The sequence below is a fragment of the Duganella kummerowiae genome (genome assembly GCF_053572355.1).
The window spans coordinates 167,689-224,609 of sequence record NZ_JBKFEH010000014.1 but is presented as its reverse complement, the minus strand read 5'-3'; the positions used below and the strand labels follow the sequence as shown (position 1 = coordinate 224,609).

General features: G+C 66.7%; 49 protein-coding genes (1 of these 49 running past the window's edge). 28 read left to right on the top strand and 21 right to left on the bottom strand.

Annotated features, from left to right (window positions below; translation table 11 throughout):
- From ACLB1G_RS19230 to ACLB1G_RS19205, 6 genes are all read right to left on the bottom strand, one after another.
- Positions 1–362 carry the 5' portion of a TraR/DksA family transcriptional regulator gene (locus ACLB1G_RS19230; RefSeq protein WP_491628845.1) on the bottom strand. 37 nt of this gene lie to the left of the window's left edge, so 362 of the gene's 399 nt are visible here — the first part of the coding sequence; it begins with the start codon at positions 360–362; the stop codon falls past the left edge of the window.
- Positions 363–409: 47 nt separating this feature from the next.
- Positions 410–859, bottom strand: a complete 450-nt coding sequence (locus ACLB1G_RS19225; RefSeq protein ID WP_491628844.1) for a hypothetical protein — start codon at positions 857–859, stop codon at positions 410–412.
- A gap of 10 nt (positions 860–869) precedes the next feature.
- Entirely contained in the window at positions 870–1,700 is an 831-nt protein-coding gene (locus ACLB1G_RS19220) for a hypothetical protein (protein WP_491628843.1), read from the bottom strand.
- A gap of 62 nt (positions 1,701–1,762) precedes the next feature.
- The gene (gene hyi, locus ACLB1G_RS19215) at positions 1,763–2,542 is read right to left on the bottom strand and encodes a hydroxypyruvate isomerase (protein ID WP_491628842.1); all 780 of its coding nucleotides are present in this window, start codon (positions 2,540–2,542) and stop codon (positions 1,763–1,765) included.
- A gap of 144 nt (positions 2,543–2,686) precedes the next feature.
- On the bottom strand, positions 2,687–4,117 hold the full coding sequence (locus tag ACLB1G_RS19210; RefSeq protein WP_491628841.1) for a DEAD/DEAH box helicase: 1,431 nt from the start codon (positions 4,115–4,117) through the stop codon (positions 2,687–2,689).
- A gap of 222 nt (positions 4,118–4,339) precedes the next feature.
- Positions 4,340–5,122, bottom strand: coding sequence for an inositol monophosphatase family protein (locus ACLB1G_RS19205; RefSeq protein ID WP_491628922.1), 783 nt, complete (start codon positions 5,120–5,122; stop codon positions 4,340–4,342).
- 198 nt (positions 5,123–5,320) lie between these two features.
- Here ACLB1G_RS19205 and ACLB1G_RS19200 point away from each other — a divergent pair, with 198 nt between their 5' ends.
- From ACLB1G_RS19200 to ACLB1G_RS19175, 6 genes are all read left to right on the top strand, one after another.
- Positions 5,321–6,103, top strand: coding sequence for an RNA methyltransferase (locus ACLB1G_RS19200; protein ID WP_491628840.1), 783 nt, complete (start codon positions 5,321–5,323; stop codon positions 6,101–6,103).
- Between the two features lie 52 nt (positions 6,104–6,155).
- Positions 6,156–7,064 (top strand): esterase/lipase family protein, encoded by a 909-nt coding sequence (locus tag ACLB1G_RS19195; RefSeq protein ID WP_491628839.1) that lies wholly within the window; start codon positions 6,156–6,158, stop codon positions 7,062–7,064.
- Positions 7,065–7,131: 67 nt separating this feature from the next.
- Positions 7,132–8,610, top strand: coding sequence for a PAS domain-containing sensor histidine kinase (locus tag ACLB1G_RS19190; protein WP_491628838.1), 1,479 nt, complete (start codon positions 7,132–7,134; stop codon positions 8,608–8,610).
- Positions 8,611–8,646: 36 nt separating this feature from the next.
- On the top strand, positions 8,647–12,261 hold the full coding sequence (locus tag ACLB1G_RS19185) for an EAL domain-containing protein (protein WP_491628837.1): 3,615 nt from the start codon (positions 8,647–8,649) through the stop codon (positions 12,259–12,261).
- A 228-nt stretch (positions 12,262–12,489) separates the two neighbouring features.
- Positions 12,490–13,155, top strand: coding sequence for a TetR/AcrR family transcriptional regulator (locus ACLB1G_RS19180; protein WP_491628836.1), 666 nt, complete (start codon positions 12,490–12,492; stop codon positions 13,153–13,155).
- Positions 13,156–13,170: 15 nt separating this feature from the next.
- Positions 13,171–13,716, top strand: a complete 546-nt coding sequence (locus tag ACLB1G_RS19175) for an LOG family protein (protein ID WP_491628921.1) — start codon at positions 13,171–13,173, stop codon at positions 13,714–13,716.
- A gap of 251 nt (positions 13,717–13,967) precedes the next feature.
- On the opposite strand, the gene ACLB1G_RS19170 is transcribed toward ACLB1G_RS19175, so the two are convergent.
- Complete coding sequence (locus ACLB1G_RS19170; protein WP_491628835.1) at positions 13,968–14,108, bottom strand: hypothetical protein; 141 nt, start codon at positions 14,106–14,108, stop codon at positions 13,968–13,970.
- A 105-nt stretch (positions 14,109–14,213) separates the two neighbouring features.
- Complete coding sequence (locus tag ACLB1G_RS19165) at positions 14,214–14,723, bottom strand: YgjP-like metallopeptidase domain-containing protein (RefSeq protein ID WP_491628834.1); 510 nt, start codon at positions 14,721–14,723, stop codon at positions 14,214–14,216.
- A 100-nt stretch (positions 14,724–14,823) separates the two neighbouring features.
- On the opposite strand from ACLB1G_RS19165, the gene modA reads away from it, so the two are divergent.
- Genes modA through ACLB1G_RS19145 form a run of 4 tightly spaced genes read left to right on the top strand, consistent with a single transcriptional unit; the run spans position 14,824 to position 17,780 of the window.
- Positions 14,824–15,573 (top strand): molybdate ABC transporter substrate-binding protein, encoded by a 750-nt coding sequence (gene modA, locus ACLB1G_RS19160; RefSeq protein WP_491628833.1) that lies wholly within the window; start codon positions 14,824–14,826, stop codon positions 15,571–15,573.
- Positions 15,574–15,583: 10 nt separating this feature from the next.
- On the top strand, positions 15,584–16,258 hold the full coding sequence (gene modB / locus ACLB1G_RS19155; RefSeq protein ID WP_491628832.1) for a molybdate ABC transporter permease subunit: 675 nt from the start codon (positions 15,584–15,586) through the stop codon (positions 16,256–16,258).
- Between the two features lie 3 nt (positions 16,259–16,261).
- The gene (locus ACLB1G_RS19150) at positions 16,262–16,969 is read left to right on the top strand and encodes an ATP-binding cassette domain-containing protein (protein ID WP_491628831.1); all 708 of its coding nucleotides are present in this window, start codon (positions 16,262–16,264) and stop codon (positions 16,967–16,969) included.
- Between the two features lie 4 nt (positions 16,970–16,973).
- Entirely contained in the window at positions 16,974–17,780 is an 807-nt protein-coding gene (locus ACLB1G_RS19145) for a TOBE domain-containing protein (protein ID WP_491628830.1), read from the top strand.
- Between the two features lie 27 nt (positions 17,781–17,807).
- Here ACLB1G_RS19145 and ACLB1G_RS19140 read toward each other — a convergent pair whose 3' ends face one another.
- Complete coding sequence (locus ACLB1G_RS19140) at positions 17,808–18,161, bottom strand: KGG domain-containing protein (RefSeq protein WP_491628829.1); 354 nt, start codon at positions 18,159–18,161, stop codon at positions 17,808–17,810.
- 220 nt (positions 18,162–18,381) lie between these two features.
- On the opposite strand from ACLB1G_RS19140, the gene purU reads away from it, so the two are divergent.
- From purU to ACLB1G_RS19120, 4 genes are all read left to right on the top strand, one after another.
- Positions 18,382–19,251 carry a formyltetrahydrofolate deformylase gene (gene purU / locus ACLB1G_RS19135; protein ID WP_491628828.1) on the top strand — a complete coding sequence of 290 codons (870 nt, stop codon included), beginning with the start codon at positions 18,382–18,384 and terminating at the stop codon, positions 19,249–19,251.
- A 15-nt stretch (positions 19,252–19,266) separates the two neighbouring features.
- Positions 19,267–19,809, top strand: coding sequence for a YaeQ family protein (locus tag ACLB1G_RS19130; protein ID WP_491628827.1), 543 nt, complete (start codon positions 19,267–19,269; stop codon positions 19,807–19,809).
- Positions 19,810–19,831: 22 nt separating this feature from the next.
- Positions 19,832–20,275, top strand: a complete 444-nt coding sequence (locus ACLB1G_RS19125; protein ID WP_491628826.1) for a copper chaperone PCu(A)C — start codon at positions 19,832–19,834, stop codon at positions 20,273–20,275.
- Positions 20,276–20,407: 132 nt separating this feature from the next.
- Positions 20,408–21,442, top strand: coding sequence for an Rpn family recombination-promoting nuclease/putative transposase (locus ACLB1G_RS19120; protein WP_491628825.1), 1,035 nt, complete (start codon positions 20,408–20,410; stop codon positions 21,440–21,442).
- Here ACLB1G_RS19120 and ACLB1G_RS19115 read toward each other — a convergent pair.
- Positions 21,439–22,230, bottom strand: a complete 792-nt coding sequence (locus tag ACLB1G_RS19115) for a head GIN domain-containing protein (protein ID WP_491628824.1) — start codon at positions 22,228–22,230, stop codon at positions 21,439–21,441. The two genes, ACLB1G_RS19120 and ACLB1G_RS19115, sit on opposite strands and share 4 nt — an antisense overlap.
- Before the next feature lie 171 nt (positions 22,231–22,401).
- Between ACLB1G_RS19115 and ACLB1G_RS19110 the strand changes: the two genes are divergently transcribed.
- Entirely contained in the window at positions 22,402–23,046 is a 645-nt protein-coding gene (locus ACLB1G_RS19110) for a class I SAM-dependent rRNA methyltransferase (protein ID WP_491628823.1), read from the top strand.
- A gap of 94 nt (positions 23,047–23,140) precedes the next feature.
- On the top strand, positions 23,141–24,262 hold the full coding sequence (locus ACLB1G_RS19105; protein WP_491628822.1) for a type IV pilus twitching motility protein PilT: 1,122 nt from the start codon (positions 23,141–23,143) through the stop codon (positions 24,260–24,262).
- Positions 24,263–24,271: 9 nt separating this feature from the next.
- Here ACLB1G_RS19105 and ACLB1G_RS19100 read toward each other — a convergent pair whose 3' ends face one another.
- From ACLB1G_RS19100 to ACLB1G_RS19080, 5 genes are all read right to left on the bottom strand, one after another.
- On the bottom strand, positions 24,272–25,567 hold the full coding sequence (locus ACLB1G_RS19100; RefSeq protein WP_491628821.1) for a cytochrome c: 1,296 nt from the start codon (positions 25,565–25,567) through the stop codon (positions 24,272–24,274).
- 112 nt (positions 25,568–25,679) lie between these two features.
- Positions 25,680–26,405: a c-type cytochrome gene (locus ACLB1G_RS19095; protein WP_491628820.1), complete on the bottom strand. Its 726-nt coding sequence runs from the start codon at positions 26,403–26,405 to the stop codon at positions 25,680–25,682.
- 44 nt (positions 26,406–26,449) lie between these two features.
- On the bottom strand, positions 26,450–27,166 hold the full coding sequence (locus ACLB1G_RS19090; RefSeq protein WP_491628819.1) for a 3'-5' exonuclease: 717 nt from the start codon (positions 27,164–27,166) through the stop codon (positions 26,450–26,452).
- A 2-nt stretch (positions 27,167–27,168) separates the two neighbouring features.
- Positions 27,169–27,654: a ProQ/FINO family protein gene (locus ACLB1G_RS19085; protein WP_491628818.1), complete on the bottom strand. Its 486-nt coding sequence runs from the start codon at positions 27,652–27,654 to the stop codon at positions 27,169–27,171.
- Between the two features lie 261 nt (positions 27,655–27,915).
- Positions 27,916–28,125, bottom strand: coding sequence for a hypothetical protein (locus ACLB1G_RS19080; RefSeq protein WP_491628925.1), 210 nt, complete (start codon positions 28,123–28,125; stop codon positions 27,916–27,918).
- On the opposite strand from ACLB1G_RS19080, the gene rpoD reads away from it, so the two are divergent.
- Positions 28,088–30,607 (top strand): RNA polymerase sigma factor RpoD, encoded by a 2,520-nt coding sequence (gene rpoD, locus ACLB1G_RS19075; RefSeq protein WP_491628817.1) that lies wholly within the window; start codon positions 28,088–28,090, stop codon positions 30,605–30,607. The genes ACLB1G_RS19080 and rpoD overlap by 38 nt on opposite strands.
- A 34-nt stretch (positions 30,608–30,641) precedes the next feature.
- Here rpoD and ACLB1G_RS19070 read toward each other — a convergent pair whose 3' ends face one another.
- The 5 genes from ACLB1G_RS19070 to ppc form a co-directional block, all read right to left on the bottom strand.
- On the bottom strand, positions 30,642–30,911 hold the full coding sequence (locus ACLB1G_RS19070; protein ID WP_491628816.1) for a hypothetical protein: 270 nt from the start codon (positions 30,909–30,911) through the stop codon (positions 30,642–30,644).
- Positions 30,912–30,998: 87 nt separating this feature from the next.
- Positions 30,999–31,781: a 3-hydroxybutyrate dehydrogenase gene (locus tag ACLB1G_RS19065; RefSeq protein ID WP_491628815.1), complete on the bottom strand. Its 783-nt coding sequence runs from the start codon at positions 31,779–31,781 to the stop codon at positions 30,999–31,001.
- A gap of 157 nt (positions 31,782–31,938) precedes the next feature.
- Positions 31,939–35,007, bottom strand: a complete 3,069-nt coding sequence (locus ACLB1G_RS19060) for a sensor histidine kinase (RefSeq protein ID WP_491628814.1) — start codon at positions 35,005–35,007, stop codon at positions 31,939–31,941.
- A 62-nt stretch (positions 35,008–35,069) separates the two neighbouring features.
- Complete coding sequence (locus tag ACLB1G_RS19055) at positions 35,070–36,191, bottom strand: PAS domain-containing sensor histidine kinase (RefSeq protein ID WP_491628813.1); 1,122 nt, start codon at positions 36,189–36,191, stop codon at positions 35,070–35,072.
- Between the two features lie 157 nt (positions 36,192–36,348).
- Positions 36,349–39,207: a phosphoenolpyruvate carboxylase gene (gene ppc, locus ACLB1G_RS19050; protein WP_491628812.1), complete on the bottom strand. Its 2,859-nt coding sequence runs from the start codon at positions 39,205–39,207 to the stop codon at positions 36,349–36,351.
- A 165-nt stretch (positions 39,208–39,372) separates the two neighbouring features.
- Here ppc and hemC point away from each other — a divergent pair, with 165 nt between their 5' ends.
- The 6 genes from hemC (at position 39,373) to ppa (ending at position 47,163) form a co-directional block, all read left to right on the top strand.
- Positions 39,373–40,386 (top strand): hydroxymethylbilane synthase, encoded by a 1,014-nt coding sequence (gene hemC / locus ACLB1G_RS19045; protein ID WP_491628811.1) that lies wholly within the window; start codon positions 39,373–39,375, stop codon positions 40,384–40,386.
- Positions 40,379–41,164 carry a uroporphyrinogen-III synthase gene (locus ACLB1G_RS19040; RefSeq protein ID WP_491628810.1) on the top strand — a complete coding sequence of 262 codons (786 nt, stop codon included), beginning with the start codon at positions 40,379–40,381 and terminating at the stop codon, positions 41,162–41,164. Before hemC ends, ACLB1G_RS19040 begins: the two co-directional genes overlap by 8 nt.
- Positions 41,161–42,303 carry a uroporphyrinogen-III C-methyltransferase gene (locus tag ACLB1G_RS19035; RefSeq protein WP_491628809.1) on the top strand — a complete coding sequence of 381 codons (1,143 nt, stop codon included), beginning with the start codon at positions 41,161–41,163 and terminating at the stop codon, positions 42,301–42,303. Before ACLB1G_RS19040 ends, ACLB1G_RS19035 begins: the two co-directional genes overlap by 4 nt.
- 1 nt (position 42,304) lies before the next feature.
- On the top strand, positions 42,305–43,501 hold the full coding sequence (locus ACLB1G_RS19030; RefSeq protein WP_491628808.1) for a heme biosynthesis protein HemY: 1,197 nt from the start codon (positions 42,305–42,307) through the stop codon (positions 43,499–43,501).
- A 219-nt stretch (positions 43,502–43,720) separates the two neighbouring features.
- Positions 43,721–46,477, top strand: a complete 2,757-nt coding sequence (locus tag ACLB1G_RS19025; protein ID WP_491628807.1) for a TonB-dependent receptor — start codon at positions 43,721–43,723, stop codon at positions 46,475–46,477.
- Positions 46,478–46,620: 143 nt separating this feature from the next.
- Positions 46,621–47,163 (top strand): inorganic diphosphatase, encoded by a 543-nt coding sequence (ppa, locus tag ACLB1G_RS19020; protein ID WP_491628806.1) that lies wholly within the window; start codon positions 46,621–46,623, stop codon positions 47,161–47,163.
- A gap of 80 nt (positions 47,164–47,243) precedes the next feature.
- Here ppa and ACLB1G_RS19015 read toward each other — a convergent pair whose 3' ends face one another.
- Positions 47,244–48,374: a GNAT family N-acetyltransferase gene (locus ACLB1G_RS19015; RefSeq protein ID WP_491628920.1), complete on the bottom strand. Its 1,131-nt coding sequence runs from the start codon at positions 48,372–48,374 to the stop codon at positions 47,244–47,246.
- Between the two features lie 75 nt (positions 48,375–48,449).
- Here ACLB1G_RS19015 and ACLB1G_RS19010 point away from each other — a divergent pair, with 75 nt between their 5' ends.
- The 5 genes from ACLB1G_RS19010 (at position 48,450) to ACLB1G_RS18990 (ending at position 56,811) form a co-directional block, all read left to right on the top strand.
- Positions 48,450–50,504 carry an NAD(+) synthase gene (locus tag ACLB1G_RS19010; RefSeq protein WP_491628805.1) on the top strand — a complete coding sequence of 685 codons (2,055 nt, stop codon included), beginning with the start codon at positions 48,450–48,452 and terminating at the stop codon, positions 50,502–50,504.
- Positions 50,505–50,659: 155 nt separating this feature from the next.
- Positions 50,660–50,998, top strand: a complete 339-nt coding sequence (locus tag ACLB1G_RS19005; protein ID WP_491628804.1) for a P-II family nitrogen regulator — start codon at positions 50,660–50,662, stop codon at positions 50,996–50,998.
- 134 nt (positions 50,999–51,132) lie between these two features.
- Positions 51,133–52,590, top strand: a complete 1,458-nt coding sequence (locus tag ACLB1G_RS19000; RefSeq protein WP_491628803.1) for an aryl-sulfate sulfotransferase — start codon at positions 51,133–51,135, stop codon at positions 52,588–52,590.
- Between the two features lie 132 nt (positions 52,591–52,722).
- Positions 52,723–55,365 carry a TonB-dependent receptor gene (locus tag ACLB1G_RS18995; protein ID WP_491628802.1) on the top strand — a complete coding sequence of 881 codons (2,643 nt, stop codon included), beginning with the start codon at positions 52,723–52,725 and terminating at the stop codon, positions 55,363–55,365.
- 15 nt (positions 55,366–55,380) lie between these two features.
- Positions 55,381–56,811, top strand: a complete 1,431-nt coding sequence (locus ACLB1G_RS18990; protein ID WP_491628801.1) for a sulfatase family protein — start codon at positions 55,381–55,383, stop codon at positions 56,809–56,811.
- Positions 56,812–56,921 lie beyond the last annotated feature (110 nt).

The window sequence follows — 56,921 nt, the reverse complement described above, 5'->3', positions numbered from 1 at the left end:
TGTTCCTGCCTGGTCTGGCAGGCAATGCACAAATGCGCTTCGGGCCGCGCCGCCAGCCGCGAATAGCCGATCTCATCCCCGCAATGTACGCATAGCCCGTAGCTGCCATCTCCACACTTGGCCAGCGCCAGGCGCACCCGGGCCAGCTGGCGCGCCGTGTGGGCGGCGGCTTCCTGCGCCAGGGCGTTCATGGTGCGCTGGCTGGCGCGGTCGGCCGGCGAGGCCTCCTGTTCGCGCGGCACATCGGCGGGCAGGCCGGCGCCTGGGCCCGGGTCGTGCGCCAGCTGGCGCCTCAGGGCCGTTTGCGCCGCTTCCAGCGCTGCCTGCAGTTCATCTCTTTGTTGCGTGCTTAATCCATTCATGGTCCGCTCCGTGCTTGCGGAGTTGGACCGGCGCCGCCGCGTTTTGTTCAGGCGGACGGCAGGGCGTCCAGTTGCTGCTTGAGAGTTTCCAGTGGAACCCGCAACCGCTCAGGCTGGCCGGTGGCGACTGCGGCGCCCACCGCCAGCAGGGCGCCGCCCAGATCGGCCAGGGCCTTGACGCGGTCGATGCGGCGGATTTGCTCCCGGGCGCGTGCGGCCAGATGCAGCAGCGCATCCTGTGCCCCGTCCAGCCCGGTGGCGGCCAGCACAGCGGCTTGCAGGTACAGGCTGTTGGCCTGCTGGCGCAGCGCCACCTCGCCATCGAACAGTGAGCGCGCCGCCTGTTCCGTCAGGCCGGGCAGGGCGTCTGCCGGCGTGGCCGGGTGCGGCTTGCGCATGGCGCGCAGCAGGCGCGCGTGGATGTCGTTGGCGCTGGCGGACAGGGCGTCGGCCAGCGCTTCGATCTCGGCCTGGGTGGCGGGAGAGGTGGGATTCATGGCTTTTCTTTCATGGTGTGGTGGCGGCCAGTGCCTGGGGAGGAACCGCGGCCGGGACTGGCTGCGTGGCCAGGCCGGCCAGCAGCGCCTGGTGGGCCTGCGCAATGGCGGCCAGATGCTTGCGCGCCAAGGTCAGGCGCAGTCCGGCCAGCCGGTATTCGGCGGTTTTTTCCTGCAGCCTGGCCTTGCCCAGCGCGGCCAGCAGGCGCTGCTGCGGCTCGGTGTAGGCCAGCGATACTTCCAGCATGCCCAGCACCATGCGGCTTTCGTTGTCGCTGTTCTTGTCGTAGTAACGCAGCAGCACTTGCATCGCGTCCAGCAGCTGCTGCAGCGGCTCGGCGCCCTCGGCCAGCAGGGCTTGCACGCTGCGTGCCTGCCAGGAGCGGGTCAGCCAGCGCGCCAGCAGCCGCGCCAGGCCTGCGTAGGCGTTGACGTGGCGGTCGGACAGGCCGCTGTCCGGCCAGGCCTTGATGGCGCCGGACAGCGACTTGACCTGGTCCTCCAGGTCGAACTGGCTGTCGCCGGCCAGCGCGCCCAGGGCCCGCATGTAGGTGTGCACGGCCTGCTCCACGGCCAGGAAGTCGGGCGCGGCGGCGCGCCGCTGGAGGTCCTGGCGGCGTTCCTCGGCGTCGGCCTCGGGCGACAGGTAGGGCGCGGCGCGCTGGTAGGTGTCGCGGTAGCGCTCGGTCAGGTCGGTGTAGGCGCCCAGCTTGGACGATTGCGCCGCGAACTCGCGCACCTGCCGCATGTGCGGCGTGCTGCTGGCGCAGCCGGCCAGGCAGGCCAGCAGGCCCAGGACGGCGATCAGGCGCATGGCGCTGCTGCTGAGGTGGACTGGCATGGCGGCTCCCGGTGATGGTCCAGGTGGCCATGGTGGCGCGGCCTGCGCGGGCCGCCTTTGCGCTAGCGCAAAAGCACGTCGCGCCAGCCCAGCCCGGCGGCGGTGCCGTCCAGGGGCTGGTATTCGCAGCCTATCCAGCCCTCGTAGCCGAGCTCGTCGATATGGCGCAACAGCCAGCGGTAGTTGATCTCTCCCGTGCCCGGTTCGTGGCGGCCGGGCGTGTCGGCCAGCTGCATGTGGCGTATCAGCGGCAAATGGGCGCGGATGGTGTTGGCCAGCTCGCCTTCCATGCGCTGCATGTGGTAGATGTCGTACTGCAGGAATACATTGGCGCAGCCGCTGGCGGTGATCAGCTCCACGGCCTGGGCGCTGCGGGTCAGGAAATAGCCGGGCATGTCATGGTGGTTGATGGGCTCCAGCAGCAGTTCGATGCCATGCGGCGCGCACAGCGCGCTGGCATAGCGCAAGTTGTCCAGCATGGTCTCCCGTGCGCGCTCCGGCGCCAGGCCGCCCGGCAGCTTGCCGGCCATGCAGTGCAGGCGCGGCACGCCCAGCTCGGTCGCGTATTCGAGCGCCGTGTGCACCCCGGCGCGGAACTCATCGATGCGGCGCGGATCGCAGGCCAGGCCGCGGTCGCCCGCGTTCCAGTCGCCGCAAGGCAGGTTGAACAGCACCAGGCGCAGCTGGTGGCGGCGCAGGCGCTCGGCCAGCTGGTAGGCGCCGTAGGCATAGGGAAACAGGAATTCGACGGCGTCGAAGCCGGCTTCGCGGGCCAGGGCGAAGCGTTCCAGGAAGGGCGCTTCGTTGAACAGCATGGTGAGGTTGGCGGCGAACTTGGGCATGGCGGTTCCGGGGGATACAGGCGGGCTAGGCGCTATGGTAGACCGGACCCGGACGAAAAAAAAGCCCGCGGTGAGCGGGCTGGTGGTGGCGCCGGCAAGCCGGGCCAGGCCCGCATTGCCGTTGCGTGTGGCGGCCGGCCTAGCTTAGCGGCCGCGCCCGCCGGAACGGTGCTGGGCGCCGTTGCCACGGTTCATGCCGGCTGCCGCATTGCCGGCGCCGGGTACGCGCGGCTTGGAACCGCCGCCGTTGCCGCCGCGTCCAGCGCCGTTGCCGCCGGCCGAGGCCGCATTGCCGCCACGGCCACCGCCACCGCCACTGCCGCCAGCGTTGCCGCCACGGCCACGGCCCTGGCCGCCACCGCCGCCGTTGCGGTGGCCGGGGCCGCCGCTGCGCAGCTGGATCGGTTGCGCGCGTGCATTCGGATCCGGTTCGAAACCGGGGATCACGTCGCGCGGCAAGGTCTGCTTGATCAGCTTTTCGATATCCTTGAGCATCTGGTGCTCGTCCACGCACACCAGCGACACGGCTTCGCCGCTGGCGCCGGCGCGGCCGGTGCGGCCGATGCGGTGCACATAGTCTTCCGGCACATTGGGCAGGTCATAGTTGACCACGTGCGGCAGCTGGTCGATGTCGATGCCGCGCGCCGCGATGTCGGTGGCCACCAGCACCTTCAGGGTGCCATCCTTGAACTCGGCCAGGGCACGGGTGCGCGCCGACTGGCTCTTGTTGCCGTGGATGGCCATGGCGCCGATGCCGTCGCCTTCCAGCTGCTCCACCAGCTTGTTGGCGCCGTGCTTGGTGCGGGTGAACACCAGCACCTGGGTCCAGTTGTTGGACTTGATCAGGTGCGCCAGCATGGGGTGCTTCTTGTCGCGGTCCACCGGGTGGATCTTCTGGGCAATGATGTCGGAGGTGGCGTTGCGGCGCGCCACTTCGATCATGGCCGGGTTGTTCAGCAGGCCGTCGGCCAGGGCCTTGATCTCGTCCGAGAAGGTGGCCGAGAACAGCAGGTTCTGGCGCTTGGGCGGCAGGGCCGCCAGCACTTTCTTGATGTCGCGGATGAAGCCCATGTCCAGCATGCGGTCGGCCTCGTCCAGCACCAGGATTTCAATTTTCGACAGGTCGACCGTGCCCTGGGCCATGTGGTCCAGCAGGCGGCCCGGGGTGGCCACCAGGATGTCGACGCCGTGCTTGAGCTGCTTGATCTGCGGGTTGATGCCCACCCCGCCGAAGATCACGGTGGAATTGAGCTTGGTGTACTTGCCATAGATGCGCACGCTTTCCTCGACCTGGGCCGCCAGTTCGCGCGTAGGTGTCAGGATCAGGGCGCGGATGTGGCGCGGCGCCGTGGTGTTGGTCAGCTTGCTGCCGTAGGCGTCGGTCGACAAACGCTGCAGCAGCGGCAGGGTGAAGCCGGCGGTCTTGCCGGTGCCGGTCTGGGCGCCGGCCAGCAGGTCGCCGCCGTTCAGGACGGCAGGGATCGCCTGAGCCTGGATCGGGGTCGGGGCGGTGTAGCCGGTCTCGCTGATGGCGCGGAGCAGGGCGTCGGACAAACCGAGGGTAGTAAAGGACATGGTAACTCTATAGAAGGATCAGCCCGTGCCGGGGTAACGGCGCCAGTCGCAAGGCCATTCGGATTGTTGTTAGCGTGCGGCGGATTGAGGACTGGTCAGACAAGCCGCAGGCGCGAGTATAACACCCAAACTCATCATTTGTTTCGTTGTGGAAATAAAAAAGGGAGCCGCAGCTCCCTAATTTGTAACAAAGTGTCTATTTTCAGCGTGCTACACGATGCCTCAGGCGAACTGCGTCAGCAGGCCCACCATTTGGCCGAAGATCTTTGGGCTGGCGGCAATAATGTCGCCCTTGTACAGGTAGTCGGATTCACCGTTGAATTCGCCGACGATGCCGCCCGCCTCCGTCACCAGCAGCGAGCCGGCCGCGATGTCCCACGGCTTCAGGCCTTTTTCGTAGAAGCCGTCCAGGCGGCCGGCGGCCACGTAGGCCAGGTCCAGGGCGGCGCTGCCCGGGCGGCGCACGCCGTGGCAGCGTTCAGCCATGATGCCGTACATTTTCAGGTATTCGTCCAGGGCCTTGGCGTTGCCGGCCACGTAGCCGGTCGACAGCAGGGCGTTGGCAATGCGGTCCAGTTTGCCGACGCGGATGCGCTTGTCGTTCAGGTAGGCGCCGGCGCCCTTGGTGGCGGTGAACAGGTCGTTGCGCACCGGGTCGTAGATGACGGCCTGCTGCACCACGCCGCGCTGGGCCAGGGCGATCGAGATCGAGTATTGCGGGAAGCCGTGGATGAAGTTGGTGGTGCCGTCCAGCGGATCGATGATCCAGGTGTATTCAGTCTCGTCGTTCAGCTTGGCGGAAGCGCCCGATTCCTCGGCCAGGAAGGCGTGGTCGGGGTAGGCCTTGGACAGCACCTCGATGATGGCCTGCTCGGCCGCCTGGTCCACGTCGGTGACGAAGTCCTTGTGGTTTTTCTCGGTCACGGTGACGCGGTCGAGGTCGAAGGAGGCGCGGTTGATGACCGCAGCGGCGCGGCGGGCGGCTTTGACCGCCGTGTTGATCATGGGATGCATGTGGGCTTTCCGTTAAAAGAACGCCATCACCCGCCGGGGCGCGAACTTCCCGGCGGCATGACGGAGTACAAGAGTGAATTAAAGAGCGGGGCGGCGCCGACAGGGTAAAATCCGGGCTGTGGCGGCTCGGTAGCCGGACGCACAAGCTTGCTTTTACAGTATCGATACCGCGCGATAGCGCTATTTTAAATGAACCTGCCGCAAACCAACACCAATCTTTTCACACGCTTACGATTTATTCTGGTCGAGACCAGCCGCGCCGGCAATGTGGGGGCGGTGGCGCGCGCCATGAAAACCATGGGATTCGGCGAGCTGGTGCTGGTGCAGCCGCGCGCCGAGCAGCCGCTGACGGACCCTGAAGCGGTGGCCTTCGCCAGCGGAGCGCTGGACGTGCTGTCCGGCGCGCGCATCGTCTCCAGCATGGCGGAGGCGCTGGAAGGCGTCAATTTCGCGGCGGCCGTGTCGGCCCGGCTGCGCGAATTCTCGCCGCCGGTGCTGACGCCGCGCCAGCTGGCCGGCCAGCTGGTCGCCCAGCCTGGGCTGCAGGCCGCCCTGATCTTCGGCAATGAACGCTTCGGCCTGCCCAATGAGGTGGTGGAGCAGTGCAATGTGCTGATCAACATCCCGGCCAATCCGGAATATTCTTCCCTGAACCTTTCGCAGGCGGCCCAGGTGCTGGCATACGAGTGCCGCATGGCGGCCCTGGACGGCGGCGCCAGCCCGCGCATCCAGCCCCACACGGGAGAGATCGGCTTCCAGGGCGAGGTCGCCAGCCTGGCCCAGATCGAGGGCATGTACCAGCACCTGGAACAGTCGCTGGTGGAAATCGGCTTCCTGGACGCCGCCAACCCGCGCAAGCTGATGCCGCGCCTGAAGCGCCTGTTTGCCCGCACCCAGCTGGAAACCGAGGAAGTCAACATCCTGCGCGGCATCGCGCGCCAGATGTCGGCCCACGCCAAGCGCAAGCCCTGACGCCTCCCGCCATGGCGCCCTGGATGAGACGACTGCCTGCGAGGGGGAGCGCATGATCAAGCGGCTGCTGTTGCTATTGCTGGCGTTGCAGGCCGGGGCCGCCGCCGCCATTGCTGCCGGCCTGTACGCGGGCGCCGGATGGAGCCTGGCGGCCGCGATGGCGGCGGGGCTGGGCGCGGTGCTGCTGGTGCGCATGCTTGTTTCCGCCAACAATTTCGTGCTGAGCTGGCGCGCGCGCAGTATCGCGCCGCTTGAACACGCGCTCACGCCGGGACGTGCGCTGCACCTGTTCCTGTACGAGTTCCTGTCGTCCATGCTGACGTCCTCGTGGACCATGCTGCATCCCATTGGCCTGCGCCTGCAGCCGGCCGCCAAGGGGCTGCCGGTGCTGCTGCTGCATGGCTATGGCTGCAACAGCGGCTACTGGACCCGGATGAGCGCGCTGCTGGCCGAGGCCGGCATCAGCCATTACGGCCTGGACCTGGAGCCGCCCGGGGCCGGCATCGACGATTTCGTACCCCAGGTCGAGGCCGGCATCGCGTGCCTGTGCGCGGAAACCGGTAGCCAGCAAGTGATCTTGCTGGGCCATAGCATGGGCGGTCTGGTGGCGCGCGCCTACCTGCGCCGCCACGGGCACGCCAGGGTGGCGCGCGTCATCACGCTGGGGTCGCCCCACCATGGCACGGCGCTGGCCCATTTCGGTCCTGGACAAAACGCGGCCCAGATGCGGCCGGGCAGCGCCTGGCTGGGCGCGCTGGGCGCCGCTGAGGCAAATTTGCAACGAAACTTGTTCTGTTCCATTTATTCAGTGCACGATAATATTGTCGCCCCGCAGGACTCCAGCGAGCTGCCCGGCGCCCGCAACCTGCCGCTGGGCGCCATAGGGCACGTGGCGCTGGGACGCCATCCGGAGGCGCTGCGGCGCGCCCTGGCCGAGATCGAAGCGGCCGGGCACCGGTGATTTTGTGTGAAGATTCTTGGGCGCACTTGTTGTATGGTTATCTGACCTAGCCAACACAGGTTTCCCAATGCCGCCAGACTATGCCGCGCTGATACTTAATGAAACGCCCGACGCTGTCATCATCACCACGCCCGACGGCGAGGTGCTGTGCTGGACCAATGGCGCGGCCGCCGTGTTCGGCTACAGCAGCGCCGAGGCCGTGGGCCGCTCCCTGAGTGGCCTGATCGTGCCGCCCGGCCAGCACGAGGCTGAGCTGGGCGTGCTGCATACCACCCTGGAGCAGGGCCAGGCCAGCTACGAGTCGCTGCGGCGCGCCAAGGACGGCGCCCTGGTCTACATCGACAGCACCAGCAAGCTGATACGCGACGAGCATGGCCAGCCGGCCTGTATCCTGTGGAGCAAGAAGGACGTGACCGGCATGCAGGTGCGGCGCGACGCCAAGCTGGCCGAGGCGCGCTTCGGCGACCTGCTGGAATCGAGTCCGGACGCCATCGTCATGGCCAATACTGCAGGGCGGGTGGTGCTGGCCAACAGCCAGGCCGAGTCCCTGTTCGGCTACGACCGCGGCGGCATGCAGGGGCTGGCGCTGGAGGACCTGATGCCGGCCCGGCTGCGCGCCAACCATGCCAACCTGCGCGACGGCTATTTCGCCGAGCCGCGTGCGCGCCCCATGGGCAGCGGGCGGGACTTGTCGGGCTTGCGGCGCGACGGCAGTGAGTTTCCGATTGAAATCAGCCTCAGCCCGATTGCCATGGAAGTGGGCAGCCTGGTGATGAGCGCCATCCGCGACGTCAGCGAGCGGCGCCGTATCGAGCTGGCCCTGCAGGAAAAGAATGTGGAGCTGGGCAAGGCGGTGGCCGCCAAGGACCGCTTCCTGGCCGGCATGTCGCACGAGCTGCGCACCCCGCTGAACGCCATTATCGGCTTCACCGGCACCATGCTGATGAAGCTGCCTGGTCCGCTGACCCCGGAGCAGGAGGGCCAGCTGCGCACCATCCAGGGCAGCGCACGCCATTTGCTGTCGCTGATCAACGACTTGCTGGACCTGACGCAGATCGAGTCTGGCAAGGTCGAGCTGCTGGTCGAGCCGGTTTCGTGCCGCGCCCTGATCGATGAGCTCCTGCGCGTGTTCAAGCCGCAGGCGCGCCAGAAGGGGCTGGCGCTGGAGTACGCCGGCCTGGCGGACGATGTGGTGCTGCAGACAGACAAGCGGGCCGTGCAACAGATCCTGATGAATTTGGTGAATAATGCGATCAAGTTCACCGAGGCCGGCAAAGTCCTGGTGCGCCTGGACCGGCAGCAGGCGCAGGATGGCGGGATGGCGGCCATCAGCGTCAGCGACAGCGGTCCCGGCATCGCACCCGCACAGCGCGGCCAACTGTTCCAGGCGTTCAGCCAGCTGGACGGCATCGCCCATGAACACGCCGGCGCCGGCCTGGGGCTGCACCTGAGCCGCAAGCTGGCCGGCCTGCTGCGCGGCGACATCGTCGTGGAGAGCGAATATGGAAATGGAAGTACCTTTACCCTGGTGTTGCCCCTGGCCTGAGGGCGGGGCACGCGGCCGCATTGTTTTGGAGCGCTCATGTCAGCACGCATCCTGATTATCGAAGACAACGCCACCAACATGGAGTTGATGGTGTACCTGCTGCGCGCCTTCGGCTATACGCCGCTGATGGCCAGCGATGGCGAGGCCGGCGTACTGGCGGCGCGCCGCGAGGCGCCCGAGCTCATCATCTGCGACGTGCACCTGCCCAAGCTGGACGGCTACGGGGTGGTCAAGGCCCTCAAGGCCGACGCCGCCACGCGCCACATCCCGGCCCTGGCGGTGACGGCGCTGGCCATGGTGGGGGACCGCGAACGCCTGCTGGAGGCCGGCTTTGACGGCTATATCGGCAAGCCCATCGAACCGGATTCCTTCGTGACCCAGATCGAGTCTTTTTTGCCGGGGGCGATGTCTCCCCTTGAGCCAAATGACATCGCCACCATCCTGATCGTGGACGACCACGTTCTCAACCGGGAATTCCTGATGACCCTGCTGGGCTATGGCGGCCACCGCCTGCTGGAAGCGGCCAACGGCGCCGAGGGCCTCAAGATCGCGCTGGCCGAGCGGCCCGACCTGGTCATTTCCGACATCCTCATGCCCAACATGGACGGCTATGAGTTCGTCACCCGCATGCACCAGCACGCGGAAACGGCCGAGGTGCCGGTGATCTTCTATACCGCCACCTACCGCGAGCGGGAAGCCATGGCGCTGGCCCAGTCCTGCGGGGTGCGCTGGGTGCTGCCCAAGCCGTCCGATCCGGACGTGATCCTGGCCACCGTGGCCGAGGCCCTGGGGCGCGAGAATACCGAGCTGACCCCGTCCTATACGACGCCGGAGCCGCCCTCGGAAAGCCGCTTCGTCGGCCTGGACAACCAGGTGGCCGGCTTCCTGGGCGAGCTGGAGTCCAGCAGCGAGGTGATTACCCGCATCGCGGCCGACGAGGCCGAGCCGGACAACCTGGCGCAAATGACTGCGCGCCTGTCGCAGTCGCTGTCCAGCCTGCAGGCAGTCAGCCTGCGCCTGACCGCCCTGATCGAGCTGGGCATAGAACTGGGGGCTGAACGCGACCCGGCCGCCCTGATCGACATTGGTTGCCGCGTGGCGCAGAACATCTGCGTGTCCAAATACGCCTTCGTGGGCGTGCTGGAGCCGGGCGCCACCGAGCTCAGCTACTTTGCCAGCTGCGGCGCCAACATGCCGGCTGGCCAGATCGCCGCCGCGCCGCGCACCGGCGTGCTGCGCGGCCTGCTGGAGCAGCGCCAGCCCTGTTTGTTGAACGGCCTGGACGGCGATCCAGCGGTGCTCGGGCTGCCGGCCTCGCACCCGCCCGTGCATTCCTTCCTGGGGGTGCCGATCGCGCTGCGCGAACGCACCCATGGCTGGCTGTACCTGGTTGACAAGCTGGGCGCGGACGGCTTTTCGGAAGTCGACGAGCGTGTCGCCGTCACGGTGGCGGCGCAGATTTCGGTATCCTATGAAAACCTGCTGCTGTACGAGGAAATCAAGCGCCATCACGCCCAGCTGACCCTGGACATGAATGCCCGCATCCGCCTGGACGAAGACTTGCGCCGCTTCCGCCTGGCCATGGACGCCACGGCAGACGCCATCTTCCTGGTGGACCGCGCCGGGCTGTGCTTCGTGGACGTCAACGCCACCGCCTGCCGCATGCTGGGCTACCAGCGCGAGGACTTCCTCAAGGTGGGGCCCAACAAGAGCATGGACGGCGCGCTGAACCGCCTGGAAGACTTGTTCGACAAGCTGCTGGCCGGCGACCAGAGCGGCGCCATGACGGAGCTGATGCTGCAGCGCCACGACGGCAGCCCGCTGGCGGTGGAAGTGCAGCGCCGCACGCTGCGCTCCGGCGCCAACTGGATACTGGTGGCGGTGGCGCGCGATATCACCGAGCGCAAGGAGGCCGAGCAGCGCCTGCTCAAGCTGGCCCACTTCGATACCCTGACCGGGCTGCCCAACCGCAGCCAGTTCTATGAATCGCTCAGCCATTCGCTGCGCCAGGCCAGGGAACACAAGTGGTCGCTGGCGGTGCTGTTCCTGGACATGGACCGCTTCAAGAACATCAACGACACGCTGGGCCACACCATAGGCGACGAACTGCTGCGCCAGTTCTCCAGCCGCCTGGTCGATTGCCTGCGGGTGCGCGATACCATAGGCCGCTTCGGCGGCGACGAGTTCGCCGCCATCCTGATGCTGCCGGAAGGGGCCCAGAACGCCATCGCGGTGGTCGACAAGATACGCGACGCCATGCGCCAGCCGTTCGAGCTCAAGGGGCACGAGGTGACGGTGACGGCCAGCATCGGCATCGCCGTCTTCCCCGACGACGGCGCCGATGCCGATACCCTGATCCAGTACGCCGACACCGCCATGTACCGCGCCAAGGAAGCCGGGCGCGACGCCTACCGCTTCTTCACGGCCGAGATGAACGCCCAGTCTCTGGCGCGCCTGGACCTGGAAAACGCACTGCGGCGCGCCATCGACAACGAGGAGTTCGTGCTGCATTTCCAGCCCAAGGTCAACATCGCCACCGGCCGCATCAGCGGCGCCGAGGCCCTGTTGCGCTGGCGCCGGCCCGGGCACGGCATGGTGTCGCCGGCCCTGTTCATCCCGCTGCTGGAGGAAACCGGGCTGATCGTGCGGGTCGGCTCCTGGGTCATCCAGGAAGCCTGCCGCCGCATCAGCGCCTGGGGCAAGGGCGACGTTGGCGCGGTGCACCTGTCGGTCAACGTGTCCGGCATCCAGTTCTTCGTCGGCGGGCTGGAGGAGGAGGTCATGAAGGCCATCCGCGCGCACGACATCGCGCCCGAGCTGCTGGAGCTGGAGCTGACTGAAAGTTCGCTCATGTCCAACGCCGAGGAAACCATCAGCGTGCTGCACAACCTGAAGGCGCTGGGCATCCAGATCTCGATCGACGACTTCGGCACCGGCTATTCCAGCCTGGCTTACCTGAAGCGCTTCCCGATCGACAAGCTGAAGATAGACATCGCCTTCGTGCGCGAAGTGACCAGCAACCCGGACGACGCCGCCATCGTGCTGGCCATCATCAACATGGCGCACAGTATGCAGCTGGCGGTCATTGCGGAAGGGGTGGAGAAGGAGGCGCAACTGGCCTACCTGAAGCGCCACGGCTGCGACGAGATGCAGGGCTATTACTTCAGCCGTCCGGTGCCGCCCGAGGAGTTCGAGGCGATGCTGCGCGAAGGCCGCTATCTGCAGACCCCGTCCGACGACAGCAAGCCGGCCGAGCAAACCCTCTTGATTGTCGACGACGACGCCTTCATGCTGGACGTGCTGACCGATTTCCTGTCCCAGGACGGCTACCGCATCCTGACCGCCCAGACCGCTGCCGAAGGCTTCGACATCCTGGCGCGGCACCGGGTGCAGGTGATCCTGTGCGACCAGTGCATGCCGCTGATGAGCGGCACCGAGTTCATGGAGCGTGTCAAGAACCTGGCGCCGGACACCTTTCGCATCATGCTGTCGGCCTATGCCGACCTGACGCCCATCATGGCCGCCATCAACCATGGCGCCATCGACCGCTTCTACACCAAGCCGTGGAAGGGAGCGGTGCTGCGCGAGAACATCCAGGAAGGTTTCCGCCTGCACGCCCAGCTCTACGGCGGCAATGCCACCCGCCATTAGGTCGGCGTTGCAGGAACGCCGTGGGGGCGTTGCGGCGCCCCGCCGTGCGACCGCACTGGCATCGGGGCTGCGGTCCAGCCCGCTGTGCACATGGCAGGTTGTGTGCTTTAGAAACCGCGCTCTAGTTTCCGCTTCTATAATATCGGCCACAAAAAAAGCACGATCGGTAGTTTCTTGCGCGCCGTATCGGTGTTATCCTTGCGGGAGTATCAATAAGGTCTCCCTGCCATGCTACAAAAAGCCCCCCGACGCACCCGTGAACGTATCCTGGAGCTTTCGCTGCGCTTGTTCAACGAGTTCGGCGAACCCAACATCACGACCACGGTGATCGCCGAGGAAATGAATATTTCGCCGGGCAACCTGTATTATCATTTTCGCAACAAGGACGACATCGTCAACTCCATCTTCGTCCAGTTCGAGGCCGAGATCGAACGCATGCTGACGGTGCCGGACGGGCGCCGCTCCAACATCGAGGACGTGTGGCTGTACCTGCACCTGATGTTCGAACTGATCTGGCGCTACCGCTTCTTCTACCGCGACCTGAACGACTTGCTGTCCCGCAACCGCAAGCTGGAGCTGCACTTCAAGCAAATCCTGGCGCACAAGATCAAGGTGGCCAAGCAGCTGTGCGAGGACTTGCGCAGCGAACAGTCATTGGAGGCCAGCGACATCGCCATCGACGCCATGGCCACCAACATGGTGGTGGTGGCGACCTACTGGCTGTCCTATGAATACGTGCGCAATCCGCGCAAGTATAGCGAGCAGCAATCGATGGCCGATGCGCTGGCGCGCGGCTGCTACCAGGTGCTGTCGCAGATCGGTCCCTATCTGCGCGGCGAAACCTATGTGCTGTTCCAGAAATTGTCGGAAGAGTACCTGAGAAAGCTCAACTGAAGAAAGCCTGCCGTGATCAAATCCATCTGTGTGTATTGCGGCGCCAATCCCGGCGCCAGCCCGCGCTATGCGGAGCAGGCGCGCGCCCTGGGCCGCGCCATGGCGGAGCAGAACATCAATCTGGTGTACGGCGGCGGCAACGTCGGCCTGATGGGCATCATTGCCGACGAGGTGCTGGCGCAGGGGGGCGAAGTGACGGGCGTGATCCCCACCGCCCTGGTCGAGCGCGAACTGGCGCACCAGGGGCTGACGCGTCTATTCATCGTCAAGGACATGCACGAGCGCAAGGCCATGATGGCCAGCCACGCCGACGCCTTTATTGCCATGCCGGGTGGCATGGGTACGCTGGAGGAATTGTTTGAAATGCTGACCTGGTCGCAGCTGGGCATCCATGCCAAGCCCATCGGCCTGCTGAACGTGGATGGCTTCTACGACAGCCTGGTGGGTTTCATCGGGCACGCCAGCGGACAGGGTTTCATCAAGCCGCACCATGTAGGGCTGATGCGGGTGGAGGCTGAACCGCAAGCCCTGCTGCGGCGCCTGCATGCGCCTGTGGCGTGATGCGGATTTTTTTGCTGCTTGCCGTGTCAAACCGGCGCGCCCTGTGATTTACTAGGGCCTGATTACGCACAACCAGGCGGCAGGCCGGCCGCCCCGGCGCTTTGCCGAAGCGTCATTGAAAGCCGCCCGTTCTGGGCGGTTTTTTTTGTGAAGGTTGGTTCAACATGGGTGTGGCTAGGCGTGGAGCCGAAGACAGTGCGCCTGCACGGCGAGGCGCCACAACGACGCCACGGCCATGTTGAAACGACCTCTTACTGCATGTAGGGGCCGTGGGCGTAAGGCGCACCCATCACCTCCAGCATGCGGCGCAGGATGGCTTTCCACGAACGTTGCTTGGCGGCCTTGCGGGCGGCGGGGGCGGTCAGGTGGGCAGGGGTGGCGACGTAGGACATGGCGTGCTCCTTGAATACTCAGCGTTTCGATGCTTCCCAGTCTAGCCACAGCCTAGATATCACGCCAATCATAAGTTCCGATAATCAACATTTGATCAGTGAATATCACTCCCACAAACGCTGCCCTTCGGTATCCAGCTGGGTCAGGTACAAGCGCAGGTCAAATTCATACTGGTGATAATTGGGCTCCATGTAAGTGCATAACTTATAGAACGCCTTATCGTGCTGCTTTTCCTTGATATGGGCCAGTTCATGCACGGCAATCATGCGCAGCATTTCCAGCGGCACGGTCTTGAACACGGTAGCAATCCGGATCTCGTGCTTGGCCTTGAGTTTCCCGCCCTGCACGCGCGAGATGGCCGTGTGCAGGCCCAGCGCATGGTTGATGACGTGGATCTTGCTGTCGTACCCGACTTTGTTGATGGGCTCGGCGTTGCGCAGGTATTCCGTCTTCAGGTCCTGGACATACTGGTACAGGGCGCGGTCGGTGCGCAGCTCGTGCGCCTTGGGATAGCGCTGGCGCAGGATGGCGCCCAGCTGCCGGCGGTCGATCAGCTGCCGCACTTGCTGCAGGGTTTGCTCAGGATAAGCGCTCAGGTACTTCAGGTCGGACATGGGAGGGCTGAAAATCGGGGAGGTGGGAATGTATCACAGGACGGCCCCGTCTGGCCGGGAACGCTATATAATCAATTTTATTGCGTTCTGGGAGGATAAGATGCGCTCATCCAAACTGGGTGTGGCCGCGCTGCTCGGTGCTGCCGCTTGGGGCTGCCACGCGGCGGAAATCACGGTGTCGGCGGCAGCCAGCCTCACCAATGCTTTCAAGGAAATCGGCGCCGCCTATGAGAAGGAGCATCCGCGCGACAAGGTGCAGTTCAATTTCGCCGCCTCCGACCCGCTGGTGCAGCAGATCAGCAAGGGCGCTCCGGTGGACGTGTTCGCCTCGGCCGACCAGGACGCCATGGACAAGGCCGACAGCCTGAAACTGCTGCAGCCCGGCACCCGCAAGAACTTCGTCAGCAATACCGTGGTGCTGATCACGCCGCTGTCCGGCACGGTGGCGATCAGGGGCGTCAAGGACCTGGCCCAGGCCGGTGTCGCCAGGATCGCTATCGGCAACCCGGCCAGCGTACCGGTCGGCCGCTATACGAAGGAGGCGCTGCAGCAGGCCAGGCTGTGGCAGGCGGTCGAAGCCAAGGCCGTGTATGGCGCCTCGGTGCGCCAGTGCCTGGACTACGTGGCGCGCGGCGAGGCGGAGGCCGGCTTCGTGTACGCCACCGACGCCGCCATCCAGAAGGACAAGGTCAAGGTCGTGGCCACGGTGCCCACGCCCACCCCGGTCAGCTATCCGATCGCCGTGATCGCGGCCGGTCCGCAGGCCGCCGCCGGCCGCCAGTTCGTGGACTTCGTGCTGGCCCCGGCCGGCCAGGCCATCCTGGCCAGGTACGGCTTCAGCAAACCGTAAGGGCGGGAGTATGGATCAGCCGGCGTGGGTGGCGCTGCAACTGTCTCTCAAGGTGGCGTGCTGGGCCACCTTGCTGGATCTGCTGCTCGGGCTGCCGCTGGCCTACCTGCTGGCGCGCGGCCGCTTTCCCGGGCGCGACCTGGCCGATGCGCTGCTGACCCTGCCCATGGTGATGCCGCCCACGGTGCTCGGCTACTACCTGCTGGTGGTGATAGGCCGTGAAGGCCTGATCGGCGCCTGGCTGCGCGCCCAGTTCGGCGTCAACCTGATCTTCACCTGGCAGGCGGCCGTGATCGCGGCGGCCGTGGTGGCCTTTCCGCTGGTGCTCAAGGGCGCGCGCGCCGCGTTTGAGACCGTGGACCGCCAGCTGGAGCAGGCTGCCCGCGTGCTGGGCGTGGGCGGCGCCGGCGTGTTCCTGCGCGTGACCTTGCCGCTGGCATGGCGCGGCGTGCTGGGCGGCGTGCTGCTGGCCTTTGCCCGTTCCATGGGCGAGTTCGGCGCCACCCTGATGGTGGCCGGCAGCATTCCGGGCAAGACCCAGACCTTGTCCATCGCGGTGTACGAGGCCGTGCAGGCGGGCCAGGACGACCATGCCAACCTGCTGGTCATCATCACCTCCGTGACCTGCGCCGCGGTGCTGGTGGCGGCCAACAAGCTGTCGCCGGGCCGCAAGCCGGATGCCTGAACCATGCACATCGACATCGACATCCGCAAAACCCTGCGCTCCGGCAAACGCGTGTTCACGCTGGAGGCCAGGCTCTCTTCCAACAGCCAGCGGGTGGTGATCCATGGCCCCTCCGGCGCCGGCAAGAGCCAGCTGCTGCGCGCCGTGGCCGGGCTGGTGCGGCCCGATGCCGGCCGCATCGTGCTGGCCGGGCGCTGCCTGTACGATGGCGCGCGGCGCGTGGACTTGCCCGCGCGCCGGCGCGAGGTCGGCTATCTGTTCCAGGATTACGCCCTGTTCCCGCATTTGAACGTACGCCAGAATATCGCTTTCGGGCTGCGCCGGGGCTGGTTCAACCCGCCCGCGCGCGTGGACGACGAGCGTGTGGCCTACTGGCTGGAGGCGCTGGAGCTCGGGCAGGTGGCGCACCAGCTGCCGGACCAGTTATCCGGTGGGCAGCGCCAGCGCACCGCGCTGGCCCGCGCCCTGGCGGCCAATCCGCGCGCACTGCTGCTGGACGAACCATTCGCGGCCCTGGATCCGGCCCTGCGCGCGCGCATGCGGCACGAGCTCGATGCGCTGCAGCGCCGCTTGGCCATTCCGATGCTGCTGATCACCCACGATCCGGAGGATGTGCAGGCCTTCGGCGACCATGTGTTGCGCATGGAAGATGGGAAGATCGCCGGCTTGCCCCGACTGGAACGCGTGGAGCGGCATGAAACAGGGAGATAACCCAATGGAGACACGGCAAATGGAAGTGCGCGGCCACGTGTGGCTGACGGTGGATGGTGAAAAATTCGGCGGCCATGACCGCGTGGCCCTGCTGGCGGCAATTGCCGAGCACGGTTCCATCACGGCCGCCGCCAAGGCGGTCGGCATCAGCTACAAGGGCGCCTGGGACGCAGTGGACGCCATGAACAACCTGGCCGGTGTACCGCTGCTGGAGCGCGCGGCCGGCGGCAAGGGCGGGGGCGGCACCCGGCTGACGGCGCGCGGCGCCCGGCTGGTGGAGAATTTCCGCAAGGTGGAGGCTGAGCACCAGCGCTTTGTCGAGCACCTGAGCCGCCAGTCGCAGGCGCTGGCTGACGATTTCTTGCTGATACAGAGGATGAAAATGAAAACCAGCGCCCGCAATGAATTCAGCGGCAAGGTGGTCGAGCTCAGGCGCGGCGCCGTCAACGACGAGGTGGTCCTGGAAATCGTCGGCGGCCAGCGCATCGTGGCCGTGGTCACGCGCGACAGCAGCGACAGCCTGGGCCTGGCCGTGGGCGCCGAAGCCTGCGCCTTGATCAAGGCATCTTCGGTGATGGTGGTGACCGACGCCGGTACGGCGAAATTCTCGGCCCGCAACCAGCTGGCCGGCACCGTCAGCCGCTACCAGGTGGGCGCCGTCAATGCCGAGGTCAGCATTGCCTTGCCCGGTGGCGGTACCATCGCCGCCATCATCACGCGCGAAAGCGGCGACGACCTCGCGCTGCAGGTGGGCGACTCCGCCACGGCCGTGTTCAAGGCGCCTGCCGTGATCATCGCCACACCGGGCTGATCCTGCTTCGGTCCGGCGCCGCGGCAGCTAGGATTCCTGCAGCTTGTTGCCCTGCTTGTTACCGGCCCGGGCTTGCTGCTCGGCCGCCAGGCGGGCCGCGTTGCGTGCCGCCGACTGCCGGCTTTCTCCCCCCTTGCGGCCGATCTCGGCCATGTGTTCGCGGTCGCGGCTCACGGCTTGGCCGCCTTTCTGGCCGGCCAGGCGCGCTTCTTCCGAATCGAACTCATGGGCGGTGCCGCGCTGGTGGGCGGCCTGGCCCCCCTTGCTGGCGATCTGGCGCTGGGTTTCGGCATCCATGGCGGCAAAGCCGCGTTTGCCGCTTTTGGCGGGGGTTTCGGCCTTCTGGCTGTTGCCTTTGCTGGTCTCGCTGGTGTTCGACATCGCATTCTCCTTGGGGGTTACGGTGGGATAGGGGATGAACAACGGCCATGGCGTACTTAGCCATCGGCTTGTTCTGTGTGGTTAGAGAGGCAAGGTTGATGAAAGTTCCAATCGCCGCTCTCAATCTGCAAGTGGCCCGCTGCGGCCCTTTTCCCCCTCCCGGGCCCGGGCGTGCGACAATAGCGGGCTGACCCAACCATCCCTGCTTACTGTTGAATCCATGAGTAACCCCGAGTACATCCTGACCCTGTCTTGCCTGGACCAGCGCGGTATCGTTCATCGCGTCTCGGGCTTCCTGGCTGAGCACGGCTGCAACATCATCGACTCCGCCCAGTTCGGCGACGCCGAATCCCAGCTGTTCTTCATGCGCGTGCATTTCTCGGCCGAGGACGCCGGCGTCTCCGACGCCGCCCTGCGCGCCGCCTTCGCCGTACTGGCGGCCGGCATGCGGCTGGACTGGGAGCTGCGCGACGCCCACTACAAGCCGCGCGTGATGCTGATGGTGTCCAAGATTGGCCACTGCCTGAACGATTTGCTGTTCCGCTACAAGAGCGGCCTGCTGCCGATGGAGATTCCTGCCATCGTGTCCAACCACATGGATTTCTACCAGCTGGCGGCCAGCTACAACATCCCCTTCCACCACCTGCCGCTGGCCACCGGGGCGCCGCTGGAAGCCAAGCTGGCGCAGGAGGCGCGCATCATGGACCTGATGCAGCAGCACCAGGTCGACCTGGTGGTGCTGGCGCGCTACATGCAGATCCTGTCGCCCGGCCTGTGCGAAGCCTTGAAGGGCAAGGCCATCAACATCCACCATTCCTTCCTGCCCAGCTTCAAGGGCGCCAAGCCCTATGCGCAGGCGCACCAGCGCGGCGTCAAGCTGATCGGCGCCACCGCCCACTTCGTCACCGGCGACCTGGACGAAGGCCCCATCATCGAGCAGGATGTCGAGCGGGTCGACCACTCGATGGACGCCGAGACCCTGTCGGCCATCGGCCGCGACGTCGAGTGCGTGGTGCTGGCGCGCGCCGTGAAGTGGTTCGTCGAGCACCGCATTTTGCAGAACGGTTCCAAGACCGTCGTTTTCAAGTAAGAGGTAGAAGTCCCCATGGCCCTGAAGGCAACCATATACAAGGCGGAACTGTCGATCGCGGACATGGACCGCAATTACTACGACACCGCCAACCTGACCCTGGCGCGCCATCCGTCCGAGACCGACGAGCGCATGATGGTGCGCCTGCTGGCCTACGCCATCCACGCCCACGAGCAGCTGACCTTCACCAAGGGCTTGTTCGACGTCGACGAACCCGACCTGTGGCAAATGGACCTGACCGGCGCCATCCAGCTATGGATAGAGGTCGGCCAGCCGGACGAGAAGAAAATCCTGAAGGGGGCCGGGCGCTCCGAGCACGTGGTGGTGTACAGCTACAGCGCCACCAGCCACATCTGGTGGAAGCAGCTGGCCAACAAGGTCGAGCGCTGCAGGAACCTGACCGTGGTCGACCTGCCGGCCGAGGCCACCGAGGCCCTGGGCCGTATGGCCGAGCGCACCATGCAACTGCAATGCACCATACAGGATGGCCAGATCTGGCTTACCAACGGCAGCGAGACGGTGGAGATATCGCGCACCACGCTCAAGTCCGAGGCTTGAGCATTTTTTCCAGGAGGATCACATGAAACAATCAGTCTTGGCCGTGCTGCTGGCGCTGGCCGCCGCCGGCGCCCAGGCCCAGGTCACCGTCAAGGATGCCTGGGTGCGCGCCACCGTGCCGGCCGCCAAATCCGGCGGCGCCTACCTGCAGCTGCAGTCGGCCCGGGACGCGCGCCTGGTCGGCGTGCGCAGCAGCGTGGCCGGCGTGGCCGAACTCCACGAGATGGCCATGGATGGCCAGACCATGAAGATGCGCGCCGTGACCGGCGGCATCGAGCTACCGGCTGGCAAGCCGGTCGACCTGAATGGCGGCTACCACATCATGCTGATGGATCTGAAGCGCCAGCTCAAGGAAGGCGAGACCGTGCCGCTGACCCTGCTGATCGAAGGCAAGGACAAGAGGCAGCAGGCGGTCGAGGTGCAGGCGCAGGTCAAGCCACTGTCCTACAGCGCGCCCAAGCACTAAGCACTCCCGCAAGGCGGCGCGCCAAGGCGGTGCGCCAAGGCGGTGCGCTCCCCGCACTTCCTTTGCGCCAGGCCAAACATGGTGCGCGTCTCAAGCGAATTGAGCCGTGAGGACGGGCGCTACACTGGGTGCATGACCGGCGCCCACGACCACATCTACAAGCAGCTGTTCTCGCACCCCGAGCTGGTGCGCGAGCTGCTGCGCGGTTTCATTCCCCAGGAATGGGCGCAGCGGGTCGAGCTTGATGCGCTGGAGCGCGTCAACGCCAGCTATGTGGGTGAGCATGGTGCGCAGCGCCACGACGACCTGGTGTGGCGCGTGCGCCTGGATGGCGACTGGCTGTACCTGTATCTTCTGCTGGAACTGCAGGCCAGGCCGGAGCGCTGGATGGCGCTGCGCATGCAAGTCTACGTCGGCCTGTTGTGCCAGGACCTGGTGCGCCAGCGCCGTCTGACGCGCGGCGGCATGCTGCCCCCGGTGCTGCCGGTGGTGCTGTATCACGGCGCCAGGCCATGGCGTGCCCCCACCGAACTGTCCCACCTGATGCTGCCGGCGCCCGAGGGGCTGGAGCCGCTGCAGCCGCGCCAGCGCTACCTGTTGATCGATGGCGCCGGCGCCGTGGACGATGGCAGTACCCGCAGCAACCTGGTGGACGCATTATTCCAGCTGATACGCGCGCGGGACCAGGCCTCCCTGGAGCGCACTGCGGTGCGATTCATGGACCACCTCCGCAATCCTGCTATGCGCCATGTCAAGGACAGCTTGCTGCGCTGGCTGGATTTCATCTTGAATGCACAGGCCTTTGAGACTAAGGTGACAGTGGAGACCAACGAGGAGGGGGAGATCATGCTGGACCGCAAATGGCGTGACATGGAAGATTTCTACCAGTGGCAGGTGCACCAGATGGGACTGGAAAAGGGACTGGAGCAAGGACTGGAGCAAGGACTGGAGCAAGGACTGGAGCAAGGACTGGAGCGAGGGCGCGTGCAGGCCCGTCAACTGCTGCGTGACTGGATGGGCAAGGCAGGCTTGCCGATCACCGACCAGGTTGAACTCCGCATCAGCGCGGCGGAGCTGCCGCAAGCCGTGCACTGGCTGGCCCAGCTGGCGCAGGGGCGCAGCGTCGAGCAAGTGTTTGCCGACGACGCCGCACCCTCGGACGCCTAGCGCGGTGCGCCGGCCAGGCGCTTGACGGAACCCGAGCCCATCACGTTCTTGCTCACTTGCGGATCGCCGTAATACTCCACATCGCCCGAGCCCGCCACGCTGACGCTGAGCGCTTGCGTGGCCCAGACGGTGGCTTGGCCCGAGCCGCCTATGCTGACTGACACCTCACGCGCCCCCAGCTTGCCGGCCTGGACTTCACCCGAGCCGCCTATCGATACCTGCAGCCGTTCCGCCTTGCCGCCATTGACGCGCAAGTCGCCGCTGCCGCCCACCGCCACCGCCACCGACTGTCCCTCCAGCTGGCGCAGGTTGATATTGCCGGAGCCGCCTATGTCCAGCTGCACGTGGTCGCCGCGCAGCTGATCGGCATTGACCGAGCCGGAGCCGGCCACCGATATATGGTCCAGGCTGCGCACCTGCAGCACCATCTTCATCCTGCGCGTGTCCAGCTGCAGCTTGCGCTTGACGGGACGGATGCGCAGCGTACCGTTCTCCACCACGGTTTCCAGCTGCGGCAGGATGTTGTCGTCGGTCTCGATGGTGATGCTTTCCGTGCTGCCGGTGCGCACTTCGATGTCGCCGCTGACACTGGTGGCCAGGCCGCTGAAGTGGCCCAGCTGGCGGGTCTGCTGGACGATCTTGCCGCTGCCCTGGATGCGTTCGCCGCCACTGAGCCAGCCCAGCGGCGAAGCCGCCAGCGCCATGCCGGCGGGAGCGGCCACGGCCAGCATGCCGGCAGCCAGGAACAAGGCGCGCAGTGCGCTGCGCAGGGTAGGGGATGGGGTCATGGCGGTTCTCCTGGTAGGGGTGGACAGACGTCGGTATAGCGTATGGTACGTAAGCGTACCGGATCACGGTAGCGCACTGCGATGGAATGCGCCGGCGGCGGCACAGAATGCAGCCTGGGCTGGCCGGGCCGCGTGATCGGGTATCATGGCGCACTGTTTTCAAGGAACACCATGCTGATCATTACCATCAAACAGGGCAAGGAAAAGAGCCTGCTGTCGGGCCAGCCCTGGATCTACGCCAGCGCCATCGAGAAAGTCGAAGGCAGCCCGCGCGAAAAGAACAAGCCCGGCGCCACCGCCGTGGTGCAGAATTCGGCGCGCCAGTTCATCGGCCGCGCCGCCTACAACGCCAAGTCGCAGATCGCGGCCCGCATCTGGACCTACCAGCAGGACGAGCCGGTCGACCACGCCCTGATCAAGCGGCGCGTCAAGGCCGCCGTGCAAAAGCGCGCCGAGGCCGTGCGCGCCGCCCCCGACCAATTGATGGCCGTGGTGCGCGGCGACGAGGATGGCCTGTCCGGCCTGCTGGTGGACAGCTACGGCGGCGTTGGCGGCTACCTGGTCTGCCAGTTCCAGTCGGCCGGCGCCGACGCCTGGAAGATCGCCATCGTGCAGGCCCTGATCGCGGAAACCGGCTGCCCCAACGTTTACGAGCGCTGCGACGAACTGGTGCGCAAGGGCGAGGGCTTGCCGGTGTTCGCGCGCGCCCTGGCCGGCGAGGCGCCGCCGCCGTACGTCAACCTCAAGGTCGATGGCAAGCTGGTCAGCATGGACTTGAAAACCGGCTTTATCTTCCCCAAGCTGAAGCCGCTGTAAAGTTTCAAAACTGCACTTTTGCTGGCGCTGACCGGTGTCCCTCTTATAGAATCCCTGTGAGCAACAACCACCGCCACCGGAGAGCAGAGTCAAGATGGAACACCATTTGTCGTCGCGGATACGCACCCTGACCTACCAGGAAAACGAAGACCATCCGGTGTTCGGCACCCTGGTCGAACAAATCCTGCACCTGCTCAATTCGCGCCTGATTTTCAGCGACATCCTGATTCACCAGAACAATCCGCTGCTGCTGCGCCAGCCCAAGGGCCTGGTGGCGGTGACGGACAGTCCCATCACGCGCGAAGAGCTGGAGGAATTCTTCGAGGTGGTGGAGCCCAACTGGGCCGAGCGCATCCAGGACCGCGCCTTCGACCGCTCCATCGATCTGCATACGGCGCGCATCCGCGCCAACTGCTTCACCTTCCAGGGCAAGAAGCGGCTGGGCTGCGTGATACGGCGCTTCCCCAAGGAGCCGCTGGCGCTGGCGGCGCTGGGGCTGCGGCCCAGCGAACAGCAGTTCGCCAGGCTCAGTAGTGGCCTGGTGCTGATCATCGGCGACACCTGCCAGGGCAAGTCCACCACGATTGCCTCCATGCTGGACGAGATCAACAAGCACCGTTCCGGCCACATCATCACCATCGAGGATCCGGTCGAGACCCTGATCCCGCAGCGCAAGTGCGTGGTGACCCAGCGCGAGGTGGGCTTCGACGGCGACGTCGAGAGCTTTTACCTGGGCGCCCTCGATGCGTTGCGTGAACGTCCGGACGTGGTGGTGATCGGCGAAATCCGCGACGCCCAGACCGCACAGGAAGCGCTGGCGCTGGCCGAGTCCGGCCCGCTGGTGCTGGCCTCGCTGCACGCACGCTCCACCGAGCTGGGCTTGCAGAAGATGCTGCGCCTGCTGGGCAACAGCGAACCGCAGGCGCAGGCCCTGGCCCATGCGCTGCGAGGCGTGCTGTGCCAGGCCTTGCTGCCGTCGGTGCAGGGCGAGCGCTATCACCTGGCGACCGAATCGCTGAGCGTGAACGCCGAGGTGGCGGGCATGATCGCGGGCGGCCATATCCCGGCCCTGCGCGGCTGGATGAACAGCAAGAGCGGCCCCGATTGCCACACCATGAACGCCTCCCTGCGGCGCCTGCTGGCCGAAGGCAAGGTTGGTATCGAGGATGCCCGCAACGCCACCACCGACCGCATCGGCTTTGCCGAACAGATCTAGGCGCCTGCCTCAGTCCAGCGGTATGGCGCGGTAGCGGTTCACCTCCACGCTGCTCACCGGGGCCGCGTTGTTGCCCCAGGCCGAGCGCAGGTAGCTGACCAGCTGGGCCACCTCCAGGTCGCTCAGCACATGGCTGAACGGCGGCATGCCATAGGGACGCGGATTGCCCGCCGTGCCAGGCGCGAAACCGCCGTTGAGCACGATGCGTATCGGATTGACGGCTTGCGCCATGGTCAGCGCGCGGTTGCCGGCCAGGGGCGGATAGTGGGGCGGCTGGCCGCGTCCGTCGGCGCCGTGGCAGTCGATGCAATGGCGCTGGTACAGCCGTTCGCCGGCGGCCAGGAAGTCGCGCGCCTGCGGCGTGTCCGCGCGCGCATACGGTGCTTGCGGCGCGCTGGCCGGCAGCGTCTTCAGATACGCCGCCATGGCGCCCACATCCTCGGTGCTCAGGTGCTGCAAGCTCTCGCGCACCACTTCCGCCATCGGCCCGAACACGGTGGCGCGAGGCGATATGCCGGTCTGGAGCAGCGCCACCACGTGCTCCTGTTCCCAGTCTCCCAGGCCGGCTTCGGCATCCGAGGTCAGCGCCGGCGCGTACCAGCCCAGTACCGGGATCAGGCCGCCGGACAGGGTGTCGCCGCTGGCGCCCAGCGCATTGCGCCCGCTGTGGCAGGCGGCGCAGTGGCCCAGCCCTTCGACCAGGTAGGCGCCGCGGTTCCATTGCGCCGGGCGCTGCGGCTGCGGGCGGTACACGGCAGGCCGGAAGTACAGCGCGCGCCAGGCCGCCAGCATGAATTGCTGGTCATAAGGGAAGCGCAGCTGGTGCGGCTGGCTGGCCTGGCGCACGGCCGGCACCGTTTGCAGATAGGCGTACAGCGCGTCCGCGTCCTCGCGTGTGACGCGGGTGTAGCTGGGGTAGGGGAAGGCAGGATACAGCAGGCGGCCGTCCCTGGAACGGCCATTGTGCAGGGCGCGCCAGAAATCATCCGCGCTCCAGGCGCCGATGCCGTTCTCGCGGTCGGGCGTGATGTTGGGCGAGATCACGTTGCCGAACGGCGTGGCAAGGGGGCGTCCGCCGGCGTAGGCGGCGCCGCCGCGCGTGGTGTGACAGGCCATGCAGTCGCCGGCCCGCGCCAGGTAGGCGCCGCGCGCGATGCGTTCGGCTGTGCCGAGCCTGGTGTCCGGCGGCGGGCCGGTATCGTCGGCCGGCCAGTGATAGCCGGCCCACAGGGCCAGCGCCAGCAGTACCAGCAGCAGTGCCGTAGCAGTCAGCGCGAACCTGGCGGCCCGGCCCGTGCGCTTCATGACGCCCTCCGGCGGCTGCGAGGCGGCGTTGCGGCGCTGCGCTGGCCGCCGCCGCGGCAGGCGCGCTGCCGGGTGGCTGGCTGGCGTCCAGGGAGCTGGCGCGTCCGGCGGCTCATGGCGTCCTCACGCTGCCGCATTCCAGCGGCAAGGGTTGCGCCGGCGCGGCTTCCGGCCGGGCTTGGGGATCGGGCGGCTGGCCGCTCAGCCAGGCCGATACGGCGGCCACGTCGCCCGGGGTGAGCCGGGTCGCGATAGCGGCCATGCAGTCCGGCCCATGGGCCTTGCGCAGCCCGTTCTTCCAGGCGCCGAGCTGGGCGTTGATGTAGTCGCTGGGCAGCCCGAGCAGGCCGGGGATGGCCGGCGCCACGCCGTTCAGGCTGGCCCCGTGGCAGGCCGCGCAGGCCGGCACGCGCAGCACCTGGTCGCCCTCGCGCACCAGCCGGCGGCCGCGCTCCAGCATGGCCGGGCCGGCGCTGGCGGCGCTGCCCGGTACCGGCGGCGGGTAGGGCGGATGCTGCTGCGAATAGTACTCGGCAATCTCGCGCAGGTAGGCGTCCGGCAGGTGGTCCACCATATAGGTCATGAGCGGGTAGGTGCGGCGGCCGTCGCGGAAGTTCTGCAGCTGATGGTAGAGGTAGCCAGCCGGCTTGCCGGCGATGCGCGGGAAATAGGCGTCGGCGCGCTGCGGCCGGCTGTGGCAGGCGTTGCAGGCGGCCAGGCGTTGTTCCAGGGTATCGGGCGGGGCGGAGGCTGCGCGCGGCGGCAGGAGCGCCAGGGCGGACAGAAGCAGCAAGGGAAGACGCGGTATCAGCATGGGCAGGACGGTGCAAGCCGGCATCGGCGATGCCCTAGCATATACCGGCGGCGGCCGCCTGCCCAGTGCTATTCGGAAGAGCTGGAGGCAGGTGTGGCGGCCGATGAGCCGGCCGGCGCCGCTGCTGCGGCCGGACGGCGCCGGCGCGGCCTGGGCTTGCGCAGCGGCGGCGCCTTGCCGCCGCTGGCGATCCAATGGCGGTACACGCGCAGCGCCACCTGGGCGTCGTCGGCCGCGTACAGCAGCTGCTTGTCGTTCAGACGCGGCAGCGACCAGTTGGTGGTCGAGATTTTCTTGGATTTTTGCAGCGCCAGGCCGAAGAACTTGGCCACCGCCGTCTTGGCGCCCAGGTCGTGGCGCTGGCCCGGCGTGCGCAAGGCCACCGACAGATCCAGCACGCCGGCGGCCGGGATGGCCAGCTTGGCGTCCAGCCGCTTGAGGTCGTCCGACAGGCCGAAGCCGACCTTGAGCGGCGCCTCCGGCAGCAGCACCGCGCGCAGCACGGCCAGCACATGCGGCGCGGCCTGCTCGCCGATCTGGAACAGATAGCAGGTCTCGTCGGTGGACAGCTGCACCAGGTGCGGGCCGGTGGACTTCTCGCCCTTCCGGAAGGTTGGCTTGGACTCGGTGTCGAAGCCGATGGCGTCGCGCGCCAGCAGTTCGGCCTGCGCCGCCTGCGCTTCCTGCTCGGTCCGCACCAGGCGCACCTGCGCCAGGCTGATGCCCTGGTAGGGCGGCAGGGACGCGGGGTCCGGCGCGGGGAGGTCAGCCGCCGTGTCGCTCAAGCTCAACCCTTGTTGCGCGCGTATTTGGCGGTCAGCAGGCTCAGTTTTTCGGCGCGCACGCGGGCCGCTTCCTCGGCGGCCGCCGCTTCGCGCTCGGCTTTCTTGCGCTCGGCTTCCTTCTTGAAGCGTTCCTGCAACACTTCCTTGGCGTGGGCGCGGTGGGTGTCGGTGACTTCGGCGCCGGCGGTGCCGTCCAGGTCGTAGCGCACCTTGGCTTTTTCCATGGCTTTCAGGTAGCGCAGCGAACCGGTGTGGATGCCGAGCGCGGTGCGCATGGTTTTGCGGTCCAGCTCCGGCATGCGGGCCAGGATCTGCTTGTCGATGCCGATGGCCAGCGGCAGGAAATCGCGGAAAGCCGGAAATTCGGACTGCAGCTGCTTGAGCAGGCTGCGCGGGGTCAGTGCCGGGGTGGCGGGTGCGGCGGGGGCGGCGGCGCCGGTCTCGGTGGCCACGGGCTCTGGGGTGAGGCTAGTGTTCATTGACTTCATGGGTGAAAACGGGAAGCGCCAGCATATCATGCGGACCGCCCGGATGCAGTGTCTTTTAGGCCATCATGGCGGTTTGTACACGGAATGGGAAAATGCGGCACAGATGCGCGCGCGCCGTAAACGATGTATAATCATCGACGCACCAAATGCAGGGTGGTGCGGTTTCAGTTTGGTACAGGATAGCGGTATAAGATAGCTTCAGGGCGTCAGGCCCTGCCTCTTTGGCGTAACAGCCGGGCGTAACAGCCATCTCCTTCATCTTCACTGAACAATAAAGTGCAAGCCCGTTACGTTGCGGGCTTTTTTTATTCTGCAGGAATTCGTCAGCATATTTACAACATTGCCCCACGTCATGCGCAGCATTGCGCGCGATGTGGCGTTGGCATTTGTACCCATGCCGCCCGCGACCCAGGTCACGCTCAGAGGATATTTAATGACAAAAACGCCGAAAACTTTAACGTTGTCCGTCAAGGCCCCCCGCACCAGCTCCGCGTCATTGGTGGTGCCTAAGACCACTCTATCGTATGTCATCGACAATGCGCAAGAGGCAGCGGGCAAAGTTACGGTAGTCAAGAAAAAAACGTCGCGCCTGGCCGCCGTGGCCGAGGCCAAGGATACTGAACTGGCGGCGCCCGCCGTGGATGTGGCTGCGCTGCCAGCCGCCGAGGTGGCCGAGGTGGCCGACCAGGCGCCCGCCAAGGCGCCCACGGTGAAAGTGGCGCGCAAGACCGGCGCCGCTTCGGCCGCCGTGTCGCTGGCCGCCCCGGGCGGCGCCAAGCCCGCCGCGCCTACCCGCTCGCGCGCCGTCAAGGCCAAGGCCGAGCCGGCGCCGGTGGTGATCGTCACCGCCGGCGCCGCCGTCAGCCAGGTGACCGACGCCGCCACCCTGGCCACCATCGACACCTCCGGCTACCTGCTGCCCAGCGTCAAGGTGCCGGGCCGCCGCGGCCGCAAGCCCACCGAATTCACGCCCGAGAACGACGAGGTGGCGGCCCTGAACGCGGTCGAGCGCGCCGAACTGAAGGCCGTGTCCAAGGCGCGCGAGCGCAAGGCCAAGGGCATGGACCTGATGAGCAACGATCCGCGCGCCACGGCCGAGGAAATGGAGCGCCGGCGCCAGCAGATCAAGAACCTGATCAACATGGGCAAGGAGCGCGGCTACCTGACCTATGCCGAGATCAATGACCAGCTGCCGGAAAACATCATCGATCCGGAAGCCATCGAAGGCATCATCGCCACCTTCAACGACATGGGCATCGCCATCTACGAGCGCGCCCCGGATGCCGAATCGCTGCTGCTGACCGACAACGTGGCCGCCGTCACCAGCGACGACGAGGTGGAGGCCGCCGCCGCCACCGCCCTGTCCACCGTGGATTCCGACTTCGGCCGCACCACCGATCCGGTGCGCATGTACATGCGTGAAATGGGCGCCGTGGCGTTGCTGACCCGCGAAGGCGAGATCGAGATCGCCAAGCGCATCGAGGAAGGCTTGAAGGACATGATACAGGCCATCTCGGCCTGCCCGACCACCATCGCCGAGATCATCGCCCTGTCGGAAAAGATCGCCGCCGACGAACTCAAGGTGGACGACGTGGTGGACGGCTTCGTCGACCTGAACGAAGCGGGCGCCCCGGCTGTCGCCGCCGCCAGCGACGACGATGAGGACGAGGAAGAAGAGGAAGAAGTCGAGGAAGAGGAAGGCGGCGCCAGCGGCGGCGCGGCCGGCTACTCGGCCGAGCAGCTGGCCCAGATGAAGGCCACCGCCATGGAAAAGTTCGAGCTGATCGCGGCCCAGTACGACAAGATGTGCAGCGCCAGCGGCGGCTACGGCTCGAAATCCTATGTGGCGGCCCAGGAAGCCATCTCGGCCGAACTGCTGGGCATACGCTTCACCGCCAAGGTGGTGGAAAAGCTGTGCGACACCCTGCGCGGCCAGATGGAGCAGGTGCGCAGCATCGAGCGCGCCGTGCTGGAACTGTGCGTGAACCGCTGTGGCATGCCGCGCGCCCACTTCATCAAGGTGTTCCCCGGTAATGAAACCAACCTGGACTGGGTCGATGGCGAAGTGGCCTCGGGCTACCCGTACAGCGCCGTGCTGGGCCGTAACGTGCCGGCCGTGAAAGAGCTGCAGAACAAGATGATCGACCTGCAGGAGCGGGTGGCGCTGCCGCTGGCCGACCTGCGCAAGATCAACAAGCAGATGGCCGCCGGCGAGAAGCGCGCGCGCCAGGCCAAGCGTGAAATGACGGTGGCCAACCTGCGCCTGGTGATTTCCATCGCCAAGAAATACATCAACCGCGGCCTGCAATTCCTGGACCTGATCCAGGAAGGCAATATCGGCCTGCTGAAGGCGGTGGACAAATTCGAATACCGCCGCGGCTACAAGTTCTCGACCTACGCCACCTGGTGGATACGCCAGGCCATCACCCGCTCGATCGCGGACATGGCGCGCACCATCCGTGTGCCGGTGCACATGATAGAGACCATCAACAAGATGAACCGCATCTCGCGCCAGATCATGCAGGAAACCGGCAGCGAGCCGGACCTGGCGACCCTGGCCGTCAAGATGGAAATGCCGGAAAACAAAGTCCGCGAAATCATGAAGATCGCCAAGGAGCCGATTTCCATGGAAACCCCGATGGGCGAGGATGGCGATTCCCAGCTGGGCGACTTCATCGAGGACAACACCACGCTGGCGCCGCTGGACGCCGCGCTGCACGCGTCCATGCGCAATGTGATCAAGGAAGTGCTGGACTCGCTGACCCCGCGCGAAGCCAAGGTGCTGCGCATGCGCTACGGCGTGGAAATGTCGAACGACCACACGCTGGAAGAAGTGGGCAAGCAGTTCGACGTGACCCGCGAGCGTATCCGCCAGATCGAGGCCAAGGCCATGAGCAAGCTGCGCCAGCCGTCCCGTTCGGACAAGCTGAAAACTTTCCTGACGCAGAACTAAGGGAAGTAAAGAGGGAGGCCGAGGCCTCCCTTCTTTATTTGCGGTCGCGGTGGCCGAGGTCGGCGATGTCGTGGCCGGGTTCGCCGGGCTGGGCCGGTCCTGCCGGGCCGCCCTGGCGCGAGGCAGCCTGGTCCTGCTGGGACTGGCGGGACGAGCCACCGGCCCCGCCCTGGCGCTGGTCCTGGTCTATGCCGGCGCCACTGGACGCGCCCTCGGTGCCGCTGCGGCTGCCGGCGATGCCATCCACCGTGCCCTGGCCCCCTATCGATGGTTCCGAACCGCCGTGATTGCCTTGCTGTGCCATGGTGCTCTCCTGTATAAGCTTGGGAGCTTCATGGTAGGGCTGGGGCGCGCGGCGCGCTGTAGGCGCACGCCGCGCGCGGCTGTAGTCTTACTGCATGAACCAGCCGTGGCTGACCACCATGGACTGGCCGGTCAGGGCGTTGGACGGGAAGCTGGCGAACAGCAGGGCCACTTCGGCCACGTCCTGCACCGTGGTGAACTCGCCGTCCACGGTATCCTTCAGCATCACTTTCTTGACAACATCCTCTTCCGACAGGCCCAGGGTCTTGGCCTGCTCGGGGATCTGTTTTTCCACCAGCGGGGTGCGCACGAAGCCGGGGCAGATCACGTTGGCCCGCACCTTGTGCGGACCGCCCTCCTTGGACACGGTCTTGGCCAGCCCGATCAGGCCGTGCTTGGCCGTCACATAGGGCGCCTTGAGCACCGAGGCTTCCTTGGAGTGCACCGAACCCATGTAGATCACGCTGCCACCCTTGCCGGACTTGTACATGTGCGGCAAACAGGCTTTGGTGGTGAGGAAGGCGCCATCGAGGTGGATGGCCAGCATTTTCTTCCAGTCGGCGTAGGCCAGCTCCTCGACCGGGCTGATGATCTGGATACCGGCGTTGCTGACCAGGACATCGACCCCGCCCCAGGCCTGCACCACGGCGGCCACGCCGGCGTTCACCTGCTCCTCGTCAACCACGTTCATGGCCACTGCCATGGCTGTGCCGCCGGCGGCCTTGATCTCGTCGGCCGTGGCCTGGGCTGCATCCAGGTTGAGGTCGGCGATGGCGACCTTGCCGCCTTCGCGCGCGTAGGTCAGGGCGATTTCCTTGCCGATGCCGCTGGCGGCGCCGGTGACGATGCATACCTTGTCTTGCAGTTTCATTTGTTGCTCCTCATGGTGGCGGATTAGGGTCGATTAAGGGGGCGGATACAGGGCGGATAATGGGCGCGGGCTGGCCTATCCAGGCCGCGCCACGGCATGATTAAAACATCAATCGGCAAAAGCCGCGATTCGACTGAATGGGAGAGGCGCGCCGGACTCATGCCGCGCGAGCCCGTTCAGCAGCCAGGCTGATGCGCACCACGGTGCCGCCCGTGTCGCCCGCGTGCAGGGCCAGCCTGGCCTCGATGCGCGCGGCGCGCTCGCGCATGCCGACCAGGCCGTAGTGCCCGGACGGCGCCGCGTCCGATCCCGGCTGCGCCGGCAGGCCGCGCCCGTCGTCGCTGACGCGCACCAGGAATTCGGCCGCGTCATAGCGCAGTTCGACCTCTATAACGCTGGCCCCGGCGTGGCGGAAGGCGTTGACGATGGCCTCGCGCGCGATGGCGAACACTTCATCGGCCACCAGCGGCCGCAGCGGATAAGGCTGCCCCTCGGTGCGCAGGCTGAAGCGGGTTGGCAGGTTGTTGGCCATGCGTCGGCCGAAGCGTTCCAGGGCGGCGCCCAAGCTGATGTCGCTGCCGATCGCCGAGCGCAGGCCCATGACCTCGTCGCGGCCCTCGGCCAGGGCTTCCTCCATGTGGTCGATGGCGCGCTCGATCGCACGGCGCGCCGGCTGGCCGGACGGCACCTGCTCCATGGCCAGGTTCATCATCAGCAGCGTGCCTTGCGCCTCTTGCAGGAAGGTGTCGTGCAGGGCGCGCGCGATGCGCTGGCGTTCATTGAGGCGCTCCACATGGCGCGCCTCCAGCAGGGCGGTCAGGTGGCGCAGGCGCCAGCGCCAGGCCAGCGCCGCCAGCGCCAGCGCGGCCAGTCCGCACAGCGCCTTGAAGGCCCAGCTTTGCATAAAGGTGGGCGGGATGGTCAGCTCCAGGGTGGCGCCCGGCTCGTTCCACACCCCATCCTCATTGGCGGCGCTGACCTGGAAGCGGTAACTGCCCGGCGCCAGGTTGGTGTAGAACGCTTCGCGCCTGCTGGTGGTCTGCTGCCAGCCGCTGTCCACGCCCTGCAGGCGGTAGCGGAAAGTGGTGCGCTCGGGGCGGGTCAGGTTGAGGGCGCTGAAGCCGATCTGCAGGCTGCTGCTGCCCTCCGGCAGGCGCAGGCCGCTGCTGGGCGCATAGCTCTTGCCGTCGCTGGCAACGCTGCGGATTTCCACTGCCGGCGCACGCGGGTTGCGTGGAATGGCGCCCGGGTCCAGGGTACTGGCGCCATCGTTGCTGGCGATCCACAGGCGGCCGTTGCTGGCCTCGACCAGGGACGGGTAGGGGCCGACCGGCGAGATCGGCGCGCCGATGCCGTCGCCGCCGTCGAACAGTTCGTAGCGCACCGGCCTGCCGTCGCGCACGAAGGCGGCCACGTCGGCGGCCGGAATCCGGAACAGGCCATCCTGGCCGCGCAGCCACAGTTCGCCGCTGGCGGTTTCGACGATGCCGCTGATGCTGCGCAGTACGCGGCCATCGGCCGTGGCCAGCATGTGGAAGCGCTGTCCATCGAAGCGCGCCAGGCCGCCCGCGCCGCCGGCCCACAGCCGGCCCCGGCGCGCATACAGGGCCGTGGTGTCGCCCAGCCGTAGGCCCTGGGCGGCGCCGAACACGGTGCTCTTGCCATGGGCGTGGCGCGCCACCAGGTTGTCCGCGTAACCCAGCCACAGATGGCCCTGCGGATCGGCGGCGATGGTGCGCGGACGCATGGGCGGCAGGCCGGGCAGGACGCCGTCGGCCTGGCGCCACCGTCCGTCCACCAGCCGCATCAGGGCCAGGCCCCGGTAGTTGGCCCACCACACGCCGCTGTCGTCACGGCCGAAGGAGCTGACGTCGGCGTCGCGCCGCAGGGCCTCGGGCCAGGCCGGAACCAGGGTGCCTCCGTCCGCACCCTCGATCCAGATGCCGGCCCGGCTGCCCAGCGTGACCGATCCGTCGGCCGCCGTCACCCCGGTGGCGAAGGAGTACGGCACCTGCTGCCACAAGCGGCCCTGGTGGTCGAACCGGCTGGCGCCGACCCGGTCTTCGCTGATCCAGACCGTGCCGTCGCGTCCGGCCGCCATGGCCGAGGACACGATGCGCATGGCGGCCGGCACCGTGGGACTGCGCCAGCGCCGCAAACGGTCCAGGCCGTTGTTGGTGGCGATCCAGATATTGCCGTCGCGGTCCTCCAGGAAGGCGGACGGCTCGCGTCCGCTCAGCCCTTGCGCCGTCCCCAGCTGGCGTGCCGCGCCGGAAACGGCGCCGGGCGGCAGCCATTCCAGGCTGGTGCGGTGCGACAGCCACAGGGCGCCGGCACGGTCGCTCCATACCCCCATGGCGCTCATCAGCGGCGTGGCCGGAACCGGCTGGCGCGAGAGGCGGTAGACGTGTTCCAGGCCGCCGGCCAGGATGCTGCCGTCGGCGAGCTCCAGCACGGAGGTCAGTTCCACGCCGCGCGGCCAGGCCTGGGTGAAGCGCGCCGCGCCGGGCGCGCGGTAATAGGCGCCAGCCGTGGTCACCACCCATTGGGTGCCGTCGCGTGCGAACAGCATGCGGCGCGTCTCGCCGGTTTCGGGACCCAGGCCTTGCTCGGCGCCCACCATCTGCCAGCGCCCATGTTCCAGGCTGCCGATGGCCCTGTGGGTGGTGGCCCACAGCCTGCCATCCGGGCCGCGCAGCAACTGCAGCGCGACAGCGTCCGGAAAGCCGCGTTCATGGCCGTAGTGGCTGGCCTTGCCGGCCTGGTAGTGGCTGACGCCGCCGGAGCGGTAGCCCACCCACAGGCCGCCGTCGGCTTCGGCCAGCAGCGACACAGCGTGCTGCGAGCGCAGCGGCTGACCGCCTATGGTGTCGGCACGGTCGAAATTGACGCCGTCGAAGCGGTACACGCCATAGTCGCAGGCCAGCCACAGGTAGCCGTCCGGGCTTTGCACGATGGTCTGGATCTGGGCCGGCGCGCCCTGGGCCGGGCCCCAGGCCTGGTGGTGGTAGACCTGGGCCAGGCTGGGAGTGGGAGCGGCGGGTGTGGCCTTGCCGGCAGGGGGAGCCGGAGTAGCCGGTCTGGCCGGGATGGGCGGGGCGGCGGAGGCGGCCAGAGTGGCTGGCGCTGCCAGGGCGGCCGGGATGGTCATTGCCGTAGCGGCCAGGCCGCAGCGGACCGCACCCAGCAGGATGGCGCGCCGCGCGGTGGTCACGAGGGCAGGCATGCGCGGCGGGCAGGAAATGCGAATAACACTATCATGGCGCAAGCATACCAAACCCTGCCGTTTCAGGCAGCGCCGTCGGGCGCCAGCGGCAGGTGGATCAGCAGCGTGCTGCCCTGGCCGGCGCGGCGCGTCAGCAGCATCTCGCCGCCCCAGGCAGCGACCCGCTCGCGCAGCTGCAGGGCGGCGCGCACGGCGGCTTCCGGCCCGGGCAGGCCGTCGCCATCGTCCTGCACGGTCAATCCCAGCGCGCCGGCGCTGGGCCGCAGCGTCACCTGCACGCGGCTGGCGCCGGCGTGGTCGCAAATTGCCCCCAGCGCCGCCTGCACCATGCGGAAGATGCCGGCCGTGCGCTGTGCATCGAGCTGCGGCAGCGGCGCATCGCCCGCCAGCGCCAGGCCGCAGTCCAGGCCGTGGCTGCGCGCGGTCTCCTTGAGCAGCCAGTCCAGCGCCGCTTCCAGCCCCAGCTCCAGGGTGCTGGGATGGAGCGCGTTGATGACCTCGCGCACGGTGCGCAGGCTGGCGTCCAGGGTGTCGAGCACCCGGCCGGCGCGCTGGTGCAGCCGCGGATGCTGTGGCCCGGTGCGGCTGTGCAGCATGGCGACGTCCAGCTTGATGGCCGCCAGGTTCTGGGCCAGCTCGTCATGCAAATCCAGCGCCAGGCGCCGCCGTTGCGATTCCTCGGCGTCCAGCTGCTGGCCGGACAGGCTGCGCAGCTGGTCCAGGGTGCGCTGCAGGGCCAGCTCGTTGGCCTTGCTTTCAGTGATGTCGATCGACATGCACAGCAACAGCTGCGGCCGTCCTGCTTCGTCGTAGGCCGGATGCTTGAAGCTCAGCACGGTGCGGTGGGCGCCATGGCGCGGGCACCACAGCGTTTCCTCCACCACCAGCTGGCGGCCGGTGATGAAGGCCGCGCGGTCGTTGGCCAGGAAGGCTTGCTGCTGTCCGGGCTGGAAGTAGGGATCGCCGCGCGTGCCGCGCACCTGGGACTGGGTCACGCCCCATTGCTGTTCGCAGGCCGGGTTCATCAGCAGGATGCGCGAGCCGGCATCCTTGATGAAGACAGGCAGTGGCACCATGGCAAGCAGGGCAGGCAACTGCGCTTGCGGACAGTCGCGCAGCGCGCCGTGCAGGCGCTCGAGCACACTGCGCAGTTCGGGCATGGCTGGCTGGGAGGCACTATGCATTTGTCAGGAACAAGACGGTGTTTCATAGTGTAGAGCATGAGTTCCGCTTTGTCTTTCAAATGCAATAACTTTTTGTCGCCGGAACCGGCCCGGCGCCCACCCAAGAAATGAGGCCCGCGTACGGGCCTCATGGAGTGGGGCGGCAGCGGGACCCGTATCAGCCGGTGTTGCGCAGCCCGGCCGCCACCCCGTTGATCGACAGGTGGATGCCGCGATGGACCCGGTTGTCGCTGTGCAGCGGGGCGCCGCCCTGGGCCCGGTGGCGCTTGATCAGCTCGACCTGCAAGTGGTTCAGCGGATCCAGGTAGGCGATGCGGTTCTGGATGGAGCGCGCCAGCAGCGGGTTGCCGACCAGGCGTTCCGTGTTGCCGGTGATGGTATGCAGGATCTCCAGCGTGTTCGCATGCTCGTCCGTGATGCGCTTGAAGATGCGCTCGCGCAGTTCCACGTCCTGCACCAGCTGGGCGTAGCGCGAGGCGATCGCCAGGTCGGTCTTGGCCAGCACCATGTCCATGTTGGACAGCAGGGTGGCAAACAGCGGCCATTGGCGGTACATGGCTTGCAGCTGGGCCACCCGTTCCTCGCGCTCGCCGGCCGCGATCCAGGAACCGATGGCGCTGCCGAAGCCGTACCAGCCCGGCAGCAGGAGGCGGCACTGGCCCCAGGAGAAGCCCCAGGGAATGGCGCGCAAGTCCTCGATGCGCTTGGTCGACTTGCGCGAGGCCGGGCGCGAACCGAGATTGAGCTCGGCGATTTCGGCAATCGGCGTGGCGGCGAAGAAGTAGTCGGTGAAGCCCGGGGTCTCGTACACCAGGTTGCGGTAAGCCTTGTAGGCGCGGTCCGAGATGTCCGCCATCACGGCCTCGAAGCCGCGCAGCTGTTCCTGGTGGCCGGCCTCGTCCGACGGCGGCATCAGGCTCGCTTCCAGGGTGGCGGCCACCAGCAGTTCCAGGTTCTGGCGGCCGATGTCCTTGTTGGAGAACTTGGAGGCGATGATCTCGCCCTGCTCGGTCAGGCGGATCTGGCCGTTCACGGTGCCGTGCGGCTGGGCCAGGATGGCGTCGAACGAGGGACCGCCGCCGCGGCCCACGGTGCCGCCGCGGCCATGGAACAGGCGCAGCTTGACGCCGGCCCGCTCGAATACCTTGACCAGCTGGGTTTCGGCCTTGTACAGCTCCCAGTTGGAGGTCAGGAAGCCGCCATCCTTGTTGGAGTCGGAATAGCCCAGCATGACTTCCTGGATCTGGCCCTGGCGCGCGATCAGGCGCCGCACCAGCGGCACCGCCATCACGGCTTCCATGATGCCGGCGGCGCGCTGCAGGTCGGGGATGGTTTCGAACAGGGGAATCACCATCAGGTCCAGCTCGGGTTCCTCGCCATCGAGGCGCAGCAGGCCCATTTCCTTCTGCAGCAGCATGACTTCCAGCAGGTCGGACACGGTCTCGGTGTGCGAGATGATGTAGTTGCGGATGGCGCGCGCGCCATAGCGGGTCCGCACCTCGCGCGCGGCGGCCAGCACGCCCAGTTCGGAGCGGGTCTCGTCCGAATAATTGACATAGGGCGAATACACCAGGCGCGGCTGCGACAGTTCGCTGAGCAGCAAGCGCACCTTGCCATCCTCGTCCAGGGCCGCATAATCGTCCTGCACGCCGCTTTTGGACAGCAGCTCGGCCAGCACGCGTTCGTGGATGTCGGAACTCTGGCGCATGTCCAGCGACGCCAGGTGGAAGCCGAAGATGTCGGCGGCGCGCTTCAGCGTGGACAAACGCGGCTTGACCAGCACCCCGCCGTGGTGGGCTTCCAGCGACTCCACCAGCACCTGCAGCTCGGCCGCGAATTCTTCGGCGTTGGCATAGGATTCGGCGTGGCCGACTTCCTTGCGCAGGATGTTGGTGGCGCCCAGGGCGCGCGCGGTGCTGGCCAGGCGCGCGTAGATGCCGATCAGGGCGCGGCGGTAGGGTTCGTCGGCGCGGTGGGCGGAGGTGTCGGGCGACTTGTCGGCCAGCGCCTGCAGGGCGGCGCTGCACGGCACCATCAGGGTCGAGACCGACAGTTCGGCGCCCAGCGCGTGGGCCTCGTCCAGGTAGAAATCGAGGATGGTGGTGGCCTGGCGCTGCAGGGCGTGGCGCATGGTGGCGCCGTTCACGTTGGGGTTGCCGTCGCGGTCGCCGCCTATCCAGCTGCCCATCTGCAGGTAGGGCGCGCTGATGGCGGGGATGCCGTCGTTGGCCACGGCTTCGGCCGCGTCCTGGCCGCCGTACTGGGCCGCGATGTCGCCTTCGATGTCATCGTACAGGCCGGGCAGCTCGCGCAGGAAGGTGATGCGGTAGTAGGACAGGGCGTTTTCAATTTCGTCGGCCACGGTCAGCTTGGTGTAGCGCAGCATGCGGGTTTGCCACAAGGTAGCCACACGCGAGCGCAGCAGGTGCAGGTTGGCGGCCTTTTCCTTGGGCGTGAGCGGCAGATCGCGCTCGGCCAGCAGGCGGGCGATGTCGTGCTCGGCGTCCAGGATGGACTTGCGCTGCACCTCGGTCGGGTGGGCCGTCAGCACCGGCGAGATCAGGGCCTGGTCGAAGAAGTTCTCCACCGTCTCCTGCGGCACGCCGGCTTGCTTGAGGCGGGCCAGGGCGTGGCTCACGCTGCCGCGCTGCGCCGCGGTGCCGGCCAGCAGGTAGGCGCGGCGGCGGCGGATGTGGTGCTGGTCCTCGGCAATATTGGCCAGGTGCGAGAAATACGAGAAGGCCCGCACCACCGAGATGGTCTGCTCACGGGTCAGGATCTTGAGCATGCCGTCCAGTTCCTTGGCGGCGCCGGCGTCGGCCTCGCGCCGGAAGCGCACGGCGGTCTGGCGTATGGTTTCCACCACAGCGAACACTTCCTCGCCTTCCTGTTCTCGCAGCACGTCGCCCAGCAGGCGGCCAAGCAGGCGGATGTCTTCTTTCAGGGGCGCGTCCTTGTCGCCGAGGTCGTTGGCTGCGCTGGGTTGTTCTTCTATTGCACTAAGTTGTTTTGCCATGTGATGAGCCGCAAAAGAGGGTGGATAGTCTATGCACAGGCTTGTGGCCAGGGTATTGCAGGAAGTGCGCATGTTAGAATTGATAACCCTAAACGTGCGCATACGACTGGCTGGGCCGGTCCGGCGTCAGCTACAGCGAAAGAACTGGTTTTGAATACGTCCGAATTGGTGCAACCTCTCCCGTCCGAATTGGTGATCGCGTCGCGTGAAAGCCGCCTGGCCATGTGGCAGGCCGAGCATGTACGTGAACGGTTATCATCATTATATCCTCAGTGCGATGTCAAGATTGTCGGAATGACGACACGCGGCGACCAAATTCTGGATCGCACCCTGTCCAAGGTGGGCGGCAAGGGCCTGTTTGTGAAAGAACTTGAAGTCGCCATGGCCGAGGGCCGCGCCGACTTGGCCGTGCACTCGCTCAAGGACGTGCCCATGGAGCTGCCGCCCGGCTTCGCCCTGGCCGCCGTGCTGGAGCGCGAAGACCCGCGCGACGCTTTTGTGTCCAACGAGTACGCCAGCCTGGACGACCTGCCGCCTGGCGCCGTGGTCGGCACCAGCAGCCTGCGCCGCCAGGCCCTGATCGCGGCGCGCTATCCGCAGCTGGTCATCAAGCCGCTGCGCGGCAACCTCGATACCCGCCTGGGCAAGCTGGACCGGGGCGACTACGCCGCCATCATCCTGGCTGCCGCCGGCCTCAAGCGCCTCGGCCTGGAGCAGCGCATCCGCGCCCTGCTGGACCCGGAACGCAGCCTGCCGGCCGCCGGCCAGGGCGCCATGGCCATCGAGATCGCCGAGCGCAGCGACGGGCTGGACCTGTACAAGCTGCTGGCGCCATTGAACCATGAAGCCACGGCACAGGCCGTGACGGCCGAGCGCAAGGTGTCGCAAGTGTTCGGCGGCAGCTGCCAGGTGCCGCTGGCGGCGCACGCCACCGTGGACCATGGCCGCATGCACTTGCGCGCCATGGTCGCCACCCCGGACGGCAAGCGCGTCGCCAGCGCCGAGGTGCATGGCGCCGCGGTGGACGCCGCCGCGCTGGGCGAACAGGTGGCCGAGCTGCTGCGGGCCCAGGACGCGGTCGATATCCTGTCGGCCTGCCTGAGCGAAGCGGCCCAGGCCGAGGCCGACGCCCGCTCGGCCACGCTGGCCGCCGATGCGCCCTCCGCCACGGATGCCTGACACCGTCGTCATTACCCGTCCCCTGGCCCAGGCCGGGCCGCTGGCGGCGCGGGTGGCGGCGCTGGGCCGTCCGGTCGAAGTGCTGCCTTTGCTGGAGATTTCGGCGCTGCCGGACCCGTCCGCATTGCAGGCCGAGCTGGCCGCGCTGGAGCGCAACGCCATGGTGGCCTTCGTTTCGCCCAACGCCATCGATGCCGCCTTTGCCCACATCCGGCAGTGGCCGGCCGGCGTGCGGCTGGCGGTGCTGGGGGAGGGCAGCCGGGCCGCCCTGGCGGCGCACGGCATCAGCGCCCTCAACGCCGACATCGTCAGCCCGGCCGACAGCGCCCGCAGCGATTCCGAACACTTGCTGCAAACCCTGGACCTGGCCGCCCTGGCCGGGCGCCGCGTGCTGATCGTGCGCGGCGAGAGCGGACGCGAGCTGATGGCCGACGGCCTGCGCGCGGCCGGCGCCGAGGTGGCCACGGTGGCGGCCTACCGGCGCGCCGTGCCCGAACTGACGCCGGCGCTGGCCGCCACCCTGCGCCGCCTGCTGGTGCGGCCCAACGACTGGATCATCACCAGCTCGGAAGCGCTGCGCGGTTTGCGCACGCTGGCCGATGGCTTGCAGGACGCAGCCCCCGGCGCCATGGATTATGTTGTACTATTGCAACAACAGCATTTGATCGTTCCCCATGCCCGGATTGCCGAAACGGCCCGCGCACTGGGATTTACCCGACTGACGCTGACAGGTTCAGGCGACGAACGCCTGCTGGCCGCGCTACAATCACCCCTATGAACGAATTGCCTACCTTACCAGATTCCACCACGGCGGCCGGCAGCAGCGCCGACACGACTACCGTACCGCCGGCACCGCCCGAACCGTCCCTGTTCCAGACCCTGATGCAGCCGCAAGTGCTGGCCTGCGGGGTGCTGGCGCTGGCGGTGGCGCTGGTGGCCCAGACCTGGTCCTCGCACACCCAGGTGCGCAACTTGCGCGAGGAGCTGGCGCGCCGCCTGCAGAAGGGCGAGCAGGTCAATACCGAGACCAACACCCTGGCGCGCGCCGTGCAGGAAGCCAACAAGGAATTGCAGGCCAAGGTGGCGCTGCTGGAGAGCAAGCAGCTGGAAGCCCAGAGCCAGCAGCTGGCGCTGGAACAGCTGTACCAGGACTTGTCCAAGAACCGCGACGAATGGGCCCTGGCGGAGATCGAACAGGTGCTGTCCACCGCCAGCCAGCAGCTGCAGCTGGCCGGCAATGTGCCGGGCGCGCTGATCGCCCTGCAGAACGCCGACCGCAGCCTGTCGCGCTCGGACAAGCCGCAATTCATCACCATCCGCCGCGCCATCGCGCGCGACACCGACAAGCTCAAGGCCCTGCCCAGCGTCGATTCGGTGGGGCTGGCGCTGCGCCTGGACAACGTGATTGCCCAGGTTGACACCTTGCCCATGCTGGCCGACGAGAAGCCGACCCTGCCTGCCCCGCCCGAGAAAAAGCTCAAGCCCAAGGCTGTCAAGGGCGGCAAGGAAACGCCGCCGCCCGCGCCGCCCCATCCCTGGGTGCAGGCGCTGCAGGATGGCTGGACCAGCTGGAGCAGCGAAATGTGGACCGATGTGCGCCAGCTGGTGCGGGTGCGCACGGTGGACACGCCGGACGCGCTGATGCTGTCTCCGGGCGAAGCCTATTTCCTGCGCGAGAACCTCAAGCTGCGCCTGCTGAACGCGCGCATGGCGCTGCTGTCGCGCAACGAGACGGCGTTCCGCAGCGACCTGATCGCGGCCCAGGAGGCATTGAGCAAGTACTTCGATACCCGCGCCCGCTCGACCCAGACCGTGCAGGCCCTGCTGCGCCAGGTGCAGGGCAACAACCTGTCGATCGAGATGCCGACCCTGGCCGACAGCCTGAACGCGGTGCGCAACTACAAGGCGAAGCCATAGCATGCGTGTATTCCTCTGGATCGTAGCGCTGATGGCGGCCGCCATCGGCATCGCCGTGACGGCGCGCTTCAACCCCGGCAACGTGGTGCTGTTCTATCCGCCGCACCGCATCGACTTGTCGCTGAACTTCTTCGTGGTGCTGGAAGTGGCGCTGTTCGCCTTCCTGTACGTGGTGATACGGGCCTTCCGCGCCACCGTCAGCATGCCGGCCAAGGTGGCGGCCTACCGCCAGCAGAAGCGCGAGCGCGAAGGCAACAAGGGCTTGCGCGAAGCGCTCAAGGCCCTGTTCGAAGGCCGCTTCGGCCATGCCGAGAAAGCCGCCCTGCGCGCCGCCGAGCTGCCCGAGAACGCCGGCATCGCTGCCCTGATCGGCGCCCGCGCTGCGCACCGCATGCGCCAGCACGCGCGGCGCGACCAGTGGCTGGCGCGCATCGCCGGCGACGCCTCGATGAAGACGGCGCGCCTGATGACCACTACCGAGCTGTTGGTGGACGACCACCAGCCGGAAGCGGCGCTGCAGGCCGTGAACGAGCTCAATGCCAGCGGCACCCGCCACATCCACGCCCTGCAATGGTCGCTCAAGGCGCACCAGCAGGCCAAGAACTGGCCCGAGGTGCTGCGCCTGGTGCGCATGCTGGACAAGCACCGCGCCCTGCATCCGGCCCTGTCGGCGCGGCTGCGCCAGCTGGCCTATGAAGACTTGCTGGGCGACGGCGCGCACGATGCCGAGTCGCTGCTGCGGGTATGGTCCACGGTGCCCACCGCGGACCGGGTCCAGCCCTACATCGCCTGCCGCGCCGCCAGCGCCCTGAATGCGCGCGGCCTGCACGACGAAGCCCGCCTGGTGGCCGAGGAAGCGCTGGCGGCCGACTGGGACGACCGTGTGGTGCGCGCCTACCGCGAGGCGGCGGCGCCGCCCGGCTCGGCCGCGCTGCTGGCCCAGATCGAGCGCTGCGAGCACTGGATGCAGCAGCGTCCCACCGACGCCGAGCTGGCCCTGACCCTGGGGGCGCTGTGCCTGAAGCAGAAACTGTGGGGCAAGGCCCAGCGCTACCTGGAACAGGCGCTGTCGGACGCGGGCGACCCGGCCATGGTGCGAGAATGCCACCTCAAGCTGGCCCAGCTGCACGAAGCCCTGCAGCAGCCGGAGGAAGCGGCCAATCACTATCGCCAGTGCGCGCTGGCCACCATCCTCTGACACCAGGGACCCGCCGACGCGGCGGGGTTGCCGCCTCCGGCGCTGCGCCCCTGCGCGGCTTGCTGCCGTCCAGCCGCCTTCCGAGGGCGGCGAACTTATATCATTTTGGAATGGCTTTTTGTAAATAAATAATAGTTTGGCTTGCTTTTGTCGGGCGTAATATTTCCTCGGTTGGTAACGTTGTCACAAAAAAAGTTCTTACAACCTGGAGACTGTATCATGCCTGTTCCCCCCAAGACCGTTCTCGCCATCCTCATTGCCCAGATGCTCGTCGCGCAAGGCGCCCGGGCCCAGACCAGCGATCCCGCCCATGACCCCGGACCTACCGTGGTGGTCAGCGGCATACGGGCGTCGCTCAGTTCCTCGCTGAACACCAAGCGCCTGCAGGAGGGCGTGGTCGACGCGGTGTCGGCCGAAGACGCCGGCAAGTTCCCCGACACCAATATCGCCGAGTCGCTGCAGCGCGTCACCGGCGTGCAGATCCAGCGCGATGGCGGTGAAGGCCGTTACATCTCGGTGCGCGGCCTGGGGCCGGAATTCAACAACGTGCTGGTCAACGGCCGCACGCTGACCAGCGACACCGGCGGCCGCGAATTCTCGTTCGACCTGCTGTCGTCCGACCTGATTTCCAAGGCGCTGGTGTACAAGACCTCGCAACCGTTCCTGCCGGAGGGCGGGATCGGCTCGACCGTGGACATCCAGACCGCGCGTCCGCTGTCCGGCAAGACCGGCCACAGCCTGGTGGTGAACGGCTCCGGCTCGTACGACAGCAATTCGGAAAAGAAAACGCCGAATCTCAGCGGCATGTACACCTATGCCAACGCGCAGCGTACGGTCGGGGTCAACGCCTCGCTGTCGTACACCGACCGCGCGTCCAAGCAGAACAAGGCGGTCACGGACGCCTGGAATTACCGCGACGTGTCCGTCATCAACGGCAACCTCGATTCGCGCGGCCTGACCATGGCCGACGTCAGCACCCGGAAGCTGTACATCCCGCAGAGCTACGGCTTCCAGCAGGAAGACGAATCGCGCCGGCGCCTGGTGGGCAACCTGGCCCTGCAATACAACCCGTCCCCGGACTGGAAGCTGAGCGCCGACGCCCTGTATTCCCACCTGGACCAGCGCAACGACATCATCGCCGTCAGCGACTGGATCAATCCTCAGGTGCTGGGGGCGCAGATCAGCGGCAACCAGATCACCGGGCTGCTGCGCCCGGGCTCGATTTTCTACGCCAACAACCCGGCGCTGGCCGGCAGCGGCAAGCTGCTGGGCGAGGCCAATTCCAACGACATGATTGTCAAGGGCGGCGACCGCCTGTCGATCATGCGCGCCTTCGGCCTCAATGCGAAATGGACGCCGGCGCCGGACTGGAAACTGGAGGGCGATATCAACACCTCGCGCACCAGCTCCGGCTCGCCGGACATGTGGGTGGTGGCCGGCATGGTGCCGCGCAATGGCGATGTGCTGGGTTTCAACGGCACGCCATCGATCGTGTTCGGCGACGGCATCGCCGATCCGGGCGCGGTGCGCGCCCACGCCGTGTCCAACCGCGACGTGCAGCGCACGGACAAGCTGTCGGAAGGCCGGCTCGGGCTGTCGTGGCGCCACGAGATGGGCTACTTCAAGGGCCTGGATGCCGGCCTTGGCTATTCGCAGCGCGAAGTGCGGCGCACCGAATGGAGCAGCGATTCGTGGAATACCTACAGCGGCTACCACCTGGCCTTGCCCGCCTCGCTGTTTACCGTGACGCCGCTGGAAAACTTCCTCGGCGGCGGCGCCCAGGTGCCCAGCGCTTACCTGCGCTTCGACCCCTACGCCTACATGGATTACCTGAACCAGCGTGCCACGCTGGCCTATTCCAACGATCCGGCGCTCTACCTGAACACCACGCTCTACCCGAACGGGCCGATGGCGATCGACTACACCAAGCCGTCGATGTCGGGCGTGAAGGAGAAGGTCGGCAGCCTCTTCCTCGACAGTAAATGGGAAGGCGAGCGCTGGTCGGCCAATGCGGGCGTGCGCCTGGTGCATGTGAAGTCCAGTTCGGTGGGTACCAGCCGCGTGCTGCTGAGCGCCACCAAGAGCCCGAACGACACCACCTACATCCTGGCCTACGGTCCGATGAGCACCAACACCGTCAGCAACGAGTACAACAGCGTGCTGCCATCGGGCAATCTGAAATTCGACTTGACGCCGGACATGATGCTGCGCCTGGCCGCCTCCAAGACCGAGACGCGGCCGACCCTGAGCCAGATGGGCGTCGACAACTCCTATGGCGGGCGCTATGGCGACGTGCAGACCGGCGGCGGCAATCCCTATCTGCGGCCCATGAAGTCCAACAACCTGGACTTGTCATGGGAATGGTATCTGTCAAAAACCAGTTACGTCAGCGCGGCGCTGTTCCAGAAGAAGGTGCGCGACTTCCTGGAAACGCGCCTGGTCGACACCACGCTGCCGCAATATCCGGGCGAGGTGGTGCACGACACCCGCGTGCGCAACGGCCAGAAAGGCCGGATCAAGGGGGTGGAAATCGCCGGCCAGTACGCGTTCGACCAGGCCGTGTCATGGCTCAGGGGCTTCGGCGTGGCGGCCAACTACACCTATGTGGACGCCACCGCCACCCGCGCGGCCGACAGCGGCACGCCGAACTGCGGCTATCCAGGCTTGTCGCCGCAGTCGTACAACGGGTCGCTGTTCTATGAAAACAGCAAATTCCAGGCGCGCGTGAGCTACAACTGGCGCAACCGCTTTTCCGTCGATTGCGGCGGCGGCAGCACCCAGCCGCGCAACCGCTCCGCCTATGGCCAGACCGACGCCAGCCTGCGCTACAACATCACGCCCAAGGTGGCGCTGTACCTGGACGCGATCAACCTGACCAACTCGCGTACCCATGAATACGCGCTCAACGAGAGCCAGTTCCTGACCCTCGAGGACGTTGGCCGCCGCGTCAACCTCGGCCTGCGCGCGGCATTCTAGGGCCGCCAGGACGCCCGCGCCGTGGGAAGGCGGCGTCCCGCTGTGGTGCGGCGCACCTTTACGCTTGATGCGCCGCACAACCGCTCTGCAGTTAGTTATAATGACGCGGTTAAACTTTTGTCAGTACAACAAGGAAACTTCCCATGAGCTTGAATAAAGTACCTTCCGGCCGCGACGTGCCGAACGACTTCAACGTGATCATCGAGATCCCCATGAACGCCGATCCGATCAAGTACGAAGTCGACAAGGACTCCGGCGCGATCTTCGTCGACCGCTTCATGGGCACCGCCATGCACTATCCGTGCAACTACGGCTACGTGCCCAACACCTTGTCGGACGACGGCGACCCGGTCGACGTACTGGTCATTACGCCGTTCCCGCTGATCCCGGGCGTGGTGGTGCGCTGCCGTCCCATCGGCGTGCTCAAGATGACCGACGAGTCGGGCGAAGACGCCAAGGTGCTGGCTGTGCCGGTCGACAAGGTGCTGTCCATCTACAGCCACTGGCAAAAGCCGGAAGACCTGAACGAACTGCGCCTGCGCCAGATCCAGCACTTCTTCGAGCACTACAAGGACCTGGAAAAAGGCAAATGGGTCAAGATCGACGGCTGGTACGGCGTGGAAGACGCCAAGAAGGAAATCCTGAACGGCGTCGAGCAGTACAACAAGGCCAACGCGGCCGCCTGAGCGTCATCGACGCTGCCCATGAAGCGCACCCACGGGTGCGCTTTTTTCATGGGCAGCGCCAGTCGGCAAATCCGGCGGCTTCAGCGGAACGGATTGTGTTCGTTCAGCTCGTCGATGTAGTTGTCTATGCCGCCCGTTTCGCGCTGCAGGAAGCGCTCCACGGCGTCTGCAAAGCCATGGTGGGCCAGCCAGTGCGCCGACCAGGTCTTTTGCGGCAGGAAGCCGCGCGCCATCTTGTGTTCGCCCTGGGCCCCGCCTTCGAAGGTGGCGATGCCTTGCTCGATGCAGAATTCCAGCGGCTGGTAGTAGGCGGTCTCGAAATGCAGACAGGGCACGTGCTCGAGCGCGCCCCAGTAGCGGCCGTAGAGCGTGTCGTCATCGTGTATCACCAGCGAGGAAGCAATGGCCCGGCCTTCGCGCTCGGCCACCACCAGCAGGATATGCTGCGCCATGCTGGCGCCTATGCGCTGGAAGAAATCCAGGTTCAGGTAAGGCGAGGAACGGTGCTCGCGGTAGGTATTGCTGTAGCAGCGGTGGAACAAGCGCCACTCCTCTGGCGTGATGTCAGGGCCGCGCACCCGCCGTAGCGTGACGCCGGCCTCGCGCACCTTGCGCCGCTCGGCGCGGATGTTCTTGCGCTTCTTGTGCTCCAGCGAGGCGAGGAAGGCCTCGAAGTCCGCATAGCCCTGGTTCAGCCAGTGGAACTGCACTCCGCTGCGCAGCATGAAGCCGGCCTCGTGCAAGACCTCGGCCTGTTCCTGCGGCGGGAACAGCACATGGGTGGAGGACAGCCCGGCCGTCTGCTGCTGTTCGCACAGCAGGGCCACCAGCGCCTGCCGCGCCGCCTCGCCGCGCGCCAGCAGGCGCGGCCCGCTGACCGGCGTGAACGGCACCGCCGACAGCAGCTTGGGGTAGTACTCGACCCCGTTGCGGTGGTAGGCGTCGGCCCAGGCCCAGTCGAACACGTACTCACCGTAGGAATGCGATTTCACGTACAGGGGCAGGGCGCCGGCCAGCACCTCATCCTGCCACAGCACCAGATATTGCGGATGCCAGCCGGTCTCCGCACTCGCCGAGCCGGATTCGTGCAGCGCATGCAGGAAAGCATGCGACAGGAAGGGATTGCCGCCGCCTTGCGCCGCCACCAGATCGTCCCACGCGTTAGCGCCCACCTCGGCCAGAGAAGAAATGACACCCGTGCGATAATTCATCATGTTGACCACTGATCGTATTTGCCGTGTTTGCCTATACCCAGGCATTCTACGCACATTACCCCGCCATCGCTTATGAGCAAGAATTTCTTCAACCTGTATTCGCATGGCTACGCCCGCGTGGCCGTGGCCGTGCCCACCTGCCGCATTGCCGATCCCGCCTACAACGCCAGCCAGGTGATCGCCATGGCGCGTGAGGCGCAGCAGCAGGGCGTGGCCCTGGTGGCCTTCCCCGAGCTGGGCCTGGCGGCCTACACCTGCGACGACCTGTTCCACCAAAGCCCGCTGCTGGACGCCTGCGAACAGGCGCTGGCGCACATCGTGGCCGCCTCGCGCGAACTGGCGCCGGCCCTGGTGGTCGGCCTGCCGCTGCGCGTGGGACACCAGCTGTTCAATTGCGCCGTGGTGGTGGCCGATGGCGCCGTGCGCGGCGTGGTGCCGAAGACCTTTTTGCCCAACTATAACGAATTCTACGAGGCGCGCCAGTTCAGCAGCGGCGACTACGCGGCCACCGATGAGATCACGCTGCTGGGTGCGCGCGTGCCGTTTGGCTCGCAGCTGCTGTTCCAGGTCGAGAACCTGCCCCTGTTCACCTTCCACGCCGAGATTTGCGAGGACGTGTGGGTGCCGGTGCCTCCGTCTTCGTTCGCGGCCCTGGCCGGCGCCACCGTGCTGGTCAATCTGTCCGCGTCCAACGTGGTGGTGGGCAAGGCCGGCTACCGTCATCAACTGGTGGGGCAGCAGTCGGCGCGCTGCATCGCGGCCTATCTGTACACCTCGGCCGGCGCCGGCGAATCGACCAACGACCTGGCCTGGGATGGCCAGGGCCTGATCTACGAAAACGGCGAACTGCTGGCCGAGGCCAAACGCTATGCGGATGAGGCCGGGTTGTTGGTGGCCGACGTCGACCTGGAGCGCCTGTCGCGCGAGCGCATGCACATGAACACCTATGGCCAGTCGGTGCAGCGCCACGCGGCCGAAGTGGACAAGTTCCGCACCGTCGGCTTTGCGCTCAAGCTGGACTTGCAGGACAAGCTGCCGCTCAAGCGCTGTATCGAGCGTTTCCCCTACGTGCCGGCCGATGCGCGCCGCCGCGACGAGCGCTGCAACGAGGTCTACCACATCCAGGTCCAAGCCCTGGCCCAGCGCCTGAACTCGGCGGGGCTGAAGAAGGTGGTGATCGGCATCTCCGGCGGGCTGGACTCCACCCACGCGCTGCTGGTGTGCGCGCGCGTGATGGACAAGCTCAAGCTGCCGCGCACCAATATCCTGGCCTATACCATGCCCGGCTTCGCCACCAGCGAGCGCACCCGGCAGCAGGCCCACCGCCTGATGGAACTGGTCGGCTGCACGGCGCAGGAAATCGACATCCGCCCCAGCTGTCTGCAAATGCTCAAGGACCTGGGCCATCCGGCCGCCGAGGGCACGCCGCAGTACGACATCACGTTTGAAAACGTGCAGGCCGGGGAGCGCACCAATCACCTGTTCCGCCTGGCCAACCATAACGGCGCCATCGTGATCGGCACCGGCGACCTGAGCGAGCTGGCGCTGGGCTGGTGCACCTATGGCGTGGGCGACCACATGTCGCACTACAACGTCAACGCCAGCGTGCCCAAGACCCTGATCTCGCATCTGGTGCGCTGGGTGGCGGAGTCGGGTGTCATTGGCCGCAACGACGCCCAGGTGCTGCTGGACATCCTGGCCACCGAGATCAGCCCCGAGCTGGTGCCCGGCACGGCCGGCGGCCAGCCGGAACAGCGCACCGAATCGACCATCGGCCCTTACGAACTACAGGATTTCAACCTGTATTACACCTTGCGCTACGGCTACGCTCCCGCCAAGGTGGCCTTCCTGGCGCTGACGGCCTGGCGCGACCGCACCCAGGGACGCTGGCCGGAAGGCGAGCATGTTACGCGCAATGAGTACGGCCTGGCCGCCATCAAGAAAAACCTCGGCATTTTCCTGGACCGTTTTTTCCGCACCAGCCAGTTCAAGCGCACCTGCGTGCCCAACGCGCCCAAGGTGGGCAGCGGCGGTTCGCTGTCGCCGCGTGGCGACTGGCGTGCACCCAGTGACTCGCAAAGCGTGGTCTGGCTGGAGAATTTGCGCACTGTTCCGGAACAGGAATGATGATAGTCGCGCGTATCGGTCGTTTTAGCGGAGATTTGACGACGTTTCGCGTTGTAGCGTGATTGAGCGATATGCCGCCAGGCATCTGTCGATTACAATAGGTGCAAGTGAATTCCGTTTTACAAGCTCTGCCGCTTTACATTCTAGGAGAAGTCATGAAACAAATTACCGCTGTCATCAAACCGTTCAAGCTGGATGAAGTGCGCGAGGCGCTGGCGGAAGTCAACGTCACCGGCCTGACCGTGACCGAGGTGAAGGGCTTTGGCCGCCAGAAAGGCCACACCGAGCTGTACCGTGGCGCCGAGTACGTGGTCGACTTCCTGCCCAAGGTCAAGGTCGAAGTGGTGGTGGACGACAACGTGGCCGAGCAGGTGGTGGACTCCATCATCAAGGCCGCCCGCACCGGCAAGATCGGCGACGGCAAGATCTTTGTGCAGAACGTCGAGCAGGTGATACGCATCCGTACCGGCGAAACCGGCCCCGACGCCGTGTAAGGCCGACGCCAGTCCAGCTACTGGCGTTTTTTGTATATCAAAGTTTGGTTATATTAGTTCGGTCCAACTGCAGTTTTCAGTAATATAGTTGCCATCAATTCGGCACCTATAACGACAGCAGAAAGATCGAACCCATGACCAAACGCTCCCTCGCCGGCGCCCTGGTGCGCCGCTCCCGTTCCCGAAAACTGTCCGCCGTGGCGCTGCTGGCTTGCGTGGTCGCGGCCGCCCAACTGTACGCCGCTCCCAGCGTTTATCCTACCGGCGTGACCCGCTACGATACGGCCAAGGCCTGGAACAGCTACGTGCTGTTCAGCGGCCAGGACCAGGCCACCCATCTGATCGACATGAATGGCAACGAGGTGCACCGCTGGGATGCGGAAGGCTTCCCGCCGGTGCTGCTCGATCCTGCCCTGGCCGGCGGCAAGCGCGGCCACATCCTGCTGCAACTGGGCAGCGTGAGCGGCACCTCGAACGAGGGCAATGGCCTGCGCAACCAGTCGATCGGCGAGCTGGACTGGAACGGCAAGGTGGTGTGGCAGTGGGGCGCGGCGGCTGGCGCAGCGGCCCGGGACGCCTACGCGCCGGTGCAGCAACAAGGCGGCGCCGCGCCCGGCGGCAGCGCCAAGCAGCACCACGACTGGCGCCGCCTCGCCAACGGCAACACCCTGGTGCTGGCCAACCTGGTGCAGCAGGTGGCCGGCTTCAAAGCGGCCCAGGTGCTGGACGACGTCATCTACGAAGTCACGCCCAAGGGCGAGATCGCCTGGAAATGGGTGGCTTCCGAACACCTGAACGAATTCGGCTTCACGCCGGCCGCGCTGGAACTGGTCAGGAACGGTGCTTCGCCGCGCGGCAAGGATGCACCGTTCGACTACCTGCACATCAATAACATGTCGGTGCTGGGGCCCAACCGCTGGTACGACGCGGGCGACGCGCGCTTCCATCCCGACAACATCCTGATCGACTCGCGCGAAGCCAATTTCATCGTCATCCTGGACAAGAAAACCGGCAAGGTGGTGTGGTCGCTGGGACCCGACTATCCCAGCCAGCAGCGCGGTCCGCGCACCCTGCCGCGCCCGGTGGACCAGATCACCGGCCCGCACGACGTCCACCTCATCGAGCCGGGACTGCCCGGCGCCGGCAACCTCCTGGTGTTCGACAACCAGGGCGAGGCGGGCTATCCGCGCGTCAGCGTGGGCGTGCAGCCGCGCTCGCGCGTACTGGAGATCGACCCCATCAAGAAGCAGATCGTGTGGGAATACACGGGCGCCGATTCCAACGGCCCGGACTGGGGCTTCTACAGCTCCTTCATCAGCAGCGCGCGCCGTCTGCCCAACGGCAATACGCTGGTCGATGAAGGCATGAACGGCCGCATCTTCCAGATCACGGCCGGCGGCGAAATCGTGTGGGAATACGTCAGCCCGTATTTTGCCGCCACCCCGGTGGCCGGCGCCGGCCGCAAGGTGCTGAGCAACTGGCTGTACCGCGCCCAGCCCGTGCCGTATGACTGGGTCCCGGCCGGCACCCCGCGCAGCGAGAAAGCCGTCACGCCCCCTGACATCAGCAAGTTCCGCGTAGCGACGAACTAGACGCGATCCCGGCGCGCCCATCCCCCCCGGCGCGGCCTCAACCTGCAAACAACACCCCCGTGCCGGCGCATCGTGACTGGCGCGCGGGACGGCTCACGCCTACGACAACTACAAACTGAACGAGGATAAACGATGGATCACGAGATTTTCGCGGAATCGACAGCTTTCCGCACTTACCGCCGCCGCACCGAAGCGGCGCTGCGCTCCGCCCGGCGTCACTACGCCCGGCGTGGCGACGCCCGGCGCCTGGGCGCGCTCAGCGTGCTGACCCTGGCCGTGCTGGCGGCGCCCGCTCCGGCCTACGCCCAGTCGGCGGTGGCGCTGGCGCTGGCCAGCGCCGGCGGCGTGCCCGCGCAGGTAGCGCTGGCTGCCAGCCAATCCGCTGGCGGCGCGGACCCGGACCAGGGCGCCAGCCCGGCCGCCGCCGGCGCCGATGTGGAGCCATCCGTCGCCACCGTTGACGCTGGACCAACCGCCCAGGCAGCCGCCAGCGGCGCCGGCGATGCAGGATCATCCGCCACCGCAGCCGCAGCCGCAGCCGACGGCGCCATCGCGGCCGGCGGCGCCGCCGTCACCGAAGCGGCGGCCGACGCCTCGCTGGAAGTCATCGCCCGCGTCACCGTCTCCACCCGCCGCCGCAACGAAACCTCGCAAAACGTCCCCACCAGCATGAGCGTGCTGGACGACAGGACGCTGGAAAACAACCGCGTCTACCGCGTGCAGGACTTGCAGCAGCTGCTACCCAGCACCACCGTCAACTTCGTGCACGCGCGCCAGCTGAGCTTTGCCGTACGCGGCCTGGGCAACAACACCGCCAGCGACGGCCTGGAAGGCAGCGTCGGCCTGTACCTGGACAACGTCTACCTGGCCCGCCCCGGCATGGCCGCCTTCGATGCGCTCGACGTGCAGCAGCTGGAATTGCTACGCGGTCCGCAGGGCACGCTGTTCGGCAAGAACACCACCGCCGGTGTACTCAACATCACCACCAGACAGCCCACTTTCCGCAGCGAGAATTCGGCCTCGCTGTCGGTCGGCCAGGACAAATACGTGCAGGGCAAGGCCAGCATTTCCGGCGCCTTTTCCGATACCCTGGCGGGCCGCTTGTCGGCCTACAAGACGCATGAAGGCGGCTACATCACCAACGTCTACAACGGCAACAAGGTGCAGGGCGGCGACCGTGAGGGCGTGCGCGCCCAGCTGCTGTTCGAACCGAACGACAGGTTCACGGCGCGCGTCATCGCCGACTACAACAGCGAGGATTCCAACAACGGCACCCTGGTGTTCTACAGCGCCGGCCCCAGCGGCAAGTGGCTGACCCAGGCCGCCGCCGTCGGCGGCCACGTGATCACCAATCCCGGCAACTACCAGGTCAACCTGGACAGCGGTTCGCACGTGACCGTGCATCAGGGCGGCCTGTCGGCGGAAGCCAACTGGAAGCTGGACAACGACACCAAGTTCACCGCCATCAGCGCCTTCCGCTTCTGGAACTTCACCCCGCGCAATGATGACGGCCTGGATGTGCCCGTGACGCTCAACGTGGGCGCCCTGGCGCGCCACCGCCAGTTCACCCAGGAGCTGCGCCTGGCCACGCCCCAGGGCCGCGAGGTGGAATCCGTGGTCGGCGCGTACTACTACTACCAGAACCTGGATAACACCAATTTCACCGACAACGGCGCCCTGGCCGACAAGTTCAACGGCACGCCCACCGGCGCCTGGGCCAACGTCAGCAGCCTGGCGGACGGCCATTTGCGCGTCAACAGCTACGCCCTGTTCGGCCAATCGATCTGGCACATCGATCCGCGCTGGGACCTGACCGGCGGCCTGCGCGCCACCTATGAGGACAAGCGCGCCTACGAAATCCGCTACGCGCCAACCGGCGGCGCGGCTGTCTCCGGCGCCGCGCTGGCGTCGCGCAATGCGCGCTACGGCGCCTTCGATTCGGGCGACGTGCGCCTCAACAACCTGAGCCCGTCCGCGCTGCTGACCCTGGCCTACAAGCTGGACACCGACGTGCTGGCCTACGCCAGCCTGTCGCATGGCGAAAAATCCGGCGGCATCAACCTGACCGTGCCCGGCGCGGCCGGCGTGGCCTCGCTCAAGGTCGACAACGAAAAGGCCAATAACGCCGAGCTTGGCGTCAAGAGCAATTTCTGGGAACGCCGCGCCCAGGTCAACGCCAGCCTGTTTGCCAACATTGTGCGCGGCTACCAGAACAATGCCTACGACCCCGCCACGCTGACTTCCTACCTGACCAATGCCGGCGACGTGCGCAGCCGCGGCGCCGAGCTGGAAACCAGCTTCCTGGTGACGCGCGGCTTCACGCTGGGCTTCAACGGCGCCTTCAACGACGTGCGCTACCTGAAGTACAGCAACGCCCCATGCCCGCCCGAGATCGCGGCCAGCTCGTGCAACCTGTCCGGCCGCGCCGCCCTGGTCAATGCGCCGCGCTGGACCGGCAGCATCAACGCCCAGTACGCGCACGCCGTGACCGACCGGGTGGAGGGCTATGTCAACGCCAACACTTCCTACCGCAGCGAAACCTACGGCACCCTGGACGCCTCGCAGTATTCGAAGATCCCGGCCTACGTCCTGACCAATCTGTCGGCCGGCGCCCGCTTCAAGGCCGGCGGCGCGAAATGGGACGTATCGCTGTGGGCCAAGAACGCGTTCGACAAGCTGTACTACACCAGCATGTGGAACACCAGCTTCGGCGCCTACAACGCCGTGATCGGCACGCCACGCACCGTGGGCCTGACCGCCCGCGCCGATTTCTGATTCAAGGCGACATGCATGACCACCAACAGCAAACGCCGCAGCATCCTGAAAACCCTGCCGGCGCTGGCGCTGGCGCCCTACGTGGCCGGCGCGGATGCGGCCAACGCCAGGGGCGCGCAGCCCAACATCCTGTTCATCCTGGCCGACGACCTGGGCCACGCCGACCTGGGCGTATACGGCCAGACCGATTTCAAGACGCCCAACCTGGACCGCCTGGCGGCGCAGGGCATACGCTACACCCAGGCCTACGCCAATTCGGCGGTGTGCTCGGCCACCCGCTTCGCCCTGATCACGGGGCGCTACCAGTACCGCCTGCGCGGCGGCCTGGAGGAGCCGATCGCCGGCGCTTCCGACACCATCGGCCTGCCGCCCAGCCATCCCACCCTGCCGTCGCTGCTGAAGCAGCAGGGCTATGGCACGGCCCTGATCGGCAAGTGGCACCTGGGCTACCTGCCCACCTTCGGACCGCTAAAAAGCGGCTATGACAGCTTCTTCGGCAACTACGGCGGCGCCATCGACTACTTCACCCACAAGCCGGGCGTCGGTCCCCAGGTCAAGGAAGACCTGTACGAGGGCGAGGTGCCGGTGCACCAGATCGGCTACTACACCGATTTGCTGGGCGCGCGCGCCGTCGATTTCGTCAGGAAGCAGCAGGCCGGCAAACCCTTCTTCCTGTCGCTGCATTACACGGCGCCGCACTGGCCGTGGGAAGGCCCGGGCGACGAGGCGGTGTCGCGCGATATCGACAACATCTTCCACTACGATGGCGGCGACCTGAAGACCTACGGCAAGATGGTCGAATCGCTGGACGCTTCCATCGGCCGGGTGCTGGCCGCGCTGAAAGCCCAGGGCCTGGAGGACAACACCATCGTCATCTTCACCAGCGATAACGGCGGCGAGCGCTTTTCCAGGACCTGGCCGCTGACCGGCCAGAAGACCGAACTGCTGGAAGGCGGCATCCGGGTGCCGGCCATCGTGCGCTGGCCGGCCGCCATCAAGCCGGGACAGGTGAGCGACCAGGTGGCGATCTCCATGGACTGGCTGCCGACCCTGCTGGCGGCGGCCGGCGGTGCGCCCGATCCGGCCTACCCAACGGACGGCATCAACCTGCTGCCCCAGCTGCTGGGCAAGGAAGGCAAGGTCGAGCGCACCCTGCTGTGGCGCTACAAGGCCAACGCCCAGCGCGCCATCCGTTCCGGCGACTGGAAATACCTGAAGATCGGCGGCAACGAATTCCTGTTCGACGTGGCCAAGGACCAGCGCGAGCGCGCCAACCTGGCCAAGCGCCATCCCGAGGTGTTCGCCAGGCTCAAGGAGCAGTGGGGACAGTGGAATCAGCAGATGCTGCCGATCACGGCCGACGTGCGCACCCACGGCGTGAGCGGCAAGGTGCAGGCCGACCGCTACGGCATTCCTGCCTCCGGCAGCGTTCCCGACAGCGACTGAGCCGCCAGAAATGCAACACCGGGGCGGCGGGAATTGTTAATTTGGCTTTACTTTGTGATATCTTGATCGGGCTCGGCGGCGCAGCCTGCGGCCGCCTTCCCGTGAGGCCA

Coding starts and splice junctions, on each gene's coding strand:
- ACLB1G_RS19200 (WP_491628840.1), top strand. CDS start 5,321: ATGAACCTGCCGCAAACCAACACCAATCTTTTCACACGCTTACGATTT.
- ACLB1G_RS18995 (WP_491628802.1), top strand. CDS start 52,723: ATGGATCACGAGATTTTCGCGGAATCGACAGCTTTCCGCACTTACCGC.
- ACLB1G_RS19085 (WP_491628818.1), bottom strand. CDS start 27,654: ATGAAGTCAATGAACACTAGCCTCACCCCAGAGCCCGTGGCCACCGAG.
- ACLB1G_RS19040 (WP_491628810.1), top strand. CDS start 40,379: ATGCCTGACACCGTCGTCATTACCCGTCCCCTGGCCCAGGCCGGGCCG.
- ACLB1G_RS19185 (WP_491628837.1), top strand. CDS start 8,647: ATGTCAGCACGCATCCTGATTATCGAAGACAACGCCACCAACATGGAG.
- ACLB1G_RS19065 (WP_491628815.1), bottom strand. CDS start 31,781: ATGAAACTGCAAGACAAGGTATGCATCGTCACCGGCGCCGCCAGCGGC.
- ACLB1G_RS19145 (WP_491628830.1), top strand. CDS start 16,974: ATGGAGACACGGCAAATGGAAGTGCGCGGCCACGTGTGGCTGACGGTG.
- ACLB1G_RS19010 (WP_491628805.1), top strand. CDS start 48,450: ATGAGCAAGAATTTCTTCAACCTGTATTCGCATGGCTACGCCCGCGTG.
- rpoD (WP_491628817.1), top strand. CDS start 28,088: ATGACAAAAACGCCGAAAACTTTAACGTTGTCCGTCAAGGCCCCCCGC.
- ACLB1G_RS19070 (WP_491628816.1), bottom strand. CDS start 30,911: ATGGCACAGCAAGGCAATCACGGCGGTTCGGAACCATCGATAGGGGGC.
- ACLB1G_RS19125 (WP_491628826.1), top strand. CDS start 19,832: ATGAAACAATCAGTCTTGGCCGTGCTGCTGGCGCTGGCCGCCGCCGGC.
- ACLB1G_RS19220 (WP_491628843.1), bottom strand. CDS start 1,700: ATGCCAGTCCACCTCAGCAGCAGCGCCATGCGCCTGATCGCCGTCCTG.
- ACLB1G_RS19110 (WP_491628823.1), top strand. CDS start 22,402: ATGCTGATCATTACCATCAAACAGGGCAAGGAAAAGAGCCTGCTGTCG.
- hyi (WP_491628842.1), bottom strand. CDS start 2,542: ATGCCCAAGTTCGCCGCCAACCTCACCATGCTGTTCAACGAAGCGCCC.
- ACLB1G_RS19100 (WP_491628821.1), bottom strand. CDS start 25,567: ATGAAGCGCACGGGCCGGGCCGCCAGGTTCGCGCTGACTGCTACGGCA.
- ACLB1G_RS19225 (WP_491628844.1), bottom strand. CDS start 859: ATGAATCCCACCTCTCCCGCCACCCAGGCCGAGATCGAAGCGCTGGCC.
- ACLB1G_RS19150 (WP_491628831.1), top strand. CDS start 16,262: ATGCACATCGACATCGACATCCGCAAAACCCTGCGCTCCGGCAAACGC.
- ACLB1G_RS19130 (WP_491628827.1), top strand. CDS start 19,267: ATGGCCCTGAAGGCAACCATATACAAGGCGGAACTGTCGATCGCGGAC.
- ACLB1G_RS19115 (WP_491628824.1), bottom strand. CDS start 22,230: ATGACCCCATCCCCTACCCTGCGCAGCGCACTGCGCGCCTTGTTCCTG.
- ACLB1G_RS19165 (WP_491628834.1), bottom strand. CDS start 14,723: ATGTCCGACCTGAAGTACCTGAGCGCTTATCCTGAGCAAACCCTGCAG.
- ACLB1G_RS19190 (WP_491628838.1), top strand. CDS start 7,132: ATGCCGCCAGACTATGCCGCGCTGATACTTAATGAAACGCCCGACGCT.
- ACLB1G_RS19015 (WP_491628920.1), bottom strand. CDS start 48,374: ATGAATTATCGCACGGGTGTCATTTCTTCTCTGGCCGAGGTGGGCGCT.
- ACLB1G_RS19140 (WP_491628829.1), bottom strand. CDS start 18,161: ATGTCGAACACCAGCGAGACCAGCAAAGGCAACAGCCAGAAGGCCGAA.
- modB (WP_491628832.1), top strand. CDS start 15,584: ATGGATCAGCCGGCGTGGGTGGCGCTGCAACTGTCTCTCAAGGTGGCG.
- ACLB1G_RS19120 (WP_491628825.1), top strand. CDS start 20,408: ATGACCGGCGCCCACGACCACATCTACAAGCAGCTGTTCTCGCACCCC.
- modA (WP_491628833.1), top strand. CDS start 14,824: ATGCGCTCATCCAAACTGGGTGTGGCCGCGCTGCTCGGTGCTGCCGCT.
- ACLB1G_RS19055 (WP_491628813.1), bottom strand. CDS start 36,191: ATGCATAGTGCCTCCCAGCCAGCCATGCCCGAACTGCGCAGTGTGCTC.
- ACLB1G_RS19005 (WP_491628804.1), top strand. CDS start 50,660: ATGAAACAAATTACCGCTGTCATCAAACCGTTCAAGCTGGATGAAGTG.
- ACLB1G_RS19030 (WP_491628808.1), top strand. CDS start 42,305: ATGCGTGTATTCCTCTGGATCGTAGCGCTGATGGCGGCCGCCATCGGC.
- ACLB1G_RS19170 (WP_491628835.1), bottom strand. CDS start 14,108: ATGTCCTACGTCGCCACCCCTGCCCACCTGACCGCCCCCGCCGCCCGC.
- purU (WP_491628828.1), top strand. CDS start 18,382: ATGAGTAACCCCGAGTACATCCTGACCCTGTCTTGCCTGGACCAGCGC.
- ACLB1G_RS19210 (WP_491628841.1), bottom strand. CDS start 4,117: ATGTCCTTTACTACCCTCGGTTTGTCCGACGCCCTGCTCCGCGCCATC.
- ACLB1G_RS18990 (WP_491628801.1), top strand. CDS start 55,381: ATGACCACCAACAGCAAACGCCGCAGCATCCTGAAAACCCTGCCGGCG.
- ppa (WP_491628806.1), top strand. CDS start 46,621: ATGAGCTTGAATAAAGTACCTTCCGGCCGCGACGTGCCGAACGACTTC.
- ppc (WP_491628812.1), bottom strand. CDS start 39,207: ATGGCAAAACAACTTAGTGCAATAGAAGAACAACCCAGCGCAGCCAAC.
- ACLB1G_RS19180 (WP_491628836.1), top strand. CDS start 12,490: ATGCTACAAAAAGCCCCCCGACGCACCCGTGAACGTATCCTGGAGCTT.
- ACLB1G_RS19035 (WP_491628809.1), top strand. CDS start 41,161: ATGAACGAATTGCCTACCTTACCAGATTCCACCACGGCGGCCGGCAGC.
- ACLB1G_RS19095 (WP_491628820.1), bottom strand. CDS start 26,405: ATGCCGGCTTGCACCGTCCTGCCCATGCTGATACCGCGTCTTCCCTTG.
- ACLB1G_RS19060 (WP_491628814.1), bottom strand. CDS start 35,007: ATGCCTGCCCTCGTGACCACCGCGCGGCGCGCCATCCTGCTGGGTGCG.
- ACLB1G_RS19105 (WP_491628822.1), top strand. CDS start 23,141: ATGGAACACCATTTGTCGTCGCGGATACGCACCCTGACCTACCAGGAA.
- ACLB1G_RS19025 (WP_491628807.1), top strand. CDS start 43,721: ATGCCTGTTCCCCCCAAGACCGTTCTCGCCATCCTCATTGCCCAGATG.
- ACLB1G_RS19000 (WP_491628803.1), top strand. CDS start 51,133: ATGACCAAACGCTCCCTCGCCGGCGCCCTGGTGCGCCGCTCCCGTTCC.
- ACLB1G_RS19205 (WP_491628922.1), bottom strand. CDS start 5,122: ATGATCAACACGGCGGTCAAAGCCGCCCGCCGCGCCGCTGCGGTCATC.
- ACLB1G_RS19195 (WP_491628839.1), top strand. CDS start 6,156: ATGATCAAGCGGCTGCTGTTGCTATTGCTGGCGTTGCAGGCCGGGGCC.